The sequence below is a fragment of the Psychrobacillus sp. INOP01 genome (assembly GCF_018140925.1).
In the GTDB taxonomy this organism is placed as follows: Bacteria; Bacillota; Bacilli; order Bacillales_A; family Planococcaceae; genus Psychrobacillus.
The window spans coordinates 3,805,541-3,863,211 of the sequence record NZ_CP073315.1 but is presented as its reverse complement, the minus strand read 5'-3'; the positions used below and the strand labels follow the sequence as shown (position 1 = coordinate 3,863,211).

General features: G+C 34.7%; 72 protein-coding genes and 2 pseudogenes (2 of these 74 running past the window's edge). 5 read left to right on the top strand and 69 right to left on the bottom strand.

Going from position 1 to position 57,671, the window contains the following annotated elements:
- The 26 genes from KD050_RS18950 to KD050_RS18825 all read right to left on the bottom strand — a co-directional run.
- Positions 1–88: the 5' end (the start) of a YhjD family protein gene (locus KD050_RS18950; protein WP_211893859.1), read on the bottom strand. 269 nt of this gene lie to the left of the window's left edge; 88 of the gene's 357 nt are visible here — the first part of the coding sequence; it begins with the start codon at positions 86–88; the stop codon falls past the left edge of the window.
- A gap of 550 nt (positions 89–638) precedes the next feature.
- The gene (locus tag KD050_RS18945) at positions 639–1,412 is read right to left on the bottom strand and encodes an abortive infection family protein (RefSeq protein ID WP_211893858.1); all 774 of its coding nucleotides are present in this window, start codon (positions 1,410–1,412) and stop codon (positions 639–641) included.
- A 370-nt stretch (positions 1,413–1,782) separates the two neighbouring features.
- Positions 1,783–2,418, bottom strand: coding sequence for a recombinase family protein (locus tag KD050_RS18940; RefSeq protein WP_211893857.1), 636 nt, complete (start codon positions 2,416–2,418; stop codon positions 1,783–1,785).
- A gap of 707 nt (positions 2,419–3,125) precedes the next feature.
- Positions 3,126–4,211, bottom strand: coding sequence for a hypothetical protein (locus tag KD050_RS18935; RefSeq protein WP_211893856.1), 1,086 nt, complete (start codon positions 4,209–4,211; stop codon positions 3,126–3,128).
- A gap of 23 nt (positions 4,212–4,234) precedes the next feature.
- Positions 4,235–4,750 carry a DUF6932 family protein gene (locus KD050_RS18930; protein WP_211893855.1) on the bottom strand — a complete coding sequence of 172 codons (516 nt, stop codon included), beginning with the start codon at positions 4,748–4,750 and terminating at the stop codon, positions 4,235–4,237.
- Positions 4,751–4,952: 202 nt separating this feature from the next.
- The gene (locus KD050_RS18925; RefSeq protein ID WP_211893854.1) at positions 4,953–5,111 is read right to left on the bottom strand and encodes a hypothetical protein; all 159 of its coding nucleotides are present in this window, start codon (positions 5,109–5,111) and stop codon (positions 4,953–4,955) included.
- 70 nt (positions 5,112–5,181) lie between these two features.
- A complete protein-coding gene (locus tag KD050_RS18920) occupies positions 5,182–5,367 on the bottom strand; it encodes a hypothetical protein (RefSeq protein ID WP_211893853.1) in 186 nt (61 codons plus the stop codon).
- Positions 5,368–5,479: 112 nt separating this feature from the next.
- The gene (locus KD050_RS18915) at positions 5,480–5,884 is read right to left on the bottom strand and encodes a phBC6A51 family helix-turn-helix protein (RefSeq protein ID WP_211893852.1); all 405 of its coding nucleotides are present in this window, start codon (positions 5,882–5,884) and stop codon (positions 5,480–5,482) included.
- A 54-nt stretch (positions 5,885–5,938) separates the two neighbouring features.
- Positions 5,939–6,265: a hypothetical protein gene (locus KD050_RS18910; RefSeq protein ID WP_211893851.1), complete on the bottom strand. Its 327-nt coding sequence runs from the start codon at positions 6,263–6,265 to the stop codon at positions 5,939–5,941.
- 214 nt (positions 6,266–6,479) lie between these two features.
- Positions 6,480–6,836 (bottom strand): hypothetical protein, encoded by a 357-nt coding sequence (locus KD050_RS18905; RefSeq protein WP_211893850.1) that lies wholly within the window; start codon positions 6,834–6,836, stop codon positions 6,480–6,482.
- Between the two features lie 279 nt (positions 6,837–7,115).
- Complete coding sequence (locus tag KD050_RS18900) at positions 7,116–7,415, bottom strand: hypothetical protein (RefSeq protein ID WP_211893849.1); 300 nt, start codon at positions 7,413–7,415, stop codon at positions 7,116–7,118.
- 4 nt (positions 7,416–7,419) lie between these two features.
- Positions 7,420–8,247, bottom strand: coding sequence for a hypothetical protein (locus tag KD050_RS18895; protein ID WP_211893848.1), 828 nt, complete (start codon positions 8,245–8,247; stop codon positions 7,420–7,422).
- A 3-nt stretch (positions 8,248–8,250) separates the two neighbouring features.
- Positions 8,251–8,589, bottom strand: coding sequence for a hypothetical protein (locus KD050_RS18890; RefSeq protein ID WP_211893847.1), 339 nt, complete (start codon positions 8,587–8,589; stop codon positions 8,251–8,253).
- Positions 8,589–8,720, bottom strand: a complete 132-nt coding sequence (locus KD050_RS21425; protein ID WP_255553330.1) for a hypothetical protein — start codon at positions 8,718–8,720, stop codon at positions 8,589–8,591. Before KD050_RS21425 ends, KD050_RS18890 begins: the two co-directional genes overlap by 1 nt.
- Positions 8,713–8,976, bottom strand: a complete 264-nt coding sequence (locus KD050_RS18885) for a hypothetical protein (protein WP_211893846.1) — start codon at positions 8,974–8,976, stop codon at positions 8,713–8,715. The genes KD050_RS21425 and KD050_RS18885 overlap by 8 nt, the downstream gene beginning before the upstream one ends.
- Positions 8,977–9,346: 370 nt before the next feature.
- Entirely contained in the window at positions 9,347–10,009 is a 663-nt protein-coding gene (locus KD050_RS18875) for an HNH endonuclease (RefSeq protein WP_211893844.1), read from the bottom strand.
- Between the two features lie 87 nt (positions 10,010–10,096).
- Complete coding sequence (locus KD050_RS18870; protein ID WP_211893843.1) at positions 10,097–10,324, bottom strand: hypothetical protein; 228 nt, start codon at positions 10,322–10,324, stop codon at positions 10,097–10,099.
- A 10-nt stretch (positions 10,325–10,334) separates the two neighbouring features.
- Positions 10,335–11,021 carry a hypothetical protein gene (locus tag KD050_RS18865; protein WP_211893842.1) on the bottom strand — a complete coding sequence of 229 codons (687 nt, stop codon included), beginning with the start codon at positions 11,019–11,021 and terminating at the stop codon, positions 10,335–10,337.
- Positions 11,018–13,267 carry a phage tail tape measure protein gene (locus tag KD050_RS18860; RefSeq protein WP_211893841.1) on the bottom strand — a complete coding sequence of 750 codons (2,250 nt, stop codon included), beginning with the start codon at positions 13,265–13,267 and terminating at the stop codon, positions 11,018–11,020. The genes KD050_RS18865 and KD050_RS18860 overlap by 4 nt, the downstream gene beginning before the upstream one ends.
- Positions 13,268–13,306: 39 nt before the next feature.
- Positions 13,307–13,663, bottom strand: a complete 357-nt coding sequence (locus KD050_RS18855; RefSeq protein ID WP_211893840.1) for a hypothetical protein — start codon at positions 13,661–13,663, stop codon at positions 13,307–13,309.
- A 70-nt stretch (positions 13,664–13,733) separates the two neighbouring features.
- The gene (locus tag KD050_RS18850; RefSeq protein WP_211893839.1) at positions 13,734–13,946 is read right to left on the bottom strand and encodes a helix-turn-helix transcriptional regulator; all 213 of its coding nucleotides are present in this window, start codon (positions 13,944–13,946) and stop codon (positions 13,734–13,736) included.
- 87 nt (positions 13,947–14,033) lie between these two features.
- Entirely contained in the window at positions 14,034–14,912 is an 879-nt protein-coding gene (locus KD050_RS18845; protein ID WP_211893838.1) for a hypothetical protein, read from the bottom strand.
- 249 nt (positions 14,913–15,161) lie between these two features.
- Entirely contained in the window at positions 15,162–15,491 is a 330-nt protein-coding gene (locus tag KD050_RS18840; RefSeq protein ID WP_211893837.1) for a helix-turn-helix domain-containing protein, read from the bottom strand.
- A gap of 1,062 nt (positions 15,492–16,553) precedes the next feature.
- Positions 16,554–16,829 carry a hypothetical protein gene (locus KD050_RS18835; protein ID WP_211893836.1) on the bottom strand — a complete coding sequence of 92 codons (276 nt, stop codon included), beginning with the start codon at positions 16,827–16,829 and terminating at the stop codon, positions 16,554–16,556.
- Positions 16,830–17,093: 264 nt separating this feature from the next.
- A complete protein-coding gene (locus KD050_RS18830) occupies positions 17,094–17,375 on the bottom strand; it encodes a hypothetical protein (RefSeq protein ID WP_211893835.1) in 282 nt (93 codons plus the stop codon).
- Positions 17,376–17,517: 142 nt separating this feature from the next.
- The gene (locus tag KD050_RS18825) at positions 17,518–17,823 is read right to left on the bottom strand and encodes a hypothetical protein (protein ID WP_211893834.1); all 306 of its coding nucleotides are present in this window, start codon (positions 17,821–17,823) and stop codon (positions 17,518–17,520) included.
- 162 nt (positions 17,824–17,985) lie between these two features.
- Between KD050_RS18825 and KD050_RS18820 the strand changes: the two genes are divergently transcribed.
- The 4 genes and pseudogenes from KD050_RS18820 (at position 17,986) to KD050_RS18800 (ending at position 21,159) form a co-directional block, all read left to right on the top strand.
- The gene (locus tag KD050_RS18820) at positions 17,986–18,201 is read left to right on the top strand and encodes a helix-turn-helix domain-containing protein (protein WP_211893833.1); all 216 of its coding nucleotides are present in this window, start codon (positions 17,986–17,988) and stop codon (positions 18,199–18,201) included.
- Between the two features lie 239 nt (positions 18,202–18,440).
- Positions 18,441–19,472: pseudogene (locus KD050_RS21320) on the top strand (tyrosine-type recombinase/integrase).
- Between the two features lie 332 nt (positions 19,473–19,804).
- Positions 19,805–20,074, top strand: a complete 270-nt coding sequence (locus tag KD050_RS18805; RefSeq protein ID WP_211893830.1) for a hypothetical protein — start codon at positions 19,805–19,807, stop codon at positions 20,072–20,074.
- Between the two features lie 317 nt (positions 20,075–20,391).
- Positions 20,392–21,159, top strand: coding sequence for a hypothetical protein (locus KD050_RS18800; RefSeq protein ID WP_211893829.1), 768 nt, complete (start codon positions 20,392–20,394; stop codon positions 21,157–21,159).
- A 347-nt stretch (positions 21,160–21,506) separates the two neighbouring features.
- Here KD050_RS18800 and KD050_RS18795 read toward each other — a convergent pair whose 3' ends face one another.
- The 12 genes and pseudogenes from KD050_RS18795 to KD050_RS18745 all read right to left on the bottom strand — a co-directional run bounded on the left by KD050_RS18795 (position 21,507) and on the right by KD050_RS18745 (position 29,813).
- Positions 21,507–21,665 (bottom strand): hypothetical protein, encoded by a 159-nt coding sequence (locus tag KD050_RS18795; RefSeq protein ID WP_211893828.1) that lies wholly within the window; start codon positions 21,663–21,665, stop codon positions 21,507–21,509.
- Positions 21,666–21,677: 12 nt separating this feature from the next.
- Positions 21,678–22,007 carry a YolD-like family protein gene (locus tag KD050_RS18790; protein WP_211893827.1) on the bottom strand — a complete coding sequence of 110 codons (330 nt, stop codon included), beginning with the start codon at positions 22,005–22,007 and terminating at the stop codon, positions 21,678–21,680.
- Between the two features lie 11 nt (positions 22,008–22,018).
- Positions 22,019–23,281: a Y-family DNA polymerase gene (locus KD050_RS18785; RefSeq protein ID WP_211893826.1), complete on the bottom strand. Its 1,263-nt coding sequence runs from the start codon at positions 23,279–23,281 to the stop codon at positions 22,019–22,021.
- Positions 23,278–23,481: a LexA family protein gene (locus KD050_RS21575; RefSeq protein WP_211893825.1), complete on the bottom strand. Its 204-nt coding sequence runs from the start codon at positions 23,479–23,481 to the stop codon at positions 23,278–23,280. Before KD050_RS21575 ends, KD050_RS18785 begins: the two co-directional genes overlap by 4 nt.
- Before the next feature lie 329 nt (positions 23,482–23,810).
- Positions 23,811–24,182: a hypothetical protein gene (locus KD050_RS18775; RefSeq protein ID WP_211893824.1), complete on the bottom strand. Its 372-nt coding sequence runs from the start codon at positions 24,180–24,182 to the stop codon at positions 23,811–23,813.
- Between the two features lie 225 nt (positions 24,183–24,407).
- Entirely contained in the window at positions 24,408–25,391 is a 984-nt protein-coding gene (locus tag KD050_RS18770; protein ID WP_211893823.1) for a hypothetical protein, read from the bottom strand.
- Between the two features lie 197 nt (positions 25,392–25,588).
- Positions 25,589–26,273: pseudogene (locus KD050_RS18765) on the bottom strand (N-acetylmuramoyl-L-alanine amidase).
- A 139-nt stretch (positions 26,274–26,412) separates the two neighbouring features.
- Entirely contained in the window at positions 26,413–26,883 is a 471-nt protein-coding gene (locus tag KD050_RS18760; RefSeq protein ID WP_211893822.1) for a phage holin family protein, read from the bottom strand.
- A gap of 61 nt (positions 26,884–26,944) precedes the next feature.
- Positions 26,945–27,784, bottom strand: coding sequence for a DUF4393 domain-containing protein (locus KD050_RS18755; RefSeq protein ID WP_211893821.1), 840 nt, complete (start codon positions 27,782–27,784; stop codon positions 26,945–26,947).
- A gap of 290 nt (positions 27,785–28,074) precedes the next feature.
- Positions 28,075–28,971, bottom strand: coding sequence for a siphovirus ReqiPepy6 Gp37-like family protein (locus KD050_RS18750; protein ID WP_235754005.1), 897 nt, complete (start codon positions 28,969–28,971; stop codon positions 28,075–28,077).
- Entirely contained in the window at positions 28,953–29,132 is a 180-nt protein-coding gene (locus tag KD050_RS21315) for a hypothetical protein (protein WP_235753857.1), read from the bottom strand. The genes KD050_RS18750 and KD050_RS21315 overlap by 19 nt, the downstream gene beginning before the upstream one ends.
- A gap of 78 nt (positions 29,133–29,210) precedes the next feature.
- Positions 29,211–29,813, bottom strand: a complete 603-nt coding sequence (locus tag KD050_RS18745) for a hypothetical protein (RefSeq protein ID WP_211893820.1) — start codon at positions 29,811–29,813, stop codon at positions 29,211–29,213.
- 188 nt (positions 29,814–30,001) lie between these two features.
- On the opposite strand from KD050_RS18745, the gene KD050_RS18740 reads away from it, so the two are divergent.
- A complete protein-coding gene (locus KD050_RS18740) occupies positions 30,002–30,307 on the top strand; it encodes a hypothetical protein (RefSeq protein WP_211893819.1) in 306 nt (101 codons plus the stop codon).
- Between the two features lie 103 nt (positions 30,308–30,410).
- Here the strand turns inward: KD050_RS18740 and KD050_RS18735 are convergent, their stop codons facing one another.
- The 31 genes from KD050_RS18735 to KD050_RS18585 all read right to left on the bottom strand — a co-directional run.
- Positions 30,411–31,190, bottom strand: coding sequence for a hypothetical protein (locus KD050_RS18735; RefSeq protein ID WP_211893818.1), 780 nt, complete (start codon positions 31,188–31,190; stop codon positions 30,411–30,413).
- A 120-nt stretch (positions 31,191–31,310) separates the two neighbouring features.
- Complete coding sequence (locus KD050_RS18730) at positions 31,311–31,670, bottom strand: hypothetical protein (protein WP_211893817.1); 360 nt, start codon at positions 31,668–31,670, stop codon at positions 31,311–31,313.
- 416 nt (positions 31,671–32,086) lie between these two features.
- A complete protein-coding gene (locus KD050_RS18725) occupies positions 32,087–32,233 on the bottom strand; it encodes a CD1375 family protein (protein WP_211893816.1) in 147 nt (48 codons plus the stop codon).
- A 429-nt stretch (positions 32,234–32,662) separates the two neighbouring features.
- Positions 32,663–33,742 (bottom strand): hypothetical protein, encoded by a 1,080-nt coding sequence (locus KD050_RS18720; RefSeq protein ID WP_211893815.1) that lies wholly within the window; start codon positions 33,740–33,742, stop codon positions 32,663–32,665.
- Positions 33,743–33,984: 242 nt separating this feature from the next.
- Complete coding sequence (locus tag KD050_RS18715) at positions 33,985–34,335, bottom strand: VOC family protein (RefSeq protein WP_211893814.1); 351 nt, start codon at positions 34,333–34,335, stop codon at positions 33,985–33,987.
- Positions 34,336–34,519: 184 nt separating this feature from the next.
- Positions 34,520–34,915, bottom strand: a complete 396-nt coding sequence (locus KD050_RS18710; RefSeq protein ID WP_211893813.1) for a hypothetical protein — start codon at positions 34,913–34,915, stop codon at positions 34,520–34,522.
- Between the two features lie 161 nt (positions 34,916–35,076).
- Positions 35,077–35,280, bottom strand: coding sequence for a hypothetical protein (locus KD050_RS18705; protein WP_211893812.1), 204 nt, complete (start codon positions 35,278–35,280; stop codon positions 35,077–35,079).
- A 53-nt stretch (positions 35,281–35,333) separates the two neighbouring features.
- A complete protein-coding gene (locus tag KD050_RS18700) occupies positions 35,334–35,558 on the bottom strand; it encodes a DUF3953 domain-containing protein (protein WP_211893811.1) in 225 nt (74 codons plus the stop codon).
- Positions 35,559–36,322: 764 nt separating this feature from the next.
- Entirely contained in the window at positions 36,323–37,039 is a 717-nt protein-coding gene (locus KD050_RS18695; RefSeq protein ID WP_211893810.1) for an alpha/beta fold hydrolase, read from the bottom strand.
- A gap of 144 nt (positions 37,040–37,183) precedes the next feature.
- A complete protein-coding gene (locus tag KD050_RS18690) occupies positions 37,184–37,468 on the bottom strand; it encodes a hypothetical protein (protein WP_211893809.1) in 285 nt (94 codons plus the stop codon).
- A 946-nt stretch (positions 37,469–38,414) separates the two neighbouring features.
- The gene (locus KD050_RS18685) at positions 38,415–38,942 is read right to left on the bottom strand and encodes an RNA polymerase sigma factor (RefSeq protein ID WP_211893808.1); all 528 of its coding nucleotides are present in this window, start codon (positions 38,940–38,942) and stop codon (positions 38,415–38,417) included.
- Between the two features lie 339 nt (positions 38,943–39,281).
- A complete protein-coding gene (locus KD050_RS18680; RefSeq protein ID WP_211893807.1) occupies positions 39,282–39,887 on the bottom strand; it encodes a CPBP family intramembrane glutamic endopeptidase in 606 nt (201 codons plus the stop codon).
- 338 nt (positions 39,888–40,225) lie between these two features.
- The gene (locus KD050_RS18675; protein WP_211893806.1) at positions 40,226–40,456 is read right to left on the bottom strand and encodes a hypothetical protein; all 231 of its coding nucleotides are present in this window, start codon (positions 40,454–40,456) and stop codon (positions 40,226–40,228) included.
- A gap of 193 nt (positions 40,457–40,649) precedes the next feature.
- Positions 40,650–41,228 (bottom strand): glycerol-3-phosphate 1-O-acyltransferase PlsY, encoded by a 579-nt coding sequence (plsY, locus tag KD050_RS18670; RefSeq protein ID WP_211893805.1) that lies wholly within the window; start codon positions 41,226–41,228, stop codon positions 40,650–40,652.
- A gap of 200 nt (positions 41,229–41,428) precedes the next feature.
- Positions 41,429–41,713 (bottom strand): 3-isopropylmalate dehydrogenase, encoded by a 285-nt coding sequence (locus KD050_RS18665; protein WP_211893804.1) that lies wholly within the window; start codon positions 41,711–41,713, stop codon positions 41,429–41,431.
- Between the two features lie 219 nt (positions 41,714–41,932).
- Positions 41,933–42,202: a hypothetical protein gene (locus KD050_RS18660; protein ID WP_211893803.1), complete on the bottom strand. Its 270-nt coding sequence runs from the start codon at positions 42,200–42,202 to the stop codon at positions 41,933–41,935.
- Positions 42,203–42,405: 203 nt separating this feature from the next.
- Positions 42,406–43,281: a hypothetical protein gene (locus KD050_RS18655; protein WP_211893802.1), complete on the bottom strand. Its 876-nt coding sequence runs from the start codon at positions 43,279–43,281 to the stop codon at positions 42,406–42,408.
- A gap of 805 nt (positions 43,282–44,086) precedes the next feature.
- Complete coding sequence (locus KD050_RS18650; protein WP_211893801.1) at positions 44,087–44,557, bottom strand: NUDIX domain-containing protein; 471 nt, start codon at positions 44,555–44,557, stop codon at positions 44,087–44,089.
- Between the two features lie 260 nt (positions 44,558–44,817).
- Positions 44,818–45,543 carry an alpha/beta fold hydrolase gene (locus KD050_RS18645; RefSeq protein WP_235753856.1) on the bottom strand — a complete coding sequence of 242 codons (726 nt, stop codon included), beginning with the start codon at positions 45,541–45,543 and terminating at the stop codon, positions 44,818–44,820.
- A gap of 100 nt (positions 45,544–45,643) precedes the next feature.
- Positions 45,644–45,787 carry a hypothetical protein gene (locus tag KD050_RS18640; protein WP_211893800.1) on the bottom strand — a complete coding sequence of 48 codons (144 nt, stop codon included), beginning with the start codon at positions 45,785–45,787 and terminating at the stop codon, positions 45,644–45,646.
- Positions 45,788–45,963: 176 nt separating this feature from the next.
- Positions 45,964–46,134, bottom strand: coding sequence for a hypothetical protein (locus tag KD050_RS18635; protein ID WP_211893799.1), 171 nt, complete (start codon positions 46,132–46,134; stop codon positions 45,964–45,966).
- A 463-nt stretch (positions 46,135–46,597) separates the two neighbouring features.
- Positions 46,598–47,029 carry a hypothetical protein gene (locus tag KD050_RS18630; RefSeq protein ID WP_211893798.1) on the bottom strand — a complete coding sequence of 144 codons (432 nt, stop codon included), beginning with the start codon at positions 47,027–47,029 and terminating at the stop codon, positions 46,598–46,600.
- Positions 47,030–47,655: 626 nt separating this feature from the next.
- A complete protein-coding gene (locus tag KD050_RS18625) occupies positions 47,656–49,434 on the bottom strand; it encodes an aminopeptidase P family protein (RefSeq protein ID WP_211893797.1) in 1,779 nt (592 codons plus the stop codon).
- A 19-nt stretch (positions 49,435–49,453) separates the two neighbouring features.
- On the bottom strand, positions 49,454–50,539 hold the full coding sequence (gene eutH, locus KD050_RS18620) for an ethanolamine utilization protein EutH (RefSeq protein ID WP_211893796.1): 1,086 nt from the start codon (positions 50,537–50,539) through the stop codon (positions 49,454–49,456).
- Between the two features lie 40 nt (positions 50,540–50,579).
- Entirely contained in the window at positions 50,580–51,161 is a 582-nt protein-coding gene (locus tag KD050_RS18615) for a helix-turn-helix domain-containing protein (RefSeq protein WP_211893795.1), read from the bottom strand.
- Between the two features lie 361 nt (positions 51,162–51,522).
- Positions 51,523–51,957, bottom strand: a complete 435-nt coding sequence (locus tag KD050_RS18610; protein WP_211893794.1) for an NUDIX hydrolase — start codon at positions 51,955–51,957, stop codon at positions 51,523–51,525.
- Between the two features lie 247 nt (positions 51,958–52,204).
- A complete protein-coding gene (locus KD050_RS18605) occupies positions 52,205–52,831 on the bottom strand; it encodes a putative bacteriocin export ABC transporter (protein WP_235754004.1) in 627 nt (208 codons plus the stop codon).
- Between the two features lie 10 nt (positions 52,832–52,841).
- A complete protein-coding gene (locus KD050_RS18600; protein ID WP_211893792.1) occupies positions 52,842–54,830 on the bottom strand; it encodes a hypothetical protein in 1,989 nt (662 codons plus the stop codon).
- 1,022 nt (positions 54,831–55,852) lie between these two features.
- Positions 55,853–56,344 (bottom strand): DfrD/DfrG/DfrK family trimethoprim-resistant dihydrofolate reductase, encoded by a 492-nt coding sequence (dfr, locus tag KD050_RS18595; protein WP_211896360.1) that lies wholly within the window; start codon positions 56,342–56,344, stop codon positions 55,853–55,855.
- A gap of 164 nt (positions 56,345–56,508) precedes the next feature.
- Complete coding sequence (locus KD050_RS18590) at positions 56,509–56,649, bottom strand: hypothetical protein (RefSeq protein ID WP_211893779.1); 141 nt, start codon at positions 56,647–56,649, stop codon at positions 56,509–56,511.
- A 227-nt stretch (positions 56,650–56,876) separates the two neighbouring features.
- Positions 56,877–57,671: the 3' portion of a hypothetical protein gene (locus KD050_RS18585; protein WP_211893791.1), read on the bottom strand. The gene runs 216 nt beyond the window's last position; 795 of the gene's 1,011 nt are visible here — the last part of the coding sequence; its start codon lies beyond the right edge, outside the window — the gene reads right to left on this strand; the stop codon is at positions 56,877–56,879.

Sequence of the window (57,671 nt, the reverse complement as noted above, 5' to 3'; positions counted from 1 at the left end):
CGATGTCGCGCTCTAGTATCTTAATGAGCATCGGTAGATATATACCAGATTCAAAATAACTATAATCTTCCGTATTAATTGTTGGCATTTACAAGACCCCTTTACGATTCATTGTAGCGAATACACGTTCGTATGTATAGCGCTAACTTAACGACCAACTACCCGTGACTGCGAAGTTATTTGCGTTAGAATCGTAATGTCAGCGCGGTTTTTCCGTAGTACGACCGTAATGGCAAAGTGATTTTTTGAAATCCGATATTTTTTCGGGAATTGAACGCATATCTCGGAATGGCGGTATGAAATAAAGATTGTGAAATGTTACACTTAAACGAACACAGCAGGTTAGTACAACAAGTGAAACGTAGATTTATAAAATATATTATTTCTTAAGGGGATATTGTTATACCGATATCGGATAATTATCAGCAACTTCGTGGGATGGTTGGGAAGGACCTACTATTTAAGCTGAGTGTCGCCGTAATCTAACTAACAGGGCAGGCTAGTTACAGAATGATGAAAAGTAAAAGATAATAAATTTGAGAAAAAATGAAACAGAAGATGGGCTTGATAAAGTAAATTACATTAATGTGTTAGCACCCAGAATATTAGTCTAGGTGCTTTATTATTTGCCAATTGAGTTAATTTTGGTCTTGAGAAACTTCCATTAGGAATCTTGCTAATGTAACCCCAGCATTCACTACAAGACGAGCGTGATACGGTTTTAGCCCACTTTCATTTTTTACTTTTCCATGACCTGTGCCATAGGCATTTCTAAGTTCTGTAATTCCTATTACAACCTGCCCTAAATTGTTTAAGGTACGTTTAATTGTGTCATTACCTTTATTAGCCTCTGTAACTTCATCTGGGATTAATTTAATATGTTTTTGAGTCGCTTTTATAAGTGCGGGCATATCCATGGCATCTAAATTATCAACCCTGCCATTCAAAATAGTTTTAAGAACTGTTTCTATCATTTCTTTCGTGGTACCCAAAGCTAATTCAGGGTCATCTTCTAGTGAGGCGTAAATTCGTCTTATCTGTTTTGTTATATCAAACACATCAGTGTCGAGTGGATTTTCATCAAGTAAGTGACTTGCTTCAACACCATTGCTATAGAGCTCATTAAATAAATCAGGTCTTCCTGTTTCTAACCAATATTCCAACTGGATGTGGTCAGCAATAATTGCGAGTTTTTCTGGATTTCTTCCAATACGCTTTAAAACTTCAATAATATTTTGTGTGTAATCTGGGTCTGCCCAATTTAAACTTCTTATAAGGCGATTATGCCCTTCAATAGCATCAACCTCATCTATTTCATATGCTAGTTTCGTCCAATTGCTAGCATCAAATTTCGCTTCAATCGCTAACGTGAGAGCATAAATAAGACGGTCTTTATTTTCTGTATTTAACATACCAACACCTCATCCTTAACAATAATAAATTTCCAATTATTATCATATCTGAATAGGTTTCTAAAATCTATAGGGATTAGGGTTTTATTAATACTTAAAGTATGTTAATCATGTTAAAGCTAATTTATCAATTTGATTATTGCATACTTTTTATGTAAGGATAAAGAAGGACTTTTCTAATGTAGTTCTTTAAATTTTATACTTTAACAACTAACGAGGTGCTTTAGTAAAAAATGAAAAGAAAATACATGAGTTAAACCCCCAAGTGAAATTTTTTTGGTCACGAGTAATGACCGTCATGTGAAAATTATTTTGAATTCTGATGCCCCCGGGGTTTTTCAATTCCAAAAAAGTCGCGACCAACTTTCGGTTACGACTTTTTATTTTCTTCTTCGTATTCTCTTACGATTTTATAGAACGTAGACTTCGTTAAGCCTAGCGCATTAAACGTCTGTACTGCCGTCTGTTCCTCTGCTTTCCATCGAGTGTACTCGCTTATGAATGACGCTTGCTCAACGTCTGTCATCGTATCGTATGACTTCTTCGGACGTCCTAAGTGCTGTCCTCTGCGTTTAGCTGCGTCTATCCCTTCACGCTGGCGCTTACCTATCCGCTCTCTCTCATCTTGTGCTATCCACGATAGTACCTGTAGTACGAGGTCAGCTACGAACGTACCTACGCTATCCTTATGATTAGTCGTATCAAGTAACGGCATATCTAGTACGACTATATCCGCCTTGATTACCTTCGTTATATCTTGCCACTCCGCCAGTATATCGTCCTTGTTACGTCCTAGTCGGTCTAATGAATGAATGTATAGCACATCGCCTTCACGCATTGCACGCTTCATTATCTGATACTGCGCACGGTCGAAGTCCTTACCGCTTGCCTTATCAACGTATAGATCCCGCTGACTTACTCCGATTGACTGTAGCGAATCAACCTGACGCGCCTCGTTCTGTTCCTTCGATGATACTCGACCATATCCGAATTTACGTTGTTCCATGTTACCGCCTCATTCAGTAGTAGTTGTTATCTCTACTATACGGTATGTGTGCGTAAAGGTCAAACTCTTTATACGAACGTCTTTAAATTATTCAGATATCTTTCCGTACATCATAATCGGATAGAATCGCATACTTTCGAATAGTGCGTAAAGCTATACCTTAATAGACACTTTAATCGAACCCCCTCGGTTTTCAGACGGCTCGCACCGGTGAACACAACGCCTGGTTATTCCGTTTATGTTGCACGTAGTCCCATCGCTATTTCGAGTTCCTACTATATAGCGTAATCATATTCGATTATGCAACGTTTGAACCCTAGTTATTCGCTCTCATGTAACTTTGCGACAACGATTGACTACGATTAAAACGGCGTTCCTTCTATATATTGCTATAATATTCGACTTGTTGTCGGTATGTTACACGTTCCAAAGTGATCCGAGCCGCACCCGCTGCAAAGCTTCGCCAGGTGAAACGCATTAAATCGGACATAATCCGAAGTACTAAACCACGTCTGCAAGTCCGATATAGTACGATACCCCTACGGAGTTCCTTCTATTATATTGCGATAACAACGTAAATCGAACTATTCGCAGTTTATCGTATTTCCGATTTCATGACGCTGATTCTAACTTTAACTTAACAATTATTACTGAAAATCAACAACGTAAAAAGAACCCCGATCCTTGACCGAAGTTCTTCATAAAGCCTAGTATACTTCATTTACTAGTTCTTCTTTTAGTATTATTTCTTCAATGTCAAATTTAATAGGAGTTTCGTGCTGATTGGATATTAAAAAACCTTTAACAATTACAAATTTATCTAACAAATTCGCTATGTTATGGGAATTGTACTTCTCATCAGAAAATATACAGTCTATTTGATGTAAAGTTATATCATCATAATGAAGTGGTCTTATAGTTCCAATCATTCCATCTATATCGACTGCTCTAATCCAACCTTCACCACTTATATATTTAGAATCCTTCATTAATGTTTTTTCTTTTTCAATTAATGCTTTGCGAGTTGATTTAGTCGCTTTAATGGTACTAAAAGGTACTGTTGAACTATTTGACTCAAATGATACTGTATCAAAACTGGATCTCATACTCGGAACAAGTTCTTTAGTATAGTGAATTAATTTTTTAAGCTCTTTTTCACCAAATTGTTTTTTTAGTGATTCAAATAAAGTTTCATCTTCAACTGCAGCAACAGTATGAGCGATCAATTTTATACCTTCTAATGATAGTTCTTTCAATAACTTTATATCACTTGATTTAACTGACTCAAGAGGTTCTTCATCATAAAATAAGTCGAGCTGTTCGTATGTTAAATGTTCACTAACTTCTGATCTGACTAAACCTAATTTTAAACTTCCTTGTGCAGTAGAAACTAAATCAAAAGATGCTAAATTACTAAGTAATTCTCTGGCTTGTTCAAATCTTTCTGAAATATTTCCCAATAAATTCACAGCTTGTTTATTAGCGTTATTAAGCTTTTGCAAGTAAGCACCTATTGAACCAATCGGTCCTCTACCATTATAGTTTTTACCTTCTAAATGTATCCATATTTCCGGCTCTAAATTCTCACCTGAATCAAACGATAACTCTGTTTCTAATGAAAGTAAATACTTCAGATGCTTTTTAAGTTCGCTAACCATTATTTCTGCAGAAGGAGCATAGAAATTAAGTAATTTTGGTCTATCTTCATACTCACTCAGTATTCTTTTTAGGTTGTTTTGCGCATTCTTTAAATCATTTATAGTCTGAATGATATTATTGTAATCACTATGCAAAAATAACACCCCCTATCTCATTATTATTCAGTAGAAACTTTCAATATTCCTTTTACATCTGGTCGAACCACCCATTCCGGATCTTTTTCAGGGTCTGGTTCTCTCAATATTCCATTTTGTCCTTTTCTAAAAAAGGTAGACCAACCAGAAAGCATTTCTTCACTATCTGCTATTAGTAAATGTGCACCAAATAAATTTCTTAAAGCTAATTGATTATTCCTACCCATAAATAATTCAATGCCACTTAGATCATGATCATCTTCTGCATTTTCTAAAGCACTAATTACTGTTTCTGGAGGAATTAGTGCAGCAAAATCAACATCACCCGGATTTTCTCTACCAGTAACAAAACTTCCATTTATCAAAACTTTCTTTGGTTTAAGTCCAAGCTCGCTCATTCTATATAACATTGCACTAAATTGCTTCCATTTTCTTTCTCTTGTTTCGGAAAAAAGAAATTTCTCCTCAATTTCTTCCATTGTACATTCATGATCACCATCTGGTAAATGATATCTATCTATAAAATCAGGTATTGTCATTATGTCCTCCATTCTTCCATATCAACCCAGAATATAGTGTAAATTTTAGTTCCACAAGATATTTCAACTATATCATTTTTGCTATAAAATGGAATGACTTCGACAAAAATCGACATTAAAAACTTCTATTTATCAATAACACGTTTGTTTTCATTAATTTGTTTAATGCCTATTCTTTACTACTTTTCCTTTTTTAATTTATTTAAAACGTTTTATACACGAATTGTGTTCCGCTTACGTACCTACTAGCGAGCCAATCTTCCGATAATTGTGCTAGCGGATCGTCATACGATACGACGACTTTTACGATTGCCTGCTCATTACGTATCGCCAGAACCATTAGGCTATATTTTAGTAACAAAAAGAACGCCCGTGTGGACGTTCCCATTCTGTTAATTATGAAAATATCTCGAATAAGATACTTATAGTATTTATTGAGCCATTAACAATTCCTCATTAATTGCTTCAACTGTAAAGTTGCTTGGATTAAATTTTACGTTTTGTCCTTCCTGTTCTCTTCTACCTTGTTCAACTTTTATCCAATGTGTTACTGCTTCTAAACTAGTTCTCGCCGAAACTAATACTTTTTCGTTGCCATACCTAATTAAGTAATACATATAAAATTCCTCCTACTAATCTGAATCGTACATTACTTCGACATTTCACTTGCGAAATCCTTTATTTCATTAAGAACTACGTTGTAATATACGTTTATGTCATTCATACCTATTATTCCTCCGTGTTCTTCGCTTTACGTAATTCGGTTTCTCGCTGATATTGTTCGATTTCTCGCATCATCTGTTCCATATCAGTCGCCGGATTTTGCTTCGACTCAATTTCTATTTTGTCGGTTAGCATTCCGTGTGCCTGTATAAGCGTTCTGAAAGCCGCCGCATTCCCGGTTTGCTTGATATTATCGATAATAGAATCGAAAACATCCGGTAGTCTATCTTTTGTTACCCGCACAATCTCTTTATTTAGCGCCTTATCGAAATGGTCTAATTTCTTCCATTCGAATAGCGTACTTTTTGCCACGCCTACTTGTTCCGCAATTTGCTCGTATGTCATTGTGCGTTTGGGCTGTGCCAGTATTGCGATTGCTGCTATTTGTTTTTCGTTTAATCGGTTACTCATTCCGTTTCCTCCTTTGTTAAAATAAAAGACCACCCCGCGAAGGATGGTCGATTGTTAGTGTAATCCTCCGAGGCGATGGTTTATTTTGAATGCTATTGCGTCTTTGTGCGGAAATGTCTCGACTCTACCGTCGGCATAAGTTACGACGAACTGAATAAAGAATTTCCCCGGTACATCCGTTTCGCCACTATTGAACACGTATGATACTTCGCCTGTTGCTCCAGTTTGTTGTGCGACGTTCTCTACGTATATTTTGTCTCTAACACCCATTAAAAAACGTACTGTCGCGCCTTTTATATCGATAGGTACACCGTCTACATTCTTCAAAACTGCTCGAATAGCGTGACATGTATCACCTTGTATTATCGTTAATTCCGTCATGAAGAACCTCCTTATTTACTTCGTAGACTTGAAACTGCGTAATCATGCGGTGTTCGGTAAATACGTTGTAAAGCGTCCATTCTAGCGCGTTACCAAACTGGTGTAATTCCGCTAAGTTACCGATTGGCTCGATGAAAACCGTCATTCTATCAAACCTCCGGCTCTAATGATGCTTGTAAGTTTGTCATTTAATTTCCCCCTAGTTTTTGTTTGATTATTTAAGCACTTCTGCTCTATAAGGCGTTGTAGCTACAATTGTCACGGTTGTGAACGGTTCAAACAAAGCCGCATAAGCATCTCCTGGCTTTAATCTCCGAGTGTTACCATTTATCGTAAAGGTAATATCAGCTAACCCGTCGTTTATTGCTGAAAATCCAAAACGGTTGCTCGGAAATATCTTTTCGATATTAGTAGTCCCTTCCCATGATTCCATAGCGATAGTACCTAGTTGAATAAACGCGTTTGCGCCGTCGCGCCCTTCGATAACTTCGTATTGGTTTTTGTCCTTATTGAAATATTGCGGTGCCGGCGTATTTTGTGCGCGTAATAGCGGTTTGTCTGTAGCTGCCATTTAGTTTCCTCCTATAATTCCGTTTATTGTTGGTGCGAATGCTTCCGATGTAATAAGCTGCGTGACCTCTGTAGCCGATACATTAGCCGGCATCTTAATTTCGGTTATCTGCGGTCCCTTATCGATGTTTATAGCGTGTGTGACTGCGTTGTAATATACGTTTATGTCGTTCATACCTAATATTCCTCCTGAATTGTAGAACGCCCGTAGGACGCCCGTAGGAGCTCCATTTGTGCCGATAGGTGTCAGCGTCCAAACCGACGTACCTTGCCCTGGATATCAACCGCTTTGCGATGTTGGGTCGGAGTAACGAGTTCCGCCTAGCGCATCGACTTCTTCTTCGGATAACCACCGAATAACATAGCGCCAGCCGTAGTGATCTACCGACGTTTCAGCTAGGGCGTAGTTGTAAAAGATTACGTCGATAGATTTCTCGTTTTCTGATAGTACGGCATGATGCGTAAATTTCGGATTGGCCAATAAGAAAAGCGCTACATCGTCCATTGAATCGAACGACATAAACACTTGTTCCTTCGCTATTTCGTGAATCGGGTACCATTCCGAACGGTCGATATTCATTTTATTATCGTAATTCTCTTAAACTGAAATTAATCGCGCGTGTTTGTTGTTTGAAATTAGTGCGAATATCTCCTTTTTGCATCTCAATCGCCTCAATCATCTTGTGTTTGTTGCGTGATTTTGCTTGCGCGGGACTTAGCGACGCTCTTTCAAGTGCTTCGTAAAGACCTCTAATCGCTTGCGTTTCTTTATTTCTTGCTATTAGGTCTTTTCCTTTTTTCTTCCCATCCAGGTCGCGTTTAATATCAGTGAATTGTGCTAGTAACTCGCGTGCTACGGCGCTATCCATCGTATCAATCTTCGACTTAATTGCGTCTACTGACTCGTTAAACGATGGAGACATCGAAAGGCTAGCCGTCAATAATCCGGCTTGTGTACGGATCTCGTAAGGATTTAGTTTTGAATCAAATTCCGAGAACTTATTCGCCTTTTCGAATTCGCTAGCCTTTAATGACGCGATTTCACGCTCATAGTCCTCTTGAATACCTGCTGCCGCCGACTCATATTGACTAACTAGCGCTGCTATATCTTCGCGTTTCCCGTCATTCGATAAGCGTTTATTCCCCTTAATTTCATCGACTGCAGCTTGGAGTTGGTTTCCTAAAGCATCTACTTTCGCTCGATACGTTTTTACAGGTGCAATATCAACAATAGCCGCCGAACCTTTGGCTGCAAATTTTTCTGCTGCGTGTCTTGGCATGGTGTAGATGTTTCCTTCGTAGCGTCCAAGCCCCCCATCGTTTTCATCAGCTGTCATAAATACTTCCACCGGTTGCAAGCTAGGATCGTTATCTCTTTCTTCTGCCCATGTAGCGCCATTGTTGTTTGTCATTTATTATTCCTCCATTTGTATGTTTTGTTTTTTTAGTAATGTCAGTCTTGCAAAGCCTTTAGCCTCGCGGTAATACTGTACGTTCTCGTTGCAAGTGAACCTAAACGGATATTTACTCTTACTTGTTACGCCTGCGCGTGACGTAGCTATAGCCGCTTGCTCGCCTTCGTGTAGCGCTCCGAGTATTAAATCGCCGTAAGCCTGTGACGCTGCCTTAAACGGTAAGTCGCGGTCGAAGTATAGCCCAGTCGCGCTTACTCTTATGTCGTCTTTGTGTTCGATTATCGCTATGCCCGTTTGACCGTCCTTCTTAATTACTGCCACGAAAAAAAGACGTTCCATTATCGAACATCCTCGCTAGTGATTTGTGGTCGTGGTGGTCGTGGAGCGCCGATTAAAATACCGTTTTTGTTGTATTCTTTGACCCATTTCTTTTTTCGTGGGACTTCTTCGGAAAGTTTACGTCTATTCATTTGCGTTAGCCTCCTTCATTTTTTCCGCTCTTTCTTCTCGTTCCGCTTTCTCTTCCGCTAGTTCTAACTTCCGATGCGCTCTCGCTGCCCGCTTATCCCTTTGCGTTTCAATCATAAGCGGAAGTATCAATCGCAAGCGGTCCGAAGTAATCGTCGGACTTAGCGAATCAAACTTAAACGCCTTTTCTCCTGGTACGTCCGTTTTTACAGTAACAACGACTTCACTTTCCGTTCTTTTAATACCGACTTTAAACATCCGATGCACCTCCAAGCGTTAATAGTGTGTATTGAACGTGTAATGAACGGAGATTCGTGCGTATTGCCTTGATTTCAGACACCGTTTTTTCTTCCGCTTGTATTTGTTCCTCTTAGATGTCGAGTGCCTTTAAATTGACGATTATTCCGTTAAATCGGTCACGCCGAACATTCGGAATACAACTCGTTTCTGTTCGATTGGTAGTTTGTAATGGACGCCGATAAGCTTTTCGTTTTTGAAGTAGCGAGCCATCTCGGTCCATCCCGCCTTGTATTTATAACGTCTGACTCGTCCCATTAACGCACGATCCTCGGTATAAGCTGCGAGGAAGCCCGTTTCTAGTCGCCAAACTTCGTTATTTTCGTGGTGTTTATTCATCGTTCACCGCCGCATAGAACTCTTGCGCCACTTCTTCCGGGTCGCGCTTCGCGAAATATGCGACGTGCTTGAAGATATAGTCGAGTCTTTTTCCGGTAAACGGCTCATGCGAGCGGTAAAATTCAATCAACGGCTTGTTTCGCTTTTTTGAATTACAAGAGGTGCAAGCGCAACATAGGTTTGAAACGTGGTGGCGACCGTTTCTAGCCATTGGCACGATATGTTCGAGATTAATAGTGCCAGTCTCCTTCGATTCCTCTGCGCCACAGTATATACACTCACCTTCGAAAGCCTCGAAAATCATTGCGACTTCCTCTTTCGTTATCTCTATTGGGATAGCGTAGAGTTTTTGTTTTGCCATCAAGCGCCAGTAGGCTTTAAACGGTTTAGGGTCGACCGCGCGGCATTTATTACACCGTGGCTCCCTACCGTTTTTTGTCATTTTACTCTTATAAAAGTTATCGTAGGGCTTTATTTCGTGGCAAATACTACATTCCTGTTCCTTCTTACCGATGTAACGTCTTGGTGGCTTACGTAGTGCCGTATTTCTACACACTTTACAAATGTTAGTCGTGCCGTCCTTATTCCGTTTATCCTTTACGAATTGCGAAATTGCTTTCGCTTTTAAACACTTTTTACAAGTTTTCTTAGCCACAGGATGCCTCCTCATTTATCTACTGGTGGACATTTTGCCTATATAAAAGCCCCCGCGAAATGAATCACGAAGGCAATATTAAAGGTTCTATTCTATTGGCGGAATGTTCAACGGGATTGTTCTATCTTTCCGTTTGTATTCTCCGGTATTCCAATCTAAGTCATAATCATCGAATTGTTGAAGCATAGATTTTATCCAGGTGTCAGTAAGCATATTTAAAGCCTCCAATGGTTCTAAGCCCAAATCCATCATTAATTCGTGCGCATCCCAAAGTTCCGTTAAATCTACTTCGGCTGCATCTTCTTTATTTCCCATTTAACACACCTCATTTCATAGATCCTTCTAGTAGGTCTATTGTGCCTTTATAAAACTTGAATTCATGTGTGTTCGGGTCCCTATAAATAACTGTGTAAACACTTTTTTCGGATACATTTGTGTCGTCGTTTAGGAAACACGCTTTTTGCACGCGAGCGAAATGTCCTACCATTACTTCCGGAGATGGCGCACTTTCCACTGTTTTTAAAGACTCGATGACTATTTCTAATTCGTCATCTGAAGGAGTTAACGCGGTTGTGTCATCTTGAAAGTATTCATGTATTTCATACTCTACTTCTGCGTTTTTACCCGAAGTAAACACTGCTCGCCCAGTATGTCCATCATTGGTGAACCCCCCGATTAAAACTTGAAAGCATCCGGGATCCTTAACGTATTTTTTATGTTTTTTCTCGTAACGCATTGTTTCGATTGCCTTTTTAAAGGCGGGCACTATACCGTCGAGTGTTTGCGCTCCGTCCGCATATTCGGCGATTAATTCTTTCACTCTATCAACCGGGCTATTTAGACCACCACCTCCGAATAGAACGTAGTTAGAAAGGTTTCCGCTCTTTTCTTCCGTATCTTCGTGACGGAATTTGACGTCAATGCCGAACAGTTTACCTGATACCACCTGGCGCGTGTCGCTACAGATTCCCACGACAACGCTTCCTACCGCCATGTATTGAACTAACGTCATACTGTCACCTCTTTCAAACTAAATTTAGGTGCTACGGTTGTCGCCAATACTTTAAGTAAGCTTTTCGCACGCGCTTTCGTTTTCTTACTCGATTTATCCTTCGGTGCAGCTAGTGCGATAGCTCCGTGTGCCGCTTTAGCGAGGTTTTCCCCTGCTTTTATAACGGTTCCGAATTCTCCTGTAATACCTTTAGCAAACCCTAATGTAGTCCATTTCCCATCCTCTTCAGTTACTTTAGAAGGGGAATGAATTCCTAAAAATTTCTTCAAACCGTCCGGAATAAGATTTGCTAAGTCTTTAACCGCGGTTTTAACCGAACCAGCCATTCCGCTAATACCTTTAATCAATCCGCGTATAATGTCTTTTCCGATATCAGCTAAATCGATACCCTTAAAGAATTTTTCTACGTTCCCCCATACATCTTTTAATACTTGTAATAGCGAATCTAAAGCACCCTTCCAATCTCCTTGAAGTAACTTTAGTCCGGCTTGTACTACGCCTAATACAATGTCGATAGCGGATGAAATAACTAGTTTAATAGTCTCCCACGCCACTTTAACCACCGATGAAATAATTGGCCATACTGTTTGGAATACGCCTTTAATAACGCCCATTACGCCGGTAATCATGGTTTGTAGATAAGTGAAATACGACTTTGCTAGGGTTGTAATAGCCTTACCGTTTTCATCCCAAAACGCTTTAAACTTGTCTAGTTGCGGTTTTACAAATGCTAAGACTGCCGAAATAGCCGTTGTTATTGCGCTTTTAACCGCATTGAAAGCTATTACCGTTCCTTCTTTAACCTTTGTCCACGCACTATTAACCATATCGCGGAACCAATCTACCTTGTTATATGCGACTACTAAAGCGGCTACAATACCGGCTACTGCAGCGACTGCAATTCCGATAGGTCCTGTTATTGCGGTAAATGCTGCGCCTAGTAAGCCCATCGCTCCGCCTGTTATCCCTAACGAAGTAGCTACCGTCGCCATTACACCGGTAATTGTGGCAAAAGCTGAAATAACGGTACCGGTAAATGCTATAAGGATTCCTATACCTGTTCCGACTGCTAGTAATCCCGCAGTAACTAACGCGCTTTTCGTGATAAATGCTTGAGTAACTTCTGACAAGCCGTTGAATTTATTAATTAATTCTGCTATGAATCCCGCCGCACTCTGTACATACGGTATTAACTGGTTGCCGATCATTATCGCGGCAGTTTCGAACGCACCCGATAAATTTTCCATCGCACCGCCGATACCGGCTTTCATTTGTGCCGCAGTTTCCGCCGCAGCCCCTGCGCTATTTTGCAGTGCAAGTGTATTCGCTTCAATCGCTTCGGGTCCCGCTTTCATTAACGCAAGGAACCCGGATACCGCTTCCGTTCCGACTAACTTACCTAACGTAGCTACTTTCTCTGCTTCGGTCATGTGTTCCATTGAAGCCGTCAAATCTCGGACCATATCCGCCATTGACTTCGTTTTACCTTCAGAATCCGTTAGCGAGAATCCGAGTGCATCCATCATTTTCGCTTGTGCTTTCGCCGGGTTATTTAACGCTAGCAATGACGCACGTAGGCTTGTTCCAGCCGAACTTCCGTCAAGACCTGCATTGGTTAAAATTCCTATAGATGCGGACAGTTCTTCCATTGATATTCCTAACGCTGCCGCCGGCGCACCCGCATATTTAAGCGCATATTGCATATCGGTAATTCCTGCAGCTGACATATTCGCCGTCATTGCCAATATATCCGCAACTCTTGACGATTCGCCCGCTTCTAGTCCGAATATGTTTAACGCTGAAGCAACTGTATCCGCCGCGAGCGCTAAGTCCTCACCGCTCGCCTCTGCTGCTGCAATTACACCAGGCATAGCTGCGATTGTTTGATTAGCCGTAAATCCTTTTGCTGCCATTTCCGTCATTGCAGCTGCTACACTACTTGCGCTTTCACTTGTCGATGCCCCTAAATCTAGCGCTGATGTTTTCATAGCATCGAGTTCTTTCGCTGACGCGCCCGCAATTGCTCCGGCTTTCCGCATCTCTGTATCGAAGTCCGACGCTTGTTTAACGGCAAAACCTAAACCTGCGCCGACTGCCAAAGTAGCGGCCCCAAAACCTTTCGCCATTTTTGTTCCAAAGCTAGTCATATCGTTACCTACGTTTCGTAAATCGCCCGAAACCTGGTTAATAGCATTTTGGAATTGTGTGATATTTGCTCCAATTTGTACGATTATACTTTCTTGCATTTCTTCCACCCCTTTTTAAATAAAAAAAGAGCCGAACGGTTAGCCGTTAGGACTCTTTCTATTACTCTTTATTTTTCTGAGCGAGTATTCCGCTATTTTTGTATTAGCTTGCGACATGAAGATTTTCGCTAGTGATCCTTTTCCTTCGGACGCTGCTATTAACGCTTTGCGTGTTAATTTAAGTCCATCGCGTACCCAAGACAGATGCTTACTGTCACCCCTCGATAGATTTAGTGCCTTTAGTTCTCTTTCAGCTTGTGCTACTTTATTTGAAGCATTTATATACGCTTCCTTCAGTTTTTCAGGCTTTAGGTTGCCTTCTTCTTTTGTTGTTACATACATTGCAACCGTTTCAAGGTCTCCGATTATTTTTAAAATGTCTTTTCTAGTATTCATATAAGCACCTCATTTTTCATATTTGGAGTTGACATCAACCTAATTTGCATGATATTGTTATATTGGATTACTATTGATATTTTCTTACTTCCGCAAAAAAATCAACTAGTTCATCATCCATTTTAAACTTCTGTGCCAGCTTTACTTTTACCCTCGCACTGATTGGTCTTTTATTTGTTTCAATTTGTGCTACAGTGCTTTCACTGACGCCTAGTATTTCAGCAAAGGCAGCCTGTGTTTTACCTTCTCTGATCCTCAATGCCTTGAAAGATGTTGAGTTCATTTCTATTCCTCCTTTTTCTCACTTTGTCTATAAAAAGATATAGCGGGCATTTCCACCCTTATACATTCATAGCGATTTTTCCGACGGCTATATACGTATTTTCCCTTTGTTTCCAGCGATTTCATATGCTATTTTAGCTTCCTCCATCGATTTATATTCCATAATCTTACCGCCCTTGTATTCCGTTCTTTTTGGCGTTTTCATAGGCGATGTAACTTTTCCTTTTGCGTATTGTTTATCGATTTTTTCCGATGAACAGGCGATCTCATGCTTCCTTGTTTTATCTCCTACCGTATCCGCCAGTTGATCCGTATAGTAATAGACGGGCAAATAGGAGCCGTGTAGCTTATAACGTTCTTCAGCTTCGTATGTAGCTTTACGGCAAGCTTCGGAACAATAACGACAGTCATATCGCTTAGGACGCTCACCGCGAAGGTTATCGCCCTTGACTGCGAACATATTCAAGCAATATTTATAACGACATGCACGCCATTTCTTGCGTTCCTCGCGATAGTAGTCCCAGTATAGAACGGTATCAAATGTCGATAATGCATCGATTCCAAATACGGAAATTAACACTAGACATCGTAGAGCGGTCCATTCCATACGCGATACAATATCGTTGTATAAATCCGTCACGGTAAAATCGGCGTTTTCTACATAAGCACGGTCTGTTACTGGCGGATATAAGCGAGCGAGTAGCTGTTCCATGTGCTCGGCTTCGAGAATTAACTTGTTAGCTTGTCCTTCCAACGTCGTCGTTGGCGCACGTTTTAACAGGACATCTTCGACATTTGCGAATTGCTCTAGGATTGACGGTTTTTTAGACTTCGGAAATTCCGCGCTATATATCATCTGGTGCTGTGGACGTAGTAACTTATTTTCAGTATTATCATAGATGGATCCGGGATATAATTCGGCGAGCGTGATAGTTTTTTTGATTTCGTCTAGTTTAATCGTTGTCATTTAGCTGCGTTCCCCTTCCTTAGTTGCGTACGGCGCGGATTACGTGTACCGTTTATTTCTCCTTATTCTTTGAATAAGTTCTTTATCGATAAATACATATATAAGTTAATTGCATCCGCGACTAATAAGCGTTCTTTGCTTATTGGGCGCAATGTTTTTAAATCTAGTTATTAAATCTAGTTAATTAAGTCTAGTTAACACGTAGTTAACGACGTACGTTTACACCTTAATTACGTGTAGATAATAACCTTAATTACGTGTATCGCCTTTTCGCTCTCTATACTTGCGTAGTCTTTGGCGGTCATCCTTCTGGCGTTGTTCCGCAGTTGCAAAGGCTTCCGTATAATTCGTCCATGCCTTCGGGAATCTCGCATAGAAATCGGCAGCACTTAACGGCTCAAGCGGTATATATCGACCTTTACTCGGAATAGCAACTAGTCCTGCCTGTTCTAGATCGCGCAAGTGGAGTCCGGTAGTTTTCGATGACTTGCCGTAATCTACCGATAGTCGCTCGTTACTCGGAAATGCTGCGCCTATATCTACGTTTAGATAATCGATTAACAACGTATACAGGTACAATTTGTCCGCAGATACTTTATCGTGGTGAATGTAGTGGCGGGCATTACTAGGGAACGGAATAAATGTACGACCGTCAGCACCCGGAGTTACCTTATTTACTGTATTACGTTTTGGCTGCGTGTCTTTCTGTTGGCTGCTTTTTGACATTTGATTTGTCCTCCCATAATTTCGTTAAGTGTTTCAAGTAGATCCGGTGTTTCACGGAATACAAATACGAGATATCCTCTCGACTTTCTCGCCTTTTCAACGTCCATCGGTAGAAATCCGCGCGACATTAATTCGCGTGCTACTCTCATACTTCGTATACATTTTTGCTTAGTTCCCTGTGCCATTATCTTTAACGCTCCTTTAGTTGCTTTATTTATTTACCTCTATATGAATGCGGACACTGGAAAGTGCCTGCGGAATTAATACCTTCATAAGTTATAATCGTTTCAAAATAGAAAGCGCGGAGGTAAATTCGAAAAGTTTTCCGCTTACTTATGAAGGGGACGCAACCAACGAAAATTGCGACATACTTATTACTGCGACTAAACCTTAGAAAGTTGCGACATCTCTTAATATCTATAGACGGTTGCCCCTCCGGAATTGCAACATCTCCCTACTTGATGTACACACTAAAAAATCGTATTTGCGAGATCCATACGTAAATTTGTTTCGAAAACTTTTTCTACTTACTTCCTTATGTATAATCGGATTCAATTTTTGGGACATCATAATTCCGGTACACCATCTTATATACATTCGAAGGGTAATCCGCGCATTTCCACCACCTACTAGTTATAACGTAAGCCGGTACCCTACCTCGGAGTTTATCGCAAAATAAAAAAAAGAACGCTGGCTAGGCGTCCTCTTTGTCGTTCTATATAAATGGTGGCTTTCAGTAGAATCATTTTTTTGAAACGTGAGAGTTTGTTTTACATCCGAAAGCAATACGCGATTAGTTGGCGCTAACCGCTGTCATAGGTGGCTGGCTAGGTATTGGCGTACCTATCATTTAACAAGGTTATTGGCGTAACCATATTTGCACCGTTTGAGCGTATTTGGCGGCTTGACCGATTGTTACCGACTTAAGGATTCAACGTAACTAACCATTGTTTCATATCGTGATTCATCATTGCGATATTCTTCTACCAATTCAAGTATGCGATCGAATTTATCGGAGTCTGACGGAATTTCAAGGTTAAGACCGATAGCAGAAAGAAGCGCAGTTTCTTGTTTTCGAAGTATTTCGTCCGCTTTTTCATGTGCTTCTTTTGATGCACCGTTTTCGGATAGTTCGTTAGCGTATAGTTCAGCTTCTAAAAAGTTGTCAAGTATAGCGTGAATGTTAGACATTATCCTACCACCTTTAAGATTTAGTTAGCCGTTTGGCGCCGGCTTTAATTACTTACGTTTATTCCTTTTCGCTTTGCGCTGATCTTACTACGCAACTTTTAGAGTGTTCAGTCACATTTTACCTCCTACAATTAACTTTAACCTACCTCTATTATATTTCAGATACCCTTTGAAGTAATGCTAAAATTCTCGCTAATTCAAATTGATCGTTTTCAGTCTCCTGTGACACTTGCATCGACCATCCTTTATGCTCTATCCAAACCATTACGCTACCTTTGCTTTCGGCTGCCATAAAGTAGCTTGGCAAGCGGTCAATAATTCAAATGCGGAAACTTCTTCGATTCTGCCGAACATATCTGCTAGGGAATCCGTATAGTTCATTTCGATAGTGTCGCTACCTATCTTTAAAACGATTTCTCGTGGCTTAATATCGGTCGGCTCCGAATACATTTCGACTCTTATACCCTCCGCGATTGTTAACGTTTCACATTTTGACATTACGCTTCCGTCTTTGTCGTAAATAAGTTCCGTTACTGAGTTTCTCATTTTATCCATCCCCTTTTTATGTTATAGTGCGATAATAGCTACGATTGTACTGCAAATTGTGTAAGTTCCGTAAAAATATAAGCGATCCGTTATGTCGCCTTCGCCTTTCCGATGAAGTAGTTATCTATTGCGCGTATTACCTTCATCCCGTAACCCCTTGCGATGCTAATAATTTTGCTAATTCTACGAGTGACATTTGCGATAAGGTTGAAAGTTCAATGCTTACGACACTTGCGCCTTCTACGTCAAGTTGGATAATTCTCGCTTGCTTTGCGATGGCAGACTCCGCATTTTCTTCGATAGCTTCGTCGAAACAATAAAACCAAATTCCAGTGTTGTTCGTTGTTAATACGACGTTTGATGTGATTAAATAACCTGGTTGTACGTCGGTCCAACTTTCGAAGTTAGCCGAGTCATAGTCCGAGTGTTCTAAGTTTATCGGTCTCATACTTCATCTCCTCGTGAATACCTTAGTGTGTAATTGCATACCCTTATAATAAACACCTTAGTGTGTATTGTCAACGCTTATAAAATAAAATTTTTAGATGTATTCACACTATAGTGTTTATTAGTTATAATTTATACTAGATACTAATAGGAGGTAATAAAAATGATTAGAATTAAGTTAAAAGAAACGATGAAATCAAAAAAATTCAACATTGGAACACTCGCAGAAAAGGCGGGAATGCATAGAAACGGAATTTCCAAAATACTAAATGGTAAGAATAGCGGAATTGAATATGAGACCTTAAATAAACTATGTATAGCTTTAAATTGTGAAGTACAAGATATAATCGAGTTTGTTAAGGATGAAGAAAATAACTAAAAAGATTATACGGAGCCCAAGCATAAATATAGAGAGAGCAGAAAAAAGAAAACGTCACTAACGGAAATTAACTCTGGTGGTGACGTTTTCTTATATCGTTTAGAAAGTAACCGATGTAATGCGACCCAACTTCACTCAAAACAAGCGAAGATAGACGATGAAAAAGCGAGAGCACGACGCAAATACTTCATGCTATACTGATTTCGCACAAATTCATCGCAACGAAAGGGACTTAATTAATGAAGAAATTCGAGTTTAGACGTAAAACAAAGTCAACTATCACAAAACCATTTTATCTTGATCAAACTATCGTACGGTTTCTCGATGCAAAGCGACTACAAAAGCGGAGTGATCGTACTATAAAAACATATGATAGAGCATTGAAACACTTTACCACCTATTGTAATAACCACGGATTAAATGGAGCGGACGATGCCTCTGTAACAGCATATATTCGTTACATATCGTTTGAAAAGGTAAAATGGGACGATCATCCAACTAGTAAATCCAGTATCGTTGGAGTCTCTCCACGTTCTGTAAATAATGCTATAAGATTTTTACGCGTATTTTATAATTGGGCAGTAGCACAGAAGTTAATCAGTCACAACCCAGCAGAAAGCATTGGCATTCAGAAGGAGCCAGACAATGGTTTTGAATTATTTACTGACGATGAGGTAAAACAATTACTTAATGCTCCAAACCATCGAACATATACGGGTTTCCGTGATTATGTAATGATGCTTATACTTACAGACACCGGAATAAGAGTAAGCGAACTAACATCACTAAAACGAGGCGATTTCGAGCTTCAATATCGTCAAATCATCATTTAAGCAGAAACATCTAAATCACGTAAGACTCGTATGATTCCTATTTCACGTACAACTACCAAAGATATATATGAACTGTTCGAACTTATCGGTATTGGGGAGGAAGATACCGATGAATTTGTTTTCCTCACACAATACGGTGATCAGTATTATGGGGATAATTTTGCAAAAAATATAAAGAATTACGCAAAACGCGCAGGTGGCATAAGAGCACGTGTTAGCCCGCATACATTCCGTCATTATTTCGCTGTTAAATTTCTACGGAACGGCGGTGATGCATTCGCTTTAATGAATATACTCGGGCATAGCGATATTTCGATGACTCAAAAATATGTCAAATATGCAAATAGCGAAGTTTCCGAGATTCACGATAAAGCTTCACCAGTAGAATCACTTGTAACAAACAATAGAGTTAGAAAAGGTAAAGTCAAATTTCGATAAAAATTGCCCTACTCGATTGAGTAAGGGCTTTTTCTTCTTATACTGATTCTACAACTTGACGAAGGATTCCAACAAAAAAGTCCCGCACACCTAGCGCAGGACTTTGTAGAACGTATTATCTTTTTATATCGTAACCGCCAAGTATCTTACCTTCCGCAATTACATCGTCACTAGTCGCAGAACGAAAGTCAACTAGCGCCATATCCGGCAACGACTTTTGTACCGCAGTTCCTATAGTAGTAGCGAACGATTCTTTTTCACTTTCTGTACTAGCTGCCCATGTTACTTCATCTACGTATACGTTTACTTTGAAATGAGCACCTAAATGTTCGATGTCTGCGTCGGTAATGACGCCATTGGAGTCGCTAACTAGCAGCTTTGAAGCTTCGGCGAAATCAACTATTGCAGCGTCTATCGCTTCTTTTTCACCTTTCTTAGCGTCTGCCTCCGCTTTCTTTTCAGCAACCTTCTCTTTTTCTTTAGCTATACTTTTCTCTTTAGCAACGGTAGCAGCCGCAGCCTCTTCCGCTTCTATTTCCGCTCGCTCTTCGTCAGTTGGCGAAGCTATAACGCCGATAATAACGAACGCAATGATTGCATAAAACCACCAGCGCTTATAAAAAGGTTTCTTTTCGATAAGTACCCCTCCAAATTATTAATAATCTTATTTATAATGTGTCGTATTCTACCATAAATGTCAATGATTATTAAACCCGAGCGAGCCATCCTACTAGATTAGATTTTTCTTACTTAAGTTAAGTTTAACAATACTATTTCTCAAAAACACCGCAAAGATTATGAGCCGTGAGACTTGCGTCAACTTTTCGTTAACTCAACACATCTGTATCCCTTGAGGAAAAAAGTGGTATAATTTTAAAATGTACCTATATTGGTGTAAATTGTTTTTAGGGGGATAAATATGAAAGTTTCTCTTTCGTGCATACAATGTAATGTAAACAATGACAACAAATTTCCAAACTATAGCTTTGAATTAAGGGATGATAATACTTACCCAATTACATGCGAATATGGTCATGAGTCTATTGTTCTGATGGAATCACATAAGTTTGAGTTATTATTTGAAATGGGAATGAAAGCAATGTTGGATGGTTATTTTAGAGAAGCAGTTTCAAATTTCGCAGTTAGTATAGAGAGGTTTCATGAGTTTTCTATTGAAGTATTCATTCAAAGTTTGTTCAACATAGAAAATCCTTATAATGTTAATGTTTTACGACTTGATAGAACAAGTGAATATAATAAGGCATGGAAAGAGCTAGGTAACTTTTCAGAAAGACAATTGGGAGCATATACAATGTTATATCTATCGGTCTTTAAATGCGCTCCCGAATTAATTAAACAAAATCAGGTACAGTTCAGAAATAAAGTAATACATAAAGGATACTTTCCAACTGAACAAGAGACACTGACTTATGCAAAGTACATCTTTACATATTTACAAACTAAACTATTAGAGTTAAAAAAGAATATGAATGAATATGTTGAATTTACTTATGATAAAAAATTAAGAGAGTATATATCTGTTGAAGATATTAACGGAAAATTCTTGGTTAAATGGGGAGAATTATTGACATTTAGAACGCTAAGGCCGGTTAAAGAAATTGAAGCTTTAGATTTTGACGAAGTAATTCTCGAAAGGACACACGGCTACAAACCATTCAACAACTAAAAAAAAGATTAATCGTTTCTTTCTCAATTTAAATAGTTATCTAATACCGCTACCTTGCGCCCACTACCTCTTGAAAATCGCCTAGGGTACTTACAGGGTAGCGGTTGACCGTCTATGCAAGCGCAATGTATAATAGAACATAACGCAAGCGTGAACGTGGTTTTATCGTAAAGGTGTCCGGACATATTTCGGAGACACCTCGACAAGGTGGGGGTCGCTGGTTCGAGACCAGTCGGGACCATACTAATAACACAGTCACAACCTTTGATGCATAAGGGTTTGTGACTTTTTTATTTCTAATGAGTTTATCTTCATTTTTGTGATTGGTGCAAAAATGGTGCAAAAATCTAAACAAATCTATCGTAATTATTTATAATTTCACATACCTTACCTAAAGCAATCAACTCATTTTTACTCATTCTCGACATTTCATCCAATGCACCTAGTATTAATTCTGGATCATATTTATCAAGCATTTCATTAAACAGTTCTTCCGTTCTATCCATCATTTCACAACCTTAATCCATTATCGTAACGTCTACTATTTCATCTAAATTAAATTTTAGCAAATTAAAAGGATCATCCAATTCAAATGTTCTTCTAGTAAGGTCTATGCTCTCAATTGTTCCCCTTTTGTAGAAAAACTGGCCGTCCCTCCACAACTTAACTTTTGTGTCAGCCTTACTCTTAATAGCCATATCCAATGTATGTTGGATGGCATCATAATCCCATTCATCTAGTTGTGGTTTAGAATTCTTTTTAAGTTCATGGTTATATTCTTTCAACATCGCTACATGCTCAGTTAACATCATGCCTTGCCATTTCATCATACCGCGATCTTTAATCAAACTTACCACTCCTATTCTTTATGACCACCAACCATTTTAGAGCGTTTGACTGCTGTACCTGCAGGTGTATAAGAAACAGCTCTTAATAATGCAGCTGATCCATATCGATTCCGAATGTTATCCATTACTGTTGCAAGTTTTCTTTGTTTCCAGTTATTTTTTTCAAATAAACTTAATTGCATTGAATGTTCATCTTCAAGTTTTGTTATGGAAATTGATATATGCCTTACTGGATTTCTATTATAATTTTCTTTTAATAAATCTAAGCACACTCCAAATATTTTCATGGTATCGTTAGTTGCATCATGAATGGTCCTAGACCTTTGAAATCCACCACCAAAAGCATTTTTACTATAACCGATCCCTAATGAAATAGTTCTAGCTGCCTGGTACGTATCTCTCGCCCTTTTCGCTACATCTTCGCACATTTCTAGGATAACTGCCTTTACTTCCTCAATTTTATTGTAGTCTCGCATAAGTATTTGGCTTTTACCGTAACTGATTTGTCGTTCTTGCAATGGTGCTCCTATTTCTGATAGATCGATTCCATGAGCATGATGATACAATTGATTCCCCATTATTCCGAACTTATCTTCTAACATTTCTAAAGGCATTTTAGCAAGTTGACCAACACTGAAAATACCCATATTGTTTAACGTTTTTTCAGTTCCTGAACCAATGCCCCACATTTCACTTAAAGGAGAAACTGGCCATAATTTAGTTTGCACATCATGGTATGTCCATTTAGCAAAACCTGTTTTCTTCGCATCTAAATCTAATGCAAGTTTTGCCATTAGCATGTTTGGACCCATTCCAGCACTACTATGCAATTGTAAGGTTTCTAATATTTCCTTTTGTATTTCTTTAACTGTGTTCTCTGGAGGTCCCCAAAGTTTTTCTGTACCAGTTAAATCGATAAAACTTTCATCTACACTGTATACATGGACTGCTTCAGGAGGAACATATTTGTGGAGGATATTAGTTACAGCCATACTCATTTCAAGAAAGTAACTCATTTTCGGCTCAAATAAACGGATATCAGGATGACTAGGAATCTCGTGTAATCTTGTGGATGCCGTCCTAACTCCAAAACGTGTTTTCATTTCTGGGGATGCCGCTAAGACAACTGACCCTTTTTGGTCAAAATTACCAACAATAGCAATTGGAACGGTTCTTACATCTAAGTCATGTAGTACTGCAATGCATGACGCATAAAAACTCATCATGTCGATACAGGCAATTGAGCGGTTAGGCAATGCGCTATTATCGATCATCGGATTATTTGCAAAGTTCTTGGGGAAGAATTAACAAAATCGATATAGCCTTTGTCTCGTAATCGGTCAAGATGTCCATGTACTGTTGAAACAGATTTAAGACCAACTCTTTCAGTGCTCTCTCGCATGGATGGAGAATATTTATTTTTGTATAAAAAGTGTTTGATGTATTCGTAAATTTCTTTTTGCTTTCTACCCATCTAAACCACACTTCTTTCTCTACTAATTATGGGAACACATGCGAGTACATTTTCTATTTTAAAAGTCCTTTTTGTTCTCCTCAAAAAGCAATAAGCCTGAAAAGAATCCTTTGAAATGCTAATAACCTTCACTTTTCGTTTACTGATTTCACCGTTGTTTTTCATATAAATTATTTCAACTATTTGATTGTTTTGCATGGACCTCGAAATATTTATGCGCACACTTGTTCCCTCTTTTTTCTTTTCAGTATACGAACATTCGTTTGATTTTACAACAAGTAAATTTTGGACAAATAAAAAAAGCACCTCGTTAGAGATGCTATGAATTATTAATCGTTCAACCATCCACTAGCAAAACAAGTAGGTGTTTCTCCTTGTGAAGCACATCGTAATGTAAGTTTGTATTCTCCTACAGGTACACCGATAGCATACGCTTTGTCATCTGTAGAACTATTTGAACCACCTTGTGTAACTATCTTTCCATTGGAATCAGTTACCCAAAAAGCAACTGGATGCGGTGAAGTAGAGCCATGATTATTAACACCTACATGAAGAGTGTTACCTGCATTAACATATACCCAACCTGTAGATTTTTCCAGTTCCCCACGGTAAAGAGAAACATCTAATCTTTCTGCCAGAGCTGCTGTAGAAAATGCAAAAATAGATAGTACAACCATCATAGATATAAAAACTTTTTTCAAATTAATCTCTCCTTTTAGTTTAATTTTTCTATATCTTCCTTACAAAGTACAAAATTCTACAATCTCCCTGTATATCCTTCATTTTTTTACAAAATAAACCATTAGTTCCAATTATGTTTTTTCTGTTAAGGTATTTTCTCATCCTTCATTTATTCTTTTATAGTAATTTTTATACAAATAAAAAAAGCGACCAACTCAATTAAGAGAAAGTCGCTACAATTAATCTTACGGTGTTTTTGATAAATACTCTAACTTTACAACAGCCATTTCATCTTTATATGATATAATACCGTGGTCATCTTGAGTTAAATATAAAGTCACGGCTTCGTTAGCCGGAATACTCGGAATACCATAGTCGTCATAACCCTTTAATCCTTTTGTTGTATAATATGTGCCAATAGGTTGAATATCCTCTATTGGTTTTAATTTATTTATGCTTACATAACCATCATAATGATTAATTTTAAAGTCATCATAAAGCTCATAATTTACATAAAAACTATCAAGTATATAACTATCAATAACAACCAAACCGTTAAGGCTCATGTTCTTGTCTTCTCTCACTTTAATAAGTGTATTTTTTTCTACTTCAGAAAAAACTGATGTTAATAATGGGTATTGATAGGATTTTGTATTTTGAGTAGCAATATAATAGCCACTTGGAAAACTTTGTTTTTCAAGTACTTTAACATCAGAGCCTGAAATAAATTCTTTTGCAAATTTTCCAACATAGTATTGATATTCTTCTTGTAATTTACCATTAACAACAGTGTATCTTTCTTGATCTCCATAGTCCTGTAAAAGTCTCCCATAAGGTCTACTAAGTTTTGATATTCCTTCTTTTGATGACACGATCCATGTGTAATCATCAAAAAATGATACTCGTAAATTCATTGGCACGTCTTTAAAAATTACAAGATCTGTTGCTTGTACACGATAACCGCTACTCATCCAGTAATAAACTTTTCCATTATACTTTTCAATATCATAAACTCGTAAATAATTACCTTTTTTTACTACCATCGATACAAATTTACCTGAGCTATCTTCCTTATAAACTTTTACATCCTTTGTAAAAGTCATTTTCCCCGATTGATGCTTTACAATTTCTGCCCCATCCCATATCACTTTTTCTTGTGCTTGTGCTGGTGCTTCAATTGATAAGAAACTTACTCCTATTAATAGGATTATTATGAACCATTTTTTCATTTTTATCCAATTCCTTCCTGTTTCAGTTTCATCTAATATAACATACTTAGATTTGTATAAGACCAACAACATTAATTAACTTGCTTATGCTGCGTTAGTTGAGCAAGATAATTCTAACAATTGTTAATATTGTACGTGAAAAGGTAAATAAAAAAAGCCCCACTAAAATGAGCAGGGCTAGGATTGGTACATTATTTTTATTTCACTCTCAGCACTTGTCCAATATAAATAGTGTAATTGGCATCAAGTCCATTCCAGTCCTTAATCTGTTGTGCTGTGCTACCGTATTTTTGACTTAATGAATACACAGTATCACCAGAAACTACAGTATGGTATATTGCCGTACTTTTCTTGGGAAAATTGAAACACTTAACAATTCCATTTACATGACCTCGGGCTAGAGATTCAATGAATGAAGTTGTTTTCAATTTTGCAGCATCATTTGCATTATCCATAAACCCATTTTCCGTCAAAAGAGCTGGCATATTGGATTCACGAAGCACATGGAAGTTTTGTTGTTTCTTGCCACGATCAGTAAAGTTCACAAGCTTCAAGATTTCTGAATGGATATTACTTTGATATGTCGTTGTTGGTACTCCTGAACCTGGGTAAATGAAATCTTCATAACCAGTTCCACCTCCGGCATTAATATGAACAGATAGGAAGAAATCAGCACCCCATGAGTTAGCCTGGTTTGTACGAGCTGCTAGTGATGGGAATGTATCCCCTGTTCTACTCATTAATACTGATACGTTATTGTATTCAGCTAATAAGATATCTCGAATCCTTGTAGAGAAGAGTTAAATTCTTTTCTTGTAAACCATTTCCTACTGCACCTGAATCTGTTCCGCCATGTCCTGGATCAATGAATACTTTTACCATTAATAATCACCTCATATTAGTTTTTGTGTTGCTATTTACAAATGCTTGTACCCTTTTACAACTGGTTTGAATTTCACATAACACAATCACCTCCTTCAAAATAAAAAGCCGCCGGATGGCAGCTTATTTTAAATGTCATCTATTTTTCGCTTTCCTTCGCCGCTTCCAATTGTGCGTCTACCTTACTTCCTGTTAATTCTTCACTTATTATTTTTTTAAATGTTTCAGCTTCGACTTTTTGTGATTCCACGACTTTTAATTTCGCCGCTAAATTTGCCGGTACTAATACACCAAGTTCGGCACAGTTTTCAAGAATTGATAAACCCTCATTTGCGATATAAAAAAGAACGGTAGCATATGTAATCGCTCCGTTCATTCCAAGTATTTGATCCATTAAATTAGCTAGCACGATGACCACTAACACCAACATTTTTCTTGCGTATCCAAACAAGCTTTTTCGACTCCATAGATTATGGTTTTTAATCGCTTTGAATACCCCTATCAAAATATCTAAAGCCATTAACACCAATAGTAAATGTAAAAATTTAACGTCCCCAAATAAATAAAACCGTACTACGTCCAAATGTTCCAAATTAATAAATTCTCCCATTTTTTCAACTCCTATTTTTTTCTACATAAAAAGAGCACCCAATTGGATGCCCTTAAATCTATTATGTTGTTTTACTATCATTAGTAATTTTACTGGTAACACTATTAACAAAACTTTCTCCATAAGAATTTAAAATATATCGGCCCCACCTATAACTGATATAAAGATTTTTATGCTCTCCTTTATCTTGAGCTTGTTTTATTAGATTATCATATATCTCTTTATTATCTTTCAAAAGAACTTCTAAACTATTAAATTCATCTTCCTCACCAAGCATATAAACACTGGTATCCTCTATTATCCCAAGCTTCATTAAGTTTTCCATATAGAATTGTGAATTTTCCTCAAAAATCAAACTCGTTAATTTTGAAATATCGTTAATCTTATCCTTTAATGGTACGTCTCCATGTTGAGGATCTTCCTTCATTAAATAAACATATTTAACTATCTTTTCTTTGTGAAATATATCAATAATTATTTTTGCTTCATCTTCACCTAAATTTTTAATTACCTCTACAAAGCTCGGGTGAGCATACTTAGCTCCTGATTTAGTTGATGCACTTGTTAAAAGATTAACAAATAAATCTGAAACATCTTCGTTCGTTACAGTCAATAATTCGTCGAGTATTTTCAAACCAATACTTGGATGTACTACAGTCAATTCTTCCTCAGGAATATCCTCCATCTTCTTCCGGTATTTTTCCATATGGTGGTTAAAGAATACATTTGCATTAGAGTTTACTAATTTCAAAGGCAATAGTATTGTATTACACAACTCTAAGACAGTTTCTAATGATTGCCCTACTTTTTTTAGTCCCGGTTGTGCAACATCAGGATATACTAAATTTATCACTTCAAGACTATTGGCACTTAATTTACCCAAACCTAATATATCTTTCATAGACATTCGCTCCTATATTTATGTTATAAAGCTGATTATATTACATAAATATTGAGAAAAATAGTTTATTCTTGTAGTTTCTGAGCAATCTTCTTACCTTTTTCAATTTTATTCAACAATTTATTTATTCCTCTTGAAATGACATTTGTTAATTTAAAGAGTGCTCTCGTAAGGAAATACGTTATTTTTACATTCATTAAAAATAGCCCCTTATTTATGACATAAAAAATATCGCTAGCTTATGCTACGTTTTAACGTTACTTACATAAAAAACACCCTTTTGGATGCTCTTATCTCGTTATTTCTGCTTTAATACTGCTCAATTCTTGCTTAATCTTACTGATTAAAGTAGGTCTACTATTGTCAAAAACTAGTTCAATTCGTTTTCCGCTAGGCTCGTATATTTCCTTTACCTCAGTTATGCGAGCATCACGTGTTATTCCCCATTCACGATTTTGTAGCGAGACAATATCCCCTAAATTATAATCCTGCTCATAAATTAGTCGAGATTTAGTTAGTGCCTGACCTTCCAAGTAAACTTCCTTCTCATACTCCGTTAATTTTTGAGTCCCTCGATTGGTTAAATCAGCTTCGATTTCTTCTGGAGTACGCGCTGCTGGATATTGATCATCTGTTTGCTCCGAAACATCTCTAGCATCCACAAATAACTCATAGCGATCATGACCAGATGATTCCCCTACTTCAACTATACGCCTTTCCACACCTTCACCCTGACCAGCCACAACTGCATAATTACGATAGTTGAGTTCTGATTCTGTGTAACTAATTTGACCAAGTGTATTAAACTCTGGACTAAAAATAGCAGGTGGTAGGATAGATTGATTTGCTGATAAATTGCGACCTTCCAGCACTTTGAATACATATTTCTCTTTATCAACATCAATTTCTACATTCCAACCAAGCCCACTCAATAAACTGATTTCAGCCAGTTCTTCCGCTAGATTCTTGTATCTGGATTGCCAACTGATAGTATCGCCACGCATCTGATTAACATCGAGAATGATGTCATCCATTCGCCTGTTGTCGTCCACAGGATTGATAATATTGTTGGTCATATAATGTTGCATGACACTTTCTGCATTGTCCTGTTTATTGTCATATGCAGTTGTGGAGGGCGGATAGGTTATTCGTTGACCGGCCCATGATTTTAATGGTAACGCTCGTATAATCCAATTTTCCGACGATTTGCTCCTGGCAAGTATCGATTGATTCGTAATTCGATGCTACCGATACCGTGCCAGGAACGAACGATTTGCAAAGATGAATAAAGATTAATTTCAATAATCAATTGTAAGTCTCTCGTCATAATTCGTAATGGTAACGACATTTTGTCACCTCTTTTCCAAAAATAAAAGAACGCCCATGTGGACGTTCTAGATAATATCATACGCACTACTAATTTCACTTAAACTCCAATAAAATCTAAAAAAGCATTTCCTTTTCTGCTAATCGTTATAGGTTCCAGTCTATTTATCTCTCCTCCCCATGTTGTAGATAGATTTACTAAACCTAGTCTATATAGTTTGGTATCTGTAGAATCTATAAACATCTTATAATCAGTTTGACCAATTCCTTCTAACGGAAGAACTGGAGCTTCTTCAGTCCTTCTCGATAAGGTCACAAATCGTTTTAAATCAAAAACTCTTAACTCAGATAATAAGTCGAAATAAAAAATAATTACATCTTCTTCCTTAATATCATTGTTTACGCAATTTTCGAATCCAAGGATTAAAAATTCAGCTTTATCATCTTCATGATCATTCATTATTTTCTCAAATACCATAGTACCAATCTTTTCGGCAAAAAATTCGTAGTCTTCCATATCTAAAGAGCGATATATAATTTTTATCTTTTCCTCATGTATGTCAATCCTCTTTCTGAATCTTTTCATTCTAACCGCGTTGGCTATACCACTAATAATCGGTGCAATATCACTGGTAGATGTTACCAACAATGCAATCCTGTCAATAATAGAATCCTTTATTTTATCAATTTCATAATTTTCCAAAGTAGATATCCCCTCTCATAGCCTACAAGCATATTTCGACTAATGTTAAAGGGAATCCTTCAACAAAATTAAAAATTGTTTAAGACGCATAATGTTCTTTTGTGAATTAAAATAATAATGAAACCTTTTTAAAAACGAAATTTTTTTAGCATATAATCATATTAAGTCATATTTAAGGGAGCGATTATATGGGTGAAAAAGCTTTAAGCTACCATCAAGCATTTGATCAAATTTATTTTGAAACAATCGGAACACGTACTATTGCTGACTATACAATTACTTTGTTTTCCCCTGGTAAAGATCCTATACCACTTAAATCAATAAAAGGAAGAAAATCGAATGGACTTAAAGAAGCAAGGATAGTAATTTCTAAATATATCTTAGAACACATGAACGGATATGAAAATACCATCTTTAATCAACACTGCATCAGTCCTGACAGACCTTCTAAGGATGATAAGTGGAATCAGTGGAAAGTTTCTCAATTCATTTAAACAGGGTTAGCCCCTGTTTGATACATAAAAAATAACGATATCTTATTCTGCGTTGGATGTTCCTACAGTGAAACAATTCTACACATAATGCTGACTTAACTGTTTATGTCGATGCCGCTTCAGCCCTAAATCCGTACCCCTTAGCCATTTCAAGAAATTCTTTATAACCAGAAGCGACCTTAGGCATTTGAAGACTATAAGATCCATCTTCGTTTTGTCTATTATTATTACTCATACAAATTCCTCGATTATCTGCAGTAATAATATGCAAATGTTTACTTATTCCAAACTTCGGATTGTTTTGAAGTTGATCGGTAACAAGGATATTAAATGCGGCAGGAAGACCTATTGTTTCAGCAAAACCAAATACATTATTAACATTGGAATCGCACCATTCTATAAGTCTCTTATGCTCATCTATTGATGAACCAGATCCAATCGAAACTATGTCATGTTGATTTGCAATATAAGGTTTGAAATTTGGGCCAGATAGCTTAATTACTGCAGTTTTCGTATTCCTTATATCTCCAATATCAATTTTTGATTCAGGAAACGTACCAATCATCAATAACTGGCACCCCAATTTTTTCTCGATTGGGCTTGCATTATCGTATATTCGTTTAGCTTTCCTACTCCACTTCTGAGCAATATAAGTTGGAATTAATCCTTTTTCTTCTTTTTCATTCTGTATACACTCAGCCAAACCGATTAACATTTTAAAGCCTAAACTAACACTTCCTGCAAAACCAGCTCTCATATTGTTAGTGATAGAGTAAAATTTTTGCAAACAATCTTTTTCAATATTACTTCCCCATGAAACTTTAATATCAGATAAAGCGAAACTGTAACCCATAAATGAGTTTACTCCTATAATCCAAGTCAATTTTACATCCCCTTTTAGAGGATGATATCTTTTTATTGGTGAGTTGTAAATTCGTTTCAAATTACCATTATGAATATTGACATAAAAAATAACGCTAGCTTATGCTGCGTTTAATGACCCTCATGTGCAACTCAAATGATTAACAATTTTTTGTAGCCCTGATAAGTTCCCTTTTCCTAAGGTAGAGTAATAATCTATATGCTTCTGTACGGCAATTAAAGCATCTTTATAGGAATCCTCACCAAAATCTCTTCTAATGCTTTCAAGCAAAAATTTATTTGTATCATTATTAAACGCTCTTTTATATTCTTCTCCATTCAACATAGCTAGAAATATGGTAATAAAAGCTTGTGCAGAACCTTCTGCCATACCCGTTGCTCTATAAATCTCAATTTTCCCTTCGCTTCTACTCATTTGTCCTGAATATACTTTTTTCGCTACTTCATAAGCACCTTTACTCATTTCCATGGTAATCTTCATTTATTAACCCTCCAAATATTGTGATTATTTAAAGGTTATCATATAAACGTGCAGCTGTGTCTTAGCAAATAATTTGTCAAGAGACGGCTGCATACTTCTTGTAATAGGTAAAAAAACTAATGCTACGTGGATCTTTAGTATACGTTTTATGAATATTTGAAAGTCTTATCAAATATGCTGATACTTGAAAAGGTAGAATTACAATTTCAAAATATATACTCGAAGTAATAAATGAAAATGCAAACACAGTTTTTAATCAGCTTTGCAAAAAACCCGGACGTGAAAAAGACCGATGGGACCAATGGAGAGTTTCCCAATTCATTTAAACAAGTTTAGCCCCCAGTTTATTACATTATAAAACACTAGCTTATGCAGCGTTTTTTATTCCGTATGACATTTAATGTTCCTCAGTTGAATTATTCAACTGTTACAAGGTTTCCATTTCCATCTAAACCAAGTATAGATAAATCGGCTAACACTGGCTCTTTCAAATGTTCAGGAACATCTTCAATATTTCTACGTTTCCCAGCGATTAACCCACTAAAAATTGCTACCATAAACATAATATTACCTCCTATTATTTTCATTAGTATTTTAATTGCTATATTCTGTATCCAGTACATGTTGCACCGCCACTCTATCTTGTTCTAAAACTTGGTCCATTGAATATCGATTGTTGTATTGTGATTTCATTGGCTGTTGCTCAAATCACATATCCACTAACCTTAACTATCTATTCCTTTTAAATAGGCTATGTTAGAGTTAATGGTTTATTTTGTATAGAAAAAAGAGCTTGGAGAAGCATTTCCAAGCTCTTTTTTCCTGTCATTTTTAGCTAAAGCACCCGTTAATTTAAGTGTAATCTTTCATAATCCTGTTCCCTAACATAAAGATTCTTTTAATCTAAGAATTTCCCTTTATGAAGATGCGGTTTATTTACTAACGAATGAATCAATAAAAACGACCATTATAGCTATCTTTCAAAGCTATTTTTAATCTAACGGTGTTTTTGATAAATACTCTAACTTTATAACGTGCATTTCATCTTTATAAGAAATAACGCCATATTCATCTTGAGTAAAATAAAATGTCACAGCTTCGTTACGAGGAATAAGCATCTTACCATGATAGCCCCTATAATCAGGTATATCTTTTGTTATATAATATGTGCCAATAGGTTGAATATCCTCTATTGGTTTTAAATCTTTAATACTTACATAGCCAAAACTTGGACCTTTATAAGGATAACGAGAATCGTCAGTAAATTTTCTATTAAAGATACCAATATCCTCAGAAAAATCATCTATATTCCCTATAAAACTATTAATCGCATTATTTTTTTCCCAAGATTCTCGTACTAGAATAAGTGTATCTTTCTCTACTTCAAATATTTGTTTTGCATTTAATAATGGAAATTCATAGGCTATTGTATTTTGCCTAGCAAGATAATAGCCACTTGGAACACTTCGTTTTTCAACTACTTTAACATCAGAACCAGAAATAAATTCTTTTACATAATATGGTGGATCTTCCTCTTCACCTGAATAATCTATTACGACTTGTAATTTACCGTCAATAATCGTGTATTGTTCGAGATACTCCGCATAATTAAAAAATTTGATAGATTCTGAAGGACTTTGATCCCTTAAAATTGACCCATATCCTTTTTTATAATATTTTAATGGTTTTTTTAATATTTCCTCACGTGATGACACGACCCATGTATAATCATCAAAAAATGAAACTCTTAAATTCATTGGTACTTCCTTAAATACGACAAGGTTTGTTGCTTGTACACGATAACCGCTACTCATCCAGTAATAAACTTTTCCATTATACTTTTCAATATCATAAACTCTGAAATAATTACCCTTTTTCACTGTCAACGATACAAATTTACCTGAACTATCTTTCTTATAAACTTTTACGTCCTTTGTAAAAGTCATTTTCCCTGATTGGTCCTTTACAATTTCTGCCCCATCCCATATCACTTTTTCTTGTGCTAGTGCTGGTGCTTCAATTGAGAAGAAACCTCCCCCTATTATTAGTAATACTATGAACCATTTTTTCATTGTTTACCCAATTCCTTCCTATTTCAGTTTCATCAAATATAGCATACTTAGATGTTTATATTAACAGCACAATATAATTACTCACTTATATTACGGTTCATCACAAGTAAACCTTAACAACTATTTGAAAAAAATTGCAGTAACACATTCCTCAACTAAAATGCTGCGTTAGTTCAATAAGAATTAGCAATCCTTACAGGCAGCCACTTGTTGAACTAAAGCACCCGTTAGTTGAACAAAGTTCAACACTTGCACACCATCAATTGGTTCCCATAAGGATCTTTAAAATTAAACCAATGTTTATGCTTAATTTCTGTTGTTAATTCGACATTCTTACCTCTCATATACTCATATGCTTGTTCTATATTATTAGTGTTTAAATGAAAAGGTGGAGTTTTGAAGATATTATCCTCTGAATAGATTTTGCTATCTAATACAATTCCTGGTCCATTCATAGGCACTATATATAAATGACCATATAAAACCTCACCATCTATTGGTAACCCTAATATGTCACAATACCAATTACGTGCTTCTTCAATATTACTTACAGGAATAAAAACTGTTCCGATTTTATTTAATATAGGATTCATAAACTACCTCCAAAAATCAACTTCGAATATTCAAGATTTATTCGCTACAATTTATATATTCTCCTTCTTATTAAACTAACCTGCTGCGTTAGTTCAATAAGAAAAAAGGCTTTACCCCATCTTGAAGTAAAGCACCCGTTAGTTGATTAAGGAAGGAAATGTAAAGGGATGTATGTTATAAAAACTAATTAACTCTCAAGTTAATTTTTTCTTCATATTCGCCCGTATTAGTCCGCCAATTAATTTCTATATAAGCATGATTTAACGATATAATTGCATTATCTATAGTTGGAGGATTATTACCTACGCCCGTACCAAAGGATATAGCATTTTGATTTTCTTGAGGTTCTCTTTCTCCATCACGTCCGCCTTCGTCAGTAACTAACGAATAAGAGACATATAGAAGTTCCTCATCTCCTGTATATTTAATCCCACCTCTATCATAGAGTTCAGAATCGGTCACTTCGTATGTTACATGTGCTTCCCATAAGTCTCCTTCACCAGTAGCTTTAATGGTTTCTTGATTTGAACAAGCTGTTAATAGAATAATTGTAAATAGTAAAATAGATATCTTTCTCAACGTAACTCCCCCTCAAATGTGGATCGAATTGTCCCTACGTAATAACTATTTCGAAACTTTTGTTATAAATACCTCTTATTAAACTAAACTGCCCCTTTTGTGGTATAAGAAAAAAGGCTTTACTCCTTCTTGAAGTAAAGCACCCGTTAGTTGAATAAGAGTTATTTCTTCTGTTTAGTTTTAATGTATTTTTCCGTTAATAATCCCGCATTAAACACCGATAAAATCATGATGAAGAAAAATAGTATTCGAACGGGTGAAATCCTCTCGTCAACAGTAAAATCAATATTAAGAAAAGTAGAATAAACAAAGGCAATAGCAACAAATATAGATAAGATAAATTGTCCTTTTAAAGACTTAATCATAAAATCCCCCTTATAAATATTATTGATTAGTTGAAATTCATCTCTAAATTTAATTAGAAACTAAATAAAGCCACAACAATAACTAATAAAGATACTGGTATAAAAAACATACCCCAACTATTTTTACCTTTATTTTTAAATTCCTCTATTCCTATAATTGCAATAAAGATTCCAAGCAATAAAGATGATATTGGACCATATAAAAAATCTTTTGTAATTAAGCCGTATGCTGAAATTGCTATTACAATTAAAGCAAGAATTATTTTAATAATTTTCAACTCAATTCCCCCTCGTATTATTCACTAACCTGCTGCTTTACTTTAATACGTTTGAAACAAATAGATGTTCCAATTTTATATAAATTTTCCATTTATAATAAACAAAAATCCATTTGGCTTATTGAACTAAACTGCTGCTTTAGTTCAATAAGAAAAAAGGCTTTACTCCTTCTTGAGGTAAAGCACCCGTTAGTTTAAGTAAATTCTTTCACTAACTGATAAATAATCGAGTTGTATTATCTAAAGTCCAATAAAAATTCTCATTGTTTCCCCTTATTCCACTTATAGGAAATTTTTGACCATTCATAAATCAGAATAATCAAGAAAATTATAAGACAGACAATTAAATTATCTATCCACATAACCTTATCTTTAACAATTAATTGCCAAACAGTTGATACTATAAAATATATTAAAGAGAATCTGATGCTTTTCTTAAACATAATATCACCGCCTTCATTACAGATTGTTTTCTAAAAGATGAAGTTATTCAACTAACCTTTTGCGTTAGTTTAAGTGTAACATTTCACAATGGATTGCCGAACTATACTTGATGTTTTGGACGTAAAAATAGACCATATGCTAGTAACAAATACGAATATAACTAAAATTAGTGTTGACTCTAAAAAGACTCTCATAGCACTCTCCTAATTTTTATCTAATTAGTTTTACCCACTATTTCACTAACCTGCTGCTTTAGTTCAATAAGAAAAAAGGCTTTACTCCTTCTTGAAGTAAAGCACCCGTTAGCTTAATAAGAAAAACTATTCTTTCTCAACTTTCTTTATAAAAACATCTAACACTTTTGTATAAATTTCTGGCTGTTCAGAATGCACTAGGTGCGAGGCAAAGGGAATGATAGACACGTGAACGTCCTGCTTTAATAACGGGTACAAGATAGCCCCTTTGGTTTCACCTTTATTTCCTTCACCAACCATATACAAAACAGGTGAATTAATACCATCCAAATCTTTTGTCTCGTGAAATGGATACCAATGTTCATCTTTTCCCATATATATAAATTGTCTCCAATTAGACCGATGTAAATTATCAAAGTAACTTGCTACATCTTCGTTTTGTAATAATTGTGCTTGAGATTCTACATCTTCTTTGTGCATTTCAATCCAGTTTTCTGGCTTTTTAGACAAAATCCCAGAAATAGTTAAACTTTTAACTTTATGAGGGAATTTTTTTGCGAAGAATAATCCAACTAAAGCACCTAACGAACACCCTACTAGATGAGCAGATTTTACATCTAATTTATTTAGTGTTTCTTCTATATCTATTGCAGAATCCTCAAAGAAATTCGAAAGATTATTTTCAATTGACTTACCATGTCCTCTTAAATCGGGAAGAATAACTTTAAAGTTGTGTTTAAAATATTCTCTCTGATATTCAAAGTCAGTTAAACCCGTTTGTAAGCCAGTATGAAGAAATACAATTGGTTCCCCATCCCCAAAAACTTCAGTATGTAGTAGCAAAATCATCCCTACTTTTCTAAGTTATAATTTGTTTAATATATGCCTACTTCGCCAGCCTTTTAAAAATACCTTCTTCTTCAACTAAACTGCCGCGTTAGTTTAATAAGAAAAAATGCTTTACTCCTTCTTGAAGTAAAGCACCCATTAGCTTAATAAACTTCCAAAAAATATAACGAAAGTCAAAATTGCTGATAACCCTAAAGTAATAATTATTGTAGTTACACTCCTCACCATCCCTTTCCAATCATGGATACCTGAAAAACCTAATACCCCTAAAATTAAAGTTAGCAATGAAATATATAAAACCAGTTTTAAAGGGTGTGTACCCATAATGGAATAATCAATTGGACCTGAAAATGAAACAAGAAGAAATAATAAAATGCAAATTATTGATAAGATAAATGACCCTATGTTAATCTTTTTCTTCATTCAATAATTCCTTTTTTCGTTATTTTAGTATTTTTCTTATTGAACTAACCTGCCCCGTTAGTTGAATAAAGTTACTTCATCCAACAGAAAAATCCATTATGACGAAGAATTCTCCTCTTTTTTTCTAAATAAATATTTTAATAAAGACACTGCAAGCCTAATTAGTAAAATGTAAATAAAACTTTGGCAAATACTTAGAACTAAGACAAATACATATATTCCAAAATCTTCCACTTCGTTTACACCATAATATTGCAACAATTGCCAATCAAAAAAATATTATAATAACTTATCCCTAAGAATATAGGAATTAATAACACCCAATAAGCCTTAGGTAAACTTACTGTATAACCTTTAACTAACATTTAATCCCCCCATTCCGATTTTTTCTACATTGAATAACTATTTCGACACTCATCCAAAAAACACCTACTTATTGAACTAAACTGCACCGTTAGTTCAATAAGAAAATGGAGTTTCCTAATCCAACCCCATGACCTTTAACTAATGGTCCCCATTAGTCTAAGTGCATTTATTAATATCAAAAAAAGAGAGTTGCCAAGCAACTCCTTAGATAATTACAAAATTCTCCTACTATATACAATTGTACCGCTACGTACTTGTCATAAAGTAAAGGTGGTAAAATTTTTAAAAATGTACAAAGCAGTCTTGCACGAGACTGTGTTTAGTCTGCATAATATTATCGGAAGAGAAATGAACTTACACATCCAAGCTGTTGATGATACCTAATATTTGATGAAGCCTTTTCTTCATTCCACCTCATGATTGAAAGCCATGTAAAACCTAAAGTGATGCTTAAAAAAACTATTACTAATGACGAAATGGCAATGGTCCGAATAACCGTTCTTCTTTTTGCCTTACTTACTATCTTTGAAATATTGTTCGTCGAATTTCCACAAAAAGCTCATTTAGCTCCAATTCCTCTTTATTTTCTTTGTAGTCGGTCATGTTTTGTTTGCTCCTTCCTATACTTATCTTTAAAGGCTTTCCTTGCACGAAATAGGTATGTTTTTAAGGTTCCTGGATTTAAATCGAGCATCTCTGCAATTTCTTCATAGCTTAAATTTAGTTCGTATTTTAACAACAACAACAACTGTTTATGTAGGGGAGTCAGCTGATCGAGTACGACTTGGATTTCTTTCTTCATCTCAGATTGCTCAACATGGTCTTCCGGTAAAAGTGTATCGTCTACAAACTCAAAGTTTTCAAACGATACAAGAACCTGTTTTTGCTGCTTGCGACATAAATCATAGAATTGATTGATTGCTACACGGAATAACCAGCTAAACGACTTATCAGGATCGACAGAATCAATGTATAAGAGAAATTTATATAAAGCCTCTTGTATGATATCTTCAGCATCTCGAGGATTTGCGCCGTTCTTAATTAAATACTTATAAATAATTCCCGTTTTTTCTTGTAGAACGTGGTACAATTCCTCTTTCTGTTTCACTAACTCCCCTCCTTCCCACTTATTAGACTCCTGGCCATGTAAAAAGTTAACACTGATTTTGATTTTTTTATAAAGGCAAAAAAAAAGTATGATTCTTTTATAGAATCACACTTTCCCATTCTAAGAGAATATAAATTAGTCAATTTCCACGTTATTTGCATGAATACCACTTACGATTTAACCCTTCTTCAACTAAACTGCTTTAGTGCAATAAGAAAAAAGAGCTGCATAAGCAACCCCTGATCTTTAACTAAAGCACCCGTTAGCTTAATAAGAAAATGTCTAACTTATTCTTTATAGAATGAAATCAAAATAGGTTTATACATTATCTCAAATTCACTATCCCAACAAAAATGATATTAAAATAATGCTAAATAAATTAGCAATAAAATGCGAAATAGCACTTATCCACGCATTGTTTGTTTTATAAAATATCACACCATATAAAACACTATTTATAAAGATAAAAAAAATATCATAAGAGACTACTATAAGACTCCCATCCACAATGTGACCAAATGCAAATATTATGGATGTAACAATTAAAGTAGGTATTATTGGCAGTGCTTTACTCAATTGCTTTTGAAAAAAAGCCCTCCACGCAATTTCTTCACCCAAAGCTAAAATAGCAAGTTGAAGGACGAGAAACATTATCTTATCTAACGAAACAACAAACTCCGTTCTTCCATAAAGATGTTCTATGTATTCGGGCAAAATTAATTTTGCCAACACAATACAAACAACATTCAAAATTAGTGGTAAAAAAATCCAAAAATAAATTGTTCTGTTTTTCAGACTCGTTCCAATTGCTTTTGCATTTAGTCCAGTGTCAGCAGAAACATTTTTTTCCAACTTACTATTAATAAAGAAAAATGCTATACCAATAATAATAGATATCCCAGCAATACTAAATCCTAAAAAATTTGTAAATGAAACAGCGGTCATAACAAACATTGCTATTAAACATATTTTTTTTATATTAGTCAGCTTTAACTCTCCTGTCCTATAAAATAATCTCTATATCGTAGAATATTTTTTAACTACCCCCCCTTAAGTTGAATAAAATTTTATACTCTTTCAGAATATTATTCAGGTTTGTATATAATTCTATATGGTTTCAGAAATATCCTTCTTCGACTAAACTGCCCCTTTAGTTTAAGTGTAACATTTCACAATATATCGCTGAAACCTACTTGATCTTTTGGACATAAAAATAGACCATCAAAATGATGGTCATGTTTGACTAAAGCACCCGTTTGTTTAAGTACATTTGAAACCAACAGTTATCCAAAGTGATTATGAAAACACCAAACAATAAGAATCATACTCACTATTCCCCAAGCTGTGGTACTCACTATCCACCAAATTATGGATTTAGCTTTTGTTGAACTTTCCTCGCCTTCCATATTTGCTGTTATAAAAGCGAGCTTACTTTCCATACCTTTTTTCATAGAAGTGAGAACAACAAATCCGATTATTATGAAACCAATAGTTATCCAGAGTAATAAGTCCACCTTTTATACCTCCCTTTTTTTTGTGAATTACTTTCCTTCCAATCTTCTTTATTCAATTATCCTGCCCCGTTAGTTTAAGTGTACCATTTCACAAAGGATTCTTGAGATCTACTTGATGTTTCGGATAAAAAAACAGACCATCGAGATGATGGTCTTGTCTAACTAAAGCACTCGTTAGCTTAACAAGTAAACCCTAATTTTCAACTATTTTGTTCTCTGTTCCATTTACAATTCTCTTTATATTTTGTCGATGTAGAATGATTATTGATATGCTTATTAGTAGAGAAAGTGCTGTGATAACTTTATCTTCAAATACAAGACTGTAAATGGATAATGAAATACTAGCCAACATTGAACTTAGTGATACATACTTAGTAAATAGCAAAGTTAACACAAACACAACAAAACCAACAAAAACACCTAAAGGAGTCAAAAACAAGAAAACTCCAGTTGCTGTCGCAACAGCCTTTCCACCTTTAAAACTAGCAAAAACAGAAAATATGTGCCCTAATATGGCTAATAAACCACATACAATAGGGTTAACTGTAGAACCAAGTATTAGAGGAAGTAAACAAGCAAATGTACCCTTTAATATATCAGCAATTGCAACAATTACTCCTGCTTTTATGCCTAAAACTCTATAAGCATTAGTTGCACCAAGATTACCACTACCGTAATCACGAATATCTTTCTTATAAAACATTTTACCGATTACTAAAGCAAATGAGATTGATCCAATTAAGTAACTTAGAATCAAAGTTAAAATGTTCAAAGTATTATCTCCTTACATAGTTTGTTAAGTAAGTATTTCTATTTATTGCACATGATTTCCTGCAATCCTTCTTACATAAACCTGACCCTTTAATGGAACAAGTTGCAATTCCTTATTCAAGAAAAGCACCCGTTTGCTTAATAACTTGTTAAAAATAACTAAAGCACTCGTTAGTTGAATATAATCGTGAATTACATTTTTCAGTTCCTAAATTTCTTTATTACAGTTACTAAAATTGCAATAAGAAAAACGATGACACTATTTATTATTAGATATTGTCCTAGTTGAAAACCATAAAATATTGCAAAAGCATCACGAATAATAAATACTGCTAATGCACCACCGATTGCCCCAAATAAAACTGCTAATAACAATATTATAAAAGCAGCAAAATATAAATTTTTCTTTTTATTGTAAGATATAAATCCAATAATATTTGCAATTACAATAAAAAAGCCCATAAGTATTAAGAAAAAAATAGTCATTTAACTCCCTCTTTTCGCTAATATGACAAAAATGGCTAATGTCGTTTTAGAAAACCCCTCTAAATATATTTTACCATTTAAACCAAAATCCTTGTTGAACTAAACTGTCGCGTTAGTTCAATAAGAAAAAAGGCTTTACTCCTTCTTGAAGTAAAGCACCCGTTAGTTGAAGAAGAAAAGCGAAGCTTATTCAACATTCGCACTCAATTGTTGAATATCCTAGCTATTTTCTTTAGAAAGTTTATATAAGGAGAAAAAAAGAAATATCGTTCCCAGTGAAAATAAAATTCCGCCTATAATCATGTGCGATATTATATATTTGGACTTTATTGCATTAAAATCCGCCGAATCCATGCTCCCCCCCATAGAAATTAAATAAGCACTTGCTGCCCTTGAGCCAAAATCCACACTAAACTTTAATGTCAGAAAACCTATTAACATGAAAATCATAGTAAGTATTAAAAAGCCATATTTCTTGATAAATTGCATCATACCACCCCCAGACTTGAAGAAACACACCCTTTTTGTACAATAATTTGCGCATATTAACTTATTCAATAAAAATTCAAAAAAAACCTTCTTATTCAACTAAACTGCTGCGTTAGTTCAATATGAAAAAAAGGCTTTACTCCTTCTTGAAATAAAGCACCCGTTAGTACAATAAGTAAAAATATTAATTTTTTTCCAAATGCTTAATTACATTGTCGATACTTCCCAAGTGTTAGATGTTCCCACTCTTTATAAAGTTGCTCTTTCGAAAGTATCTTCCAAGGATTAAACATCGTTTGTCCATGTTTATTGAAATATAATTCTTCCTCAATATAATAAGCTGCATGTTGAATGATAGCATTTTCATCTTTCCAAATTACAATGTCCCCTTGGTGTAGTCCTTCATCTAGAAACTCCTCATAGTGATACTGTTTCAATTTTTCAAAAAATGTTTTTTGATGTATCCATTCATATATAAACCACTCTTGTTTCCCTTTTGAAATAGCAAACAAAACTGCTGCTAAACAATTTGCACCTTGGAAATGACCAAAAGTATTGGCAAATGGTTTTAGAAAACTAGGTAAGGACTTTGGTGATTCCTCACATTCTCCCTTATCCCACCATTCATAAACCACCGTTGTAAGTAACTGTTCTTTAAATGACTCGTCAAGTTTTTCCCACATGGAACGCAGAATGACAACGTGCCCATTCACCACATAACTTGAAGGTATTTTTTCTATCTCATGTATAAATGTAACGGGTAGTACAAGCCCTCTTTCACTTAGCACTTGTGAATTTAAAATTAATTGTTTTTCCTCTTCAGATATGCTTTCAATCCATTCTTTTTCAGCTATGATTACGTATTGAGCGTTCTTTATATTCCAGTACTCATAACCATTTACATAATTTAATTGTCCATACGTACGGTGATTATAAAACTCATCTATTGGCATTATTAACACATCTGTAAAGTCAATTTCATTACTAAGATGTTCTTTCGATATGAAAAATAAGTCTTTTTCTGGTACATAACTATCCATCCATGAAAGTAAGACTTTTTTTGTCGGTTTTATTTTCATTATGTATTCCTCCAAGTTAAGTTTAACTGCACATTGTTTGAATAACTCTACTTACATTAACTACTATATCTCTGCAATTGAAATTCCTTTTCATGTTCTGCCTCCTCATATGAGACTATGTTCAATGAAATAGAACAAAAATCCTTGTTCAACTAAACTGCCGCGTTATTTCAATAAGAAAAAAGGCTTTACCCCTTCTTGAAGTAAAGCACCCGTTAGCTTAATAAGATGTTATTTATTTTCTTTTGTACTTCCTAAATATTCACCGTTTTTTGGTTTTATTATTTTTGAAGCTATTCTAAATTCTCCTTAAATCTATCGATTCAGAAAAGAATAAATTCCTATTATAAGTGTAATAAGGGGGAAAGCAAACCATAAGGAATCTCTTTCAAAAAAGTATTTGAACTCAGGTATAAATACCAAATATTCGGAAATAAAAATAAACATAAAAAAGGAGCTAACTAATAATATAGATTCAGGAACATTTATAACTTTCTTTTTTTCCATTAAGAACAACCTCCATTTTATATTTCTTTATAAAAAACTACCATATTTTGTAGGTAGTTTCTCCACGTTTCACATAATAGTCTAACCTGCAGCGTTGGTTCAAGAAAAAAGTGCAACCCCCAGACTTGAAGTAAAGCACCCCTTTTGTTCAATATTTTACATATATTAACTTATTCAACACAATTGCAAAATACCTTTCTTATTGAACTAACCTGCTGCGTTAGTTCAATAAGAAAAAGCTACCCTTTCAGGCAGCCACTTGTTTAACTAAAGCACCCGTTAGTTGAAGATGAAAGTTCTAACTTCTGTTTGTATCATCAATTTCAGAGTTTAAAGTACTCTCCCACCAAATATCCTTATTACCGTTTAAATAATTTTTTATCAGATTCCTAAATGGGTAAGGTTGTAAGTTTATAGTATCCAAGTCATCTGCATTGCACCAGAAAAAATTAAGATGAGATTCACTTGATTTTGGGTTAAAACTTGTTGTTATTTCATCGCTTGTAACCTCAAATACTTGATTTATTTCGCAATTTAAAATGCCTTTTTTCTCCCACTTGTGTTCTACTAACCCAAGTAAACTAACCACTGTGCATGATATTCCTAATTCTTCTTCTATCTCTCTTATCAGTGCACCTTTTGCACTTTCGCCAAATTCAATGTGACCACCAGGTAAAAATGTATTTGGATATCCGTTTGCTTGTGCAAGTAAAACCTTATTATCTTTTATAAAGATTCCCCTTGCTAAATGATGAAATGAATTAGGCAAGAAATTCTCCCCCTTACAATATTTTTAAAATTGCATTCTGTACTTATTCTGTATCTTAGTTTAAAAACCTTTAAATTTTGCATGGTTCTTCTTCAACTAACCTGCCGCGTTAGTTTAAGTGTAATATTTCAAATTGTACATAAAACAAGACCATCATTTTTGATGGTCTTGTTTTACTAAAGCACCCGTTAGTTGAATAAGCAAAAGTCACTAAAACGCTCCCAAACATCAACTTTATTATTGTCTTATCTGGAAGGAAATTAATAAAATGTTTTAATAAAAGCTCTGAGAACTTCACCTAATTCATTCTTTTTACTTAGCCAAATATAATGTTCAGCCCCTTTAATTTCGATATATCCAGAATTACTAATAAGGCTGGAAATCTGCCTAATTGACCAAGAAGGACGAATATCATTTTCTGCATAAATGAACAATGAGGGTAATTGAAGTTGTGAGATATCCTTTAGTAATAGTGGTTTTTTAATGAATGCTCTCCAAGAATTAATCAAAGAACGATGAACCATCTTATTAGCCTCAAACTCAAAATCTGGTTTCAATTCACCAATCTCTTCTTTCTTCCGATTATAGATATCCTTCCAGCCCCTATCATTTTGTACTCCAGTTCCCGATACAGATACATATCCTAAAATAGACTGAGGAAATAACAATGAGTAAGCTAAACCTAAATCAGCTCCCCAAGAGTGACCAATTACCACCCACTTTTTAAGCCCGTACTCTTCACGAATTCTTTCAATGTCTTTAAGACAGGATTCTAAATCATACCCGTTTCCATCATAACCGGAACGACCACAGCCTTTAGGATCAAACATAATAACCTCACAAATATCATCAATAAGAAAAGACACTGGTTCTAAATAATTACTAGATCCAGGTCCGCCACTTATTAAAATGACTGGAACCCCGCCTTGCCCTCTTTTTTCAGTCCATATCCTGCCATCTTCAACTGTTATGTATTTTTCAACCACCAATATCACCCTTTGTTATCTGCTTTAAGAACCTACTTAGATAAAACAAACCCCTTCTTCAACTAAACTGCTTCGTTAGTTGAAGAACAGTAAAAGGAAACTACTTTTTAATATACTCTTTCAAATTATCATTCAGTTTTTTAATTTCTTCTGTCTGTTCAAGAATATTATTATTTACTTTTCTTATTGCATCATATACCGCAAAGCACCCTGAAAAAATTAAAATAGCTATAAGTAATTCCATTTGTACCCTCCTTTACGAAACCTTAAAGTATCTAATTCTATATGGTTTCAGAAATATCCTTGTTCAACTAACCTGCTCCGTTAGTTTAAGTGTAACATTTCACATTGTACATAAAAATAGACCATCATTTTTGATGGTCTTGTATAACTAAAGCACCCGTTAATTGAGCACTTTATCTATACTTTTTCAGACTTATCCTTTAGAAATAATCCGATTAACGTAACTACAAATCCACCAGTTAGAATAAAGAACTCTTTATCACCACGCAATATTCCACCATATTCTTGTATCCAGAAACCTAAAATCATTATTGCAATGCCAAGTAACATTATTTTAGTAGAACGCATTATTCTCCCTCTTTTCTTATTGAACTAAGCACCCATTAGTCTAAGTAGAATCTATTCTCATATCCTTATTTAACTTATTTTGACTAACTGCATAACCGAAATTTAAGCGAAGTAAAAAGAATATATCAATAAAACAAAAATCCCTATTATTCCTGCGACAATAAATGGAATTCCGGAAACTGGTCTTCTTTTAATTCGAATGTAAAAACCGGTCAAGATATACATGCAACAGAGTACTAATCCAATAATCAATAATATAGGTTTCATTTATCCATCTCCAAACTTGAAGTAAGCAACCCTTTTGCAAAAAATTTTACATATATTAACTTATTCAACACAGTAGCAAAATAACCTTCTTCTTCAACTAAACTGCTGCGTTAGTTCAATAAGAAAAGTGCTTCACTCCTTCTTGAAGTAAAGCACCCGTTAGTGAAAAGTACAACTCTGCAAAATATCTTCTATCTTACACAGTCACAATTGTTTTATCATCATTTGTTATACAGGAAAAATTGAGAATTAGTATATAGAACGGATAAACTATCAATCCTCCTATTGCTAAAAGACCAGTAACAGGATTGGGGGTATCTCCACCATTAGTTATTGGAAATAAAGATGCGATTACATAAATTAAAAGCACAAAATAGGGTACCCAAAGAATCACTGTGAAAAAGTTCGCCTTTCGCCCACCCAACCACTTTTTTGTTAAGAAAAAGATTAGCATTGTACCACCTATAATTTCAATAATAAGCGTTATGCCCGTCAGAATATTTACCGTACCAATTTCCCAATTTGTCAGTCTGCTAATTCTATACACATTTAACATAAGTTCAAGAGGAACAAATACCATAAGAGCGTACAGAATACTAACAACATTTAACTTTAAGAAATATTTCATATAATAAGCCCCCAATAATAATAATTAGCTCTTAATGAACTAAACTGCCCCTTTAGTTTAAGTGTAACATTTCACAATGCATATCTGAGATCAACTTAATATATTGGACATAAAAATAGACCAACGAAATGATGGCCATATTTTGCTAAAGCACCCGTTAGTTGAAGAAGCTCAATCAAAAAATCGTTAATCCGATAATAGAAGTGGGGCCATTCAATATACGATGTTGTCACCTTCGCTTCAAGAAAAATCAGAGAGTAAATTTGAGGTAACTCGCTGGGTAACAGGGCAGTCAAGCCCTTCGGTTAATAACTTTCGTTTTACCAAAGAAGAAAGGCTTAGCGAATCCAGAATGCGGTATACCGTTATGACATTGCTTTAGTATTTGAGCCTCAAGAAATTGAGGCTCTTTCTTTCAAAAAATCTTTTGAGGCTACTTATGATACAGTTTTTTCTCATGCCAGTAGCTATCTCCGTGTTTCCTTGCTTCAGTAATCTTAAAAAATGTTAAGAAAAATTCAATATTAAAAAGCCTAATTTCTCAATTTAAAGATGAGTAATTAGGCTTTTTTCCAATGCTCCATTACAGCGCCAGATTATTGAATCTTGTATTCGGGAATACCTATTTATATCTCCCTAGTTTCTTCCATTAGCCATACTCTCTCTTCTTCATTTAAATAAGGAGCTAGCCTTGTGTATACCTCTTGATGATAATTGTTTAACCATTGCTTTTCACTTTCTGTTAACATATCTTTATTGATACCGGCTAAATCAATAGGGCAATACGTGATTGCTTCAAACTTCATAAATTGACCAAACTCTGTTTTCTCGTCTTCAACTACTAACATCATATTTTCAATTCGAATTCCATATTTACCTTCGAGGTATATTCCCGGTTCATTCGTAATAATCATGCCTTTTTCTAATGTAACATTATTATTATCATTTCTTAAGCTTTGTGGTCCTTCATGAACATTCAAGAAAAAACCTACCCCATGTCCAGTCCCGCATTTATAGTCCAAACCATACTGCCAAATTGGTTGTCTTGCTAAAACATCTAAGTTAGAGCCTGTTGCTCCGTATAAATATTTAACTGAGCTTAGTGCAATAAATCCTTTTAACACCAGAGTAAAATCTCTTTTTTGTTCATCGGTAAGATATCCTAAAACAATCGTTCGTGTAATATCAGTTGTTCCATCATAATACTGTCCGCCTGAATCAATTAAAAAAAGCCCTTCATTCTTAAGAGTATATTGCGTTTCTTTATTGGCTTTATAATGCATCATCGCAGCATGTTCTTTATAACCTGCTATCGTATCAAAGCTAGGTCCAACATATCCTTCCTGCACCTTTCTGAAATCTTCTAATCTTTCTTCCGCAGTAATCTCTGTAATTTCTTCTTTATCAACAGAAGTTTTTAGCCATTTTATAAATTTCATCATGGCTAAACCGTCTTTTATTTCACACCATTTGAAATTTTTAATCTCGACTTCATTTTTAATAGATTTTAAATTAGTTGTGATGTTGGGGCTTTCAAATTTCTTTGTTGTGCTGTTAATGGCATTATATAATCTGATATTTGTTTTATTTGTATCTAGAATAACAGCATCTTCGCCTGAAAGATTTTCCAATAATGTTTGTATTTCAGCACTAGCTTTTAACTCAATTCCTTCAGCCTCCAGTTCTAATTTAACCAAAGGAGAAACCTTGCAAGAATCAATAAATAAATAGCATTTATGTTCTGCTATGATTACATTAGCTATTACAACTGGATTGTTAGGCACATCTGCGCCTCTTATATTCAGAAGCCATGCAATGTCATCAAGGGAAGTTAAAATATAATAATTTGCGCCTTTATTTTTCATTTCTTTTCTTACTTCATTTAATTTTTCTACTCGTGATTTGCCTGCATATTTTACTTCATGAGTAAAAATCGGTCCTTTAGGAATGTCCGGTCTATCTTCCCACAGATCACCAATTAAATCTTGATTCATTTTTAATACAATTCTCTTTGCTTTTAGATCTTTTTCCATCTTTTTAACCATATTAATTGAAAAAACATTTCCATCAAAGCCCACAATACTGCCTTCATTAAGAACATCTGCTAGCCATTCTGTATAAGATGGTACCCCTGGATCCATCATTCTAAATAATCTGATTCCTGAACTCTCAAGCTGCTTTTCAGCTTGAATATAGTATCTACCATCTGTCCATAACCCTGCATCATCTAATGTAATAACTACAGTACCTGCAGACCCTGTAAATCCTGATATCCATTGTCTACATTTCCAATGTTCTGCTACATATTCACTCTGATGTGCATCAAAACTCGGAATTATATAAGCAGTCATTTGTTTTTCTTTCATTAGCTGTCTTAACTTTTCGACTCTATCCCTGATATTCATTACTAATACCTCCATTTTTTTAAAGACTAAATTCTTTATTTTCACGATCATATAGCCATGCAGCTAGTACTAAACTAATTATTCCGGCTGTAAGCTTTGATATGATAAACGCTCCTAACATTTCTGGAGCTACTCCTGACACAAATCCAAATTGACCACCGAATACAAATGCTCCACTTACTCCAAAGGCAGTACTTATCACTTTTCCTTTAGGATTCATTTCGTTATATGTTCCAAATATCAACAGATTACTAGCCAAACCTCCTAGAATGCCTGCTACTGACACTGAATTAATGCCAAATTTCTTCCCTATTTTTTCAAAACTATTTTTAAAGATTCGATTAATAAGTGCTAGCATAGGATATGCTCCACCTAAAACAAGTGCGATCTTGCCTACTATAACAGTTGATTCAGAGAGTGGTGCTAATCCTGAGACAAGCCTTACACCAAATATCACATCTATACCCTGTAAAAGTAATCCAACAATACTCAAACTCATTATAAGCTTTCCAAATACATTAAAAGCTTTTATAAAAACATGAGGAGCTTTTAATAATCCTACCCCTAAAAAAATGGCAAAAACAAATATAGGTACCAGATTCCATACTAATATATTGATATTTATTTTTTGCCATAAGCCTGCTGCAAGGCATCCTATTGGTATAGTAATAATTCCAACCAACACACCCTTAGAAAAATATTTTTCATCCTCTTTAGAAAGCATTCCTAATGCGACAGGTATTGAAAAACTAATTGTGGCTCCTAAAGTAGATGCAATGATAATTCCTGAGAATGCCCCCATTTCCTCTGTCAATGCTAGCTTATTAGCCATTTGATAGCCCCCCATATCTATAGCTAAAAATGCCGCAGGAACTATAGAAGGATCTAGATGAAAAACTCTACAGATTGGAATAATGACAGCAGATAAAAAATTTGTAAATATAGGGACTAAAGAAATTATTCCTATCATGCCAAGCCCTAAAGTCCCCATGGTCTTTATGCCTTCCTCAAATTTCCCACCCAGTTTTAAATGATTTCCAGTAATATAATCAATAGCTCCGATTACAAAAAAAGAACCGATTAGATATAAAATTAATTTATCCATTGTTATTATCACTTTCTATTAATTTTATTTAATGTCTTTACTAATCAGCATCTATAGTATAAAACCCTCTACTGTAGATATAATTAGGCGTATTAACTGCTAATAGCTTGACCTTTTTATTAGTATAATTAGCCCAATTATGGGCAATATTTGAATCCATATGAACACTGTCACCAGGATATACTTCATGCCTCATATCATTTATGTAAACTGTTAATATACCCTCTAAAACATAAATGAACTCTTCTCCCTCATGCTTATAGGATAATATTTCTTCATCTTTCTTTTGAGGAAGAATTTCTATAAGCCTTGGAACAAGTTGTTTATTTTCCAAATTTGTACTTAAACTATACTTAATAAAACCTCCTTCTACTGAATCCATTATTTCTTGTTCATAACTTCTTAAAACCATATCTTCCCTTTTAAGGGGATAATCAAAAAAATGTGTTAAATGTACTTCCAAAATATCCGCTAGTTTTTCAAGTGAATCAACTGCTATGGTAGTAAGCCCCCTTTCTAATTGAGAAAGAAATCCAATAGATAGTTCGCTTTTTTCACTTAACTCTTTCAAAGTAATTCCTTTTACAGTCCTCAATTTCTTTATTTCCATTCCTATATTCATCACTTCACCCCACAATTTCATTACTGTGAATAATATAATACATATCAGAGAAACACACAATGTTTTAATGAAATAATTTCATAAGAATGAAATTCATTTGATTGTCATAAATTCTCTCAAGAAAAGTCCGAATAATTACACAATCTGACAAAAAAAAAGACGCTTGATCTTCCCCATTTGCCCTCAATAGATTCAATATCCTCTTTTTCAAAGCCCTTCTCTTAAATTAGGTAAGTAGTTAAACTTCTTGTAGATATATTTATTTGCTTGTATTGATACTAACGGCACAATTACAAATCCAATAAGAAAAAAAGGCTTTACTCCTTCTTGAAGTAAAAGCACCCGTTAGTTGATAAGAAATCTAAAAATTCTTCTGTAATAATTCTTTCAGACCATTGGGATAAAGTATCTTCTTTCCATCAATAATTTCTTCTAAGGAAATCCATTTTGTGAATGTAGTTTTACTTCCTTCTACAACTTTAAAACTTTCTTTTTCATATAGTTTGTGGTCAATAAATTCCACCAAGTAAATCTGAGTTATTTCGTGACCTATACTTCCTTCTATTCTAAAGATGTTTTCTAAACAGGCAATATAGCGTTTAACCACTATGTCCACTGCTATCTCTTCCCTGTATTCTCTTATGATAGTTTCAATGGACTTCTCACCAAGTTCAATTGTGCCACCAATTGGTCGATAATATGTACCTGTTCCCTTTGAATGCTTTCCCTCTTGTTCTTCCAAAAGAATTTTATTATTGTTTATTATTATCCCTAAAGTATTTACTCTTGGATACATAGAATCCCCCCCTTAATAAAATCACAACAAACTGACGTTCCGTATATTAAATCTTATTCAACTAAACTGCACCGTTAGTTCAATAAGACAAAGCTACCCTTACAAGCAGCAACTTTCTTAACCAAAGCACCCGTTAGCTATTATTGTTTATAAAAATTAGTACCATTTGGCATAATTGATTTAATGAATGAAGTATCATTTTTATTAAAAGTATTGAAAAAGGATCTTCACTTGAAGATCCTTTTTGCTATATATTAATGACTCTACTACAAGTTTGAGCAATATAATTATCATGAGTAACAATAACGATTGTTTTACCCTCGTTATTAAAGTCTTTCAACATTTGTATAATGACATCCCGATTTTCTATATCTAAAGAACCTGTAGGTTCATCTGCTAATATGAGTTGGCTTTCTTGTAAATATAGTTTTAGCATCGCTATTCTCTGTTGTTCTCCTCCACTTAGCTTATATACCTGTTTATCCATAAGTTTCTCTAAATGGAGAACTTTTAGTGCTTCTTTAATTTTTTGTAGTCGATCATTTTTAGACAAGTTTTTGTACTCTAATGCAATATTTAAATTCCATTTTACTGTCTCATCTTCTACCAAACCATAATTTTGAAATAAATAACCAATCTTATGACGTCTTAATAGCATTGCCTGTTTTGAATTGATTTCAACATTCTTTTGATTAAATAAATATAAATCTCCCTCGGATGGTTTTGAGATTAATCCCATTATATTTAATAGAGTTGTTTTACCCTTACCACTCTTACCCATGATTGCTACCATTTCACCGTTATTTATAGAAAAGTTAATGTTTTCAAATACCTTATTTTCATTAAACTCCTGACATATGTTTTCTAATCTCACTATTTCCAATTTAATTCCCACCATTCAAGACTTTATATATGTCTTTTACTATAAGCTTCTTATACAAATAAAGCATAGATACCAAATCATATAAGATAAACAACAAATAAATGAAAATATTTACTTTTAAAATATACAAAACAATAGAAATACCAATCATAAAAATAATCAATACAAAATTAGCTCTTAAATTCTTTAGCAAATGATACCCTTGCACATATCTTGAAGCATACCTTCTACCATTCACAATCATATCTATATAATTCGAAATATAAATAATAAAAACTAATAATATGATAAATAAGAAGACAAAAAGCTTTGCTTGATCCATTAGAAATTCATAGCTACTGAATATAGATTCAAAAGGGGTCAACAAGTTATTTGCCATATATAGATTATCTAAATCATACTGAATCAACATAATTTTAAATTCTTCTCTATCATTTAACTTAAATGCCAGCTGAGAAGAACCTAGCATATCGAAATAAAATCCACTTCCGAAACTTCCATTATCAAGTCTGATAATAGAATCTGTAAGTTCAATATCTATCTCATCTTCATAGGGAATTGAACTTAATATTTTATATTTATATCCATTGTTAATATAAATTATTTGTATATCATTAATACTAACTTCCTTACCCTTAATATCATACCTTGTATTATAGTTTAGTGTGTTATTATACTTTTCTATAAAATATTCTTTTATTTCTTCTTCGCTATTTCTGTATTTTTCAGGAACAAGTATTGTAGGGATATTCTCATTAAAATCCCAATTCACTTTAATATCAGTATAGTTTTCTATATAATTTTTATTTAAAATTATATTATTTCTTTGATAGGTATTCATTACTTCTTCTCGCGAAATTCCATTCATTGTTTGTATCAAAAAATTATCTCGAACTGGATCAAACATAACATATGCTTTATCTATATTTTCAACATACATTTGCTTTACATTGTCTGCAACTTTTTCCAACATTTCGGGATTGTTGAGTAATTTATCAAGTTCATCTGAATTTCTACCATGCGAAGAATAAAAGGAATTTAACATTTTATAGTGCTCATATTTTTTATAGACCTTATCGACCTCATCATAATAATTAATAACAAGATTCATTAGAATGGTAACAGAAAGAATTAATATAATTTTAATCAAATTAATAATAGTATATAGCCTGTTAGAAAAAATTTTATTCTTTAACGCTGCAACAACATTGGTCTTCCTTACAAAATGTTGTAATAGTAACAGTAATAAAATGATTATAATACTAATGATTGATAAAAATAAAAATAAGAAAATAGCATAGGTCCAAGAAAATTTATCGGTTATCAAATAAAATAATGAATGTCCCACAACCAATAGTGCGATAAGAATTCCTTGTATATGTAAAGTTTCCTTTATGTTCGTTATGACTATTTTTGCAGGTGAAAAACCCGTTACCTTTCTCACTGCATTCGTTTTAAACCTAAATATTGTATATATGTATAAAATTGCAAAAGTTGTGATTCCTAATATTAGAAATTGTATTAGATTATTATTAAAAATTTCACCGTAAGATATCTCATTTTTACTTAATACTTTAAAGTCTACTGCAGTTTTTTGCGAAAGTTCTTCTATTTGGTTAGTGGATAAATTTGTACTAAAATATCCAGGACTATCTATAAATTCATCTTCTGTCATTTTAAAATACCGATAAACATTATGAGAAATCCCAACAAATTGTTTTACTGAGTTTATATCTGTGTGGTAAATATCATAATAGGTATTACCATCATCTGACATTGGGTTTTTTACTAACTGAAATTCTGCGTTTTCTTCAACAAGTCCTTTATAGACTTTTAATAAGTCCTCACCTGAATTATATTCTACTTGATATTCATTTAATGAGGAATCTCCGATATTATTAAGTCCATGGATTTCATAAATGGATTTAGTATAAATATAGGAAAATATAATCATTAAACCAGACAAATAAATTATATATATTTTTTTCATATATATTCCTTCCATCACTTTAGTAAAATAAAATGTTTAAAAAGATTATCTATTATTATTTCTTTCACTAACTTAAATAGTATAGTTCATTACCACAATAATATTGGTATATATTTAAAATAGTTGGATAAATATATCCAACTATTTTAAATTGGCTACATAATAATAAATATACCCTTTTAAATTCTATTAATAATCAGTTCCCCAATTTTGATATGTGTATTTTGTACTGATTGATTTAAAGTTATAATGTGAAGATTCATCTGCATACCATACTCTATCTGCAGATACACTTGCTTCCGCTATTTTCCAACCAGATGTATGTGTTGTATTACCAACTTTAACTGATGCACTTACTGCAAGTCTTAAGTAGTATATTCAGTACCGAACCAATACAAAAACAAACTAAAAATCCAAACAACAACATAATGAGTGGTTCCACAAAATACCCCCTAGCCTTAACTATGTAGTTTTTCATCATAAATCCTTTTATAAAACTAATTTGCGGCTTCATTTAAATACGTTTGAAAAGAATTGAGGTTCCATTTTTAAATAAATTTTCCATTTTTAACAAGCAAAAATCCATTTTGCTTGTTCAACTAAACCGCACCGTTAGTTCAATAAGAAAAAAAGCTTTACTCCTTCTTGAAGTAAAGCACCCGTTAGTTGAAGAAGTATCTTTTCTTCTAAAGCCCTACTTTGTTCGTCTTGGTGTATAAATATGCCGCTTGTTTCACTAAGGATTCTAGAAATTTTTACCTTTAAATGTTAAGCTTTATACATTGAAAAAGGAGCCTAAATATGTCGCCATTTTTATTTGTCATTGTTCTTATTTTGGTTGGTGTTTTGCTAATTAGCCGTTACAATAAGTTACCTCATCCAATAACAACATTTATTTGCGTATTCGCTATTATGTGTATCATTTACACAATACAATATATCCCAATGTTGCTGCCCCGTTAGTTCAATAAGAAAAGGCTACCCTAGGGCAGCCACTTGTTTTAACTAAAGCACCCGTTAGCTTAATAAAGTTTTCTTTCATAGACATGAAAATAGTAGTTATAAGGGTTTTTATCATTCATAACCCCTTTTTCAACAGATACCTCTTTCCATTCATCGAAATTAACTTCGGGAAAAAATGTATCTCCTTCAAATTCATAATAAATTTTTGTAATATACATCTTCTCAACGTAAGGCAAGAACATATTATAAATCTGTTCTCCTCCGAAAATAAAAATCTCTTCTTCATTTTTACATAACTCAAATACCTCATCGATTGAATGGACAATTTCACAACCTTCAAAGTTTAAATCCTTATCTCTTGTCAAAATAATATTCCTTCTGTTAGGTAAAGCCCTTCCAATTGACTCAAAGTTTTTTCTCCCTAATATGATTGGATGTCCCGACGTAGTATTTTTAACATACTCCCAATCTTTTGGAATTCTCCATGGAATATCATTCTCTTTGCCAATTACTCTGTTCTTATCCATTGCAACTATTAAGGATACATTCATATATGACACAGCCTTTTCCCCTCATTTTACCATGTAATTTGGTATTTCTACTGTTATTCCTTCTTCAACTAAACTGCACCGTTAGTTGAAGTGTATCATTTCACAATGTATCGCCGAAATCTCTTGACGTTTTAGACGTAAAAAAAGAGCAAAGCATCTAAGCTTCACTCAGTTTCGTTATTTTCAATGGTGTGTCTAACAGCACCACCGCCAATAAAGTATTCATCAAATATTAAATCTAAAAACTTCTGTTTCTCTTCATCATTTAAGTTCTCAATCATTTTTAGCATATCTTCTGTCTCCATGAAAACACCTCTTTTAAGCTCTATTATAAAGGATGCCAAATAAATCAGCACACTAAATACCTGCTTCGTTTGTTCAATAAGAAAAATGCTTTACTCCTTCTTGAAGTAAAGCACCCGTTAGTTTAAGTGTATCAATCTCGTTACTCAAAAATTCTTTTAATATAAGAACTTCTCACTTTGAAGATGTTATTTTACTAACATCTGAATCAACAAAAATACTATTATATCTATTTTAAATCTAACGGTGTTTTTGATAAATACTCTAACTTTATAACAGCCATATCATCTTTATATGAAATAATGCCAAAATCATTTTGAGTTAAATAAAACGTCACAGCTGCGTTACGTGGAATAAGCAAGCTATTAATCAACATCTCTTTTGTTGTATAATATGTGCCAATAGGTTGAATATCCTCTATTGGTGTTATTTTTTTTATGCTTATATAATAATGACCTACTGGTAATTTATAATCAAGATTATTATACCAAGATTTTTCCCAAATAGAAGCATATCCAAAACTATTAATCACATTATAAGGTTCCGTGGAAACATAAATAAGTGTATTTTTCTCAACTTCACGTAATTGTTTTGCTGTTAATAATGGACTTTCATAGGCTATTGTTTTTTGTGTAGTAATATAATATCCACTTGGAATACTTTGTTTTTCAACTACCTTAACATCAGAGCCTGGAATAAATTCTTTCACCTTATATCCTGCAGTTTCATGTTCACCAGAATAATCTAATTCAACCTGTAGCTTACCATTAACAATTGTGTATTTCTCAATATACCAGAACCAACTTGGACCACGTGATTCTTCATTTTTTAGAATTGATCCATGCTGCTTTTTATTTTTTAATATTCCCTCACGTGATGAAACGATTAATGCAGAATCACTAAAGAATGATATTCGTAAATTCATTGGCACATCTTTAAATACCACAAGGTCTGTTGTTTGTACGCGATAACCGCTACTCATCCAGTAATAAACTTTTCCATCATACTTTTCAACATCATAAAC

Bases quoted from the DNA above. Each gene is read 5' to 3' on its own strand.
- KD050_RS18740 (WP_211893819.1), top strand. From the start codon at position 30,002: ATGGGTGAAAAAGCTTTAAGCTACCATCAAGCATTTGATCAAATTTAT.
- KD050_RS18715 (WP_211893814.1), bottom strand. From the start codon at position 34,335: ATGAATCCTATATTAAATAAAATCGGAACAGTTTTTATTCCTGTAAGT.
- KD050_RS18820 (WP_211893833.1), top strand. From the start codon at position 17,986: ATGATTAGAATTAAGTTAAAAGAAACGATGAAATCAAAAAAATTCAAC.
- KD050_RS18795 (WP_211893828.1), bottom strand. From the start codon at position 21,665: ATGGATAGAACGGAAGAACTGTTTAATGAAATGCTTGATAAATATGAT.
- KD050_RS18920 (WP_211893853.1), bottom strand. From the start codon at position 5,367: ATGTATTACTTAATTAGGTATGGCAACGAAAAAGTATTAGTTTCGGCG.
- KD050_RS21425 (WP_255553330.1), bottom strand. From the start codon at position 8,720: ATGAATAGACGTAAACTTTCCGAAGAAGTCCCACGAAAAAAGAAATGG.
- KD050_RS18805 (WP_211893830.1), top strand. From the start codon at position 19,805: ATGTCTGCGTCGGTAATGACGCCATTGGAGTCGCTAACTAGCAGCTTT.
- KD050_RS18665 (WP_211893804.1), bottom strand. From the start codon at position 41,713: ATGACTATTTTTTTCTTAATACTTATGGGCTTTTTTATTGTAATTGCA.
- KD050_RS21575 (WP_211893825.1), bottom strand. From the start codon at position 23,481: ATGGGTAGAAAGCAAAAAGAAATTTACGAATACATCAAACACTTTTTA.
- KD050_RS18900 (WP_211893849.1), bottom strand. From the start codon at position 7,415: ATGAATATCGACCGTTCGGAATGGTACCCGATTCACGAAATAGCGAAG.
- KD050_RS18630 (WP_211893798.1), bottom strand. From the start codon at position 47,029: ATGAAATATTTCTTAAAGTTAAATGTTGTTAGTATTCTGTACGCTCTT.
- KD050_RS18930 (WP_211893855.1), bottom strand. From the start codon at position 4,750: ATGACAATACCTGATTTTATAGATAGATATCATTTACCAGATGGTGAT.
- KD050_RS18640 (WP_211893800.1), bottom strand. From the start codon at position 45,787: ATGGAATTACTTATAGCTATTTTAATTTTTTCAGGGTGCTTTGCGGTA.
- KD050_RS18800 (WP_211893829.1), top strand. From the start codon at position 20,392: ATGAAAGTTTCTCTTTCGTGCATACAATGTAATGTAAACAATGACAAC.
- KD050_RS18915 (WP_211893852.1), bottom strand. From the start codon at position 5,884: ATGAGTAACCGATTAAACGAAAAACAAATAGCAGCAATCGCAATACTG.
- KD050_RS18625 (WP_211893797.1), bottom strand. From the start codon at position 49,434: ATGAATATCAGGGATAGAGTCGAAAAGTTAAGACAGCTAATGAAAGAA.
- KD050_RS18890 (WP_211893847.1), bottom strand. From the start codon at position 8,589: ATGGAACGTCTTTTTTTCGTGGCAGTAATTAAGAAGGACGGTCAAACG.
- KD050_RS18860 (WP_211893841.1), bottom strand. From the start codon at position 13,267: ATGCAAGAAAGTATAATCGTACAAATTGGAGCAAATATCACACAATTC.
- KD050_RS18785 (WP_211893826.1), bottom strand. From the start codon at position 23,281: ATGATCGATAATAGCGCATTGCCTAACCGCTCAATTGCCTGTATCGAC.
- KD050_RS18610 (WP_211893794.1), bottom strand. From the start codon at position 51,957: ATGTATCCAAGAGTAAATACTTTAGGGATAATAATAAACAATAATAAA.
- KD050_RS18855 (WP_211893840.1), bottom strand. From the start codon at position 13,663: ATGAATACTAGAAAAGACATTTTAAAAATAATCGGAGACCTTGAAACG.
- KD050_RS18680 (WP_211893807.1), bottom strand. From the start codon at position 39,887: ATGACCGCTGTTTCATTTACAAATTTTTTAGGATTTAGTATTGCTGGG.
- KD050_RS18755 (WP_211893821.1), bottom strand. From the start codon at position 27,784: ATGAAAGATATATTAGGTTTGGGTAAATTAAGTGCCAATAGTCTTGAA.
- KD050_RS18770 (WP_211893823.1), bottom strand. From the start codon at position 25,391: ATGAAAAAATGGTTCATAATAATCCTATTAATAGGAGTAAGTTTCTTA.
- KD050_RS18760 (WP_211893822.1), bottom strand. From the start codon at position 26,883: ATGGGAGAATTTATTAATTTGGAACATTTGGACGTAGTACGGTTTTAT.
- KD050_RS18720 (WP_211893815.1), bottom strand. From the start codon at position 33,742: ATGAAAAAATGGTTCATAGTATTACTAATAATAGGGGGAGGTTTCTTC.
- KD050_RS18895 (WP_211893848.1), bottom strand. From the start codon at position 8,247: ATGACAAACAACAATGGCGCTACATGGGCAGAAGAAAGAGATAACGAT.
- KD050_RS18910 (WP_211893851.1), bottom strand. From the start codon at position 6,265: ATGACGGAATTAACGATAATACAAGGTGATACATGTCACGCTATTCGA.
- KD050_RS18835 (WP_211893836.1), bottom strand. From the start codon at position 16,829: ATGTCTAACATTCACGCTATACTTGACAACTTTTTAGAAGCTGAACTA.
- KD050_RS18825 (WP_211893834.1), bottom strand. From the start codon at position 17,823: ATGAGACCGATAAACTTAGAACACTCGGACTATGACTCGGCTAACTTC.
- KD050_RS18705 (WP_211893812.1), bottom strand. From the start codon at position 35,280: ATGATTAAGTCTTTAAAAGGACAATTTATCTTATCTATATTTGTTGCT.
- KD050_RS18865 (WP_211893842.1), bottom strand. From the start codon at position 11,021: ATGACGTTAGTTCAATACATGGCGGTAGGAAGCGTTGTCGTGGGAATC.
- KD050_RS18870 (WP_211893843.1), bottom strand. From the start codon at position 10,324: ATGGGAAATAAAGAAGATGCAGCCGAAGTAGATTTAACGGAACTTTGG.
- KD050_RS18850 (WP_211893839.1), bottom strand. From the start codon at position 13,946: ATGAACTCAACATCTTTCAAGGCATTGAGGATCAGAGAAGGTAAAACA.
- KD050_RS18885 (WP_211893846.1), bottom strand. From the start codon at position 8,976: ATGTTTAAAGTCGGTATTAAAAGAACGGAAAGTGAAGTCGTTGTTACT.
- KD050_RS18690 (WP_211893809.1), bottom strand. From the start codon at position 37,468: ATGAAGAAAAAGATTAACATAGGGTCATTTATCTTATCAATAATTTGC.
- KD050_RS18615 (WP_211893795.1), bottom strand. From the start codon at position 51,161: ATGAATATAGGAATGGAAATAAAGAAATTGAGGACTGTAAAAGGAATT.
- KD050_RS18845 (WP_211893838.1), bottom strand. From the start codon at position 14,912: ATGACAACGATTAAACTAGACGAAATCAAAAAAACTATCACGCTCGCC.
- KD050_RS18590 (WP_211893779.1), bottom strand. From the start codon at position 56,649: ATGGAGACAGAAGATATGCTAAAAATGATTGAGAACTTAAATGATGAA.
- KD050_RS18660 (WP_211893803.1), bottom strand. From the start codon at position 42,202: ATGCAATTTATCAAGAAATATGGCTTTTTAATACTTACTATGATTTTC.
- KD050_RS18730 (WP_211893817.1), bottom strand. From the start codon at position 31,670: ATGAAGATTACCATGGAAATGAGTAAAGGTGCTTATGAAGTAGCGAAA.
- KD050_RS18655 (WP_211893802.1), bottom strand. From the start codon at position 43,281: ATGAAAATAAAACCGACAAAAAAAGTCTTACTTTCATGGATGGATAGT.
- KD050_RS18830 (WP_211893835.1), bottom strand. From the start codon at position 17,375: ATGAGAAACTCAGTAACGGAACTTATTTACGACAAAGACGGAAGCGTA.
- eutH (WP_211893796.1), bottom strand. From the start codon at position 50,539: ATGGATAAATTAATTTTATATCTAATCGGTTCTTTTTTTGTAATCGGA.
- KD050_RS18945 (WP_211893858.1), bottom strand. From the start codon at position 1,412: ATGTTAAATACAGAAAATAAAGACCGTCTTATTTATGCTCTCACGTTA.
- KD050_RS18940 (WP_211893857.1), bottom strand. From the start codon at position 2,418: ATGGAACAACGTAAATTCGGATATGGTCGAGTATCATCGAAGGAACAG.
- KD050_RS18600 (WP_211893792.1), bottom strand. From the start codon at position 54,830: ATGAAAAAAATATATATAATTTATTTGTCTGGTTTAATGATTATATTT.
- KD050_RS18905 (WP_211893850.1), bottom strand. From the start codon at position 6,836: ATGGCAGCTACAGACAAACCGCTATTACGCGCACAAAATACGCCGGCA.
- KD050_RS21315 (WP_235753857.1), bottom strand. From the start codon at position 29,132: ATGTCGTTACCATTACGAATTATGACGAGAGACTTACAATTGATTATT.
- KD050_RS18635 (WP_211893799.1), bottom strand. From the start codon at position 46,134: ATGCGTTCTACTAAAATAATGTTACTTGGCATTGCAATAATGATTTTA.
- KD050_RS18725 (WP_211893816.1), bottom strand. From the start codon at position 32,233: ATGTTTATGGTAGCAATTTTTAGTGGGTTAATCGCTGGGAAACGTAGA.
- dfr (WP_211896360.1), bottom strand. From the start codon at position 56,344: ATGAATGTATCCTTAATAGTTGCAATGGATAAGAACAGAGTAATTGGC.